This window comes from Aeromonas sp. 600724 (assembly GCF_049175135.1).
In the GTDB taxonomy this organism is placed as follows: domain Bacteria; phylum Pseudomonadota; class Gammaproteobacteria; order Enterobacterales; family Aeromonadaceae; genus Aeromonas; species Aeromonas veronii_A.
On record NZ_JAAKUM010000013.1, the window covers coordinates 1 to 57,671 of the forward strand.

At 58.5% G+C, this 57,671-nt stretch carries 46 protein-coding genes and 1 pseudogene (1 of these 47 running past the window's edge); 25 read left to right on the plus strand and 22 right to left on the minus strand.

Going from position 1 to position 57,671, the window contains the following annotated elements:
- Positions 1–132: 132 nt before the first annotated feature.
- The 5 genes from rplT to G5168_RS13065 all read right to left on the minus strand — a co-directional run bounded on the left by rplT (position 133) and on the right by G5168_RS13065 (position 4,090).
- Positions 133–489, minus strand: coding sequence for a 50S ribosomal protein L20 (rplT, locus tag G5168_RS13045; protein WP_005300683.1), 357 nt, complete (start codon positions 487–489; stop codon positions 133–135).
- Between the two features lie 15 nt (positions 490–504).
- The gene (rpmI, locus tag G5168_RS13050) at positions 505–702 is read right to left on the minus strand and encodes a 50S ribosomal protein L35 (RefSeq protein ID WP_005300673.1); all 198 of its coding nucleotides are present in this window, start codon (positions 700–702) and stop codon (positions 505–507) included.
- Positions 703–788: 86 nt separating this feature from the next.
- Entirely contained in the window at positions 789–1,319 is a 531-nt protein-coding gene (gene infC, locus G5168_RS13055) for a translation initiation factor IF-3 (protein ID WP_234923365.1), read from the minus strand.
- A gap of 21 nt (positions 1,320–1,340) precedes the next feature.
- Positions 1,341–3,269 (minus strand): threonine--tRNA ligase, encoded by a 1,929-nt coding sequence (gene thrS, locus G5168_RS13060; protein ID WP_005336690.1) that lies wholly within the window; start codon positions 3,267–3,269, stop codon positions 1,341–1,343.
- A gap of 233 nt (positions 3,270–3,502) precedes the next feature.
- Positions 3,503–4,090, minus strand: a complete 588-nt coding sequence (locus G5168_RS13065) for a tetratricopeptide repeat protein (protein ID WP_227342860.1) — start codon at positions 4,088–4,090, stop codon at positions 3,503–3,505.
- A gap of 173 nt (positions 4,091–4,263) precedes the next feature.
- Between G5168_RS13065 and G5168_RS13070 the strand changes: the two genes are divergently transcribed.
- Positions 4,264–5,319 carry a PA0069 family radical SAM protein gene (locus G5168_RS13070; protein ID WP_227342858.1) on the plus strand — a complete coding sequence of 352 codons (1,056 nt, stop codon included), beginning with the start codon at positions 4,264–4,266 and terminating at the stop codon, positions 5,317–5,319.
- Positions 5,320–5,490: 171 nt separating this feature from the next.
- Here the strand turns inward: G5168_RS13070 and G5168_RS13075 are convergent, their stop codons facing one another.
- Positions 5,491–5,646 carry a hypothetical protein gene (locus tag G5168_RS13075; protein ID WP_005345370.1) on the minus strand — a complete coding sequence of 52 codons (156 nt, stop codon included), beginning with the start codon at positions 5,644–5,646 and terminating at the stop codon, positions 5,491–5,493.
- Between the two features lie 262 nt (positions 5,647–5,908).
- Here G5168_RS13075 and G5168_RS13080 point away from each other — a divergent pair, with 262 nt between their 5' ends.
- Positions 5,909–7,306 carry an alpha-amylase family protein gene (locus G5168_RS13080; protein ID WP_421252310.1) on the plus strand — a complete coding sequence of 466 codons (1,398 nt, stop codon included), beginning with the start codon at positions 5,909–5,911 and terminating at the stop codon, positions 7,304–7,306.
- A gap of 116 nt (positions 7,307–7,422) precedes the next feature.
- Here the strand turns inward: G5168_RS13080 and gyrA are convergent, their stop codons facing one another.
- Positions 7,423–10,170 (minus strand): DNA topoisomerase (ATP-hydrolyzing) subunit A, encoded by a 2,748-nt coding sequence (gene gyrA / locus G5168_RS13085; RefSeq protein ID WP_043820157.1) that lies wholly within the window; start codon positions 10,168–10,170, stop codon positions 7,423–7,425.
- A 198-nt stretch (positions 10,171–10,368) separates the two neighbouring features.
- On the opposite strand from gyrA, the gene ubiG reads away from it, so the two are divergent.
- The 5 genes from ubiG (at position 10,369) to yfaE (ending at position 16,206) form a co-directional block, all read left to right on the plus strand.
- Entirely contained in the window at positions 10,369–11,085 is a 717-nt protein-coding gene (gene ubiG / locus G5168_RS13090; RefSeq protein WP_058058173.1) for a bifunctional 2-polyprenyl-6-hydroxyphenol methylase/3-demethylubiquinol 3-O-methyltransferase UbiG, read from the plus strand.
- Positions 11,085–11,780, plus strand: a complete 696-nt coding sequence (locus tag G5168_RS13095; protein WP_421230885.1) for an HAD family hydrolase — start codon at positions 11,085–11,087, stop codon at positions 11,778–11,780. Before ubiG ends, G5168_RS13095 begins: the two co-directional genes overlap by 1 nt.
- Positions 11,781–12,404: 624 nt before the next feature.
- Positions 12,405–14,672, plus strand: a complete 2,268-nt coding sequence (gene nrdA, locus G5168_RS13100; protein WP_421230886.1) for a class 1a ribonucleoside-diphosphate reductase subunit alpha — start codon at positions 12,405–12,407, stop codon at positions 14,670–14,672.
- A gap of 80 nt (positions 14,673–14,752) precedes the next feature.
- On the plus strand, positions 14,753–15,886 hold the full coding sequence (gene nrdB / locus G5168_RS13105; RefSeq protein ID WP_421252311.1) for a class Ia ribonucleoside-diphosphate reductase subunit beta: 1,134 nt from the start codon (positions 14,753–14,755) through the stop codon (positions 15,884–15,886).
- Complete coding sequence (gene yfaE / locus G5168_RS13110) at positions 15,883–16,206, plus strand: class I ribonucleotide reductase maintenance protein YfaE (RefSeq protein WP_421230887.1); 324 nt, start codon at positions 15,883–15,885, stop codon at positions 16,204–16,206. The genes nrdB and yfaE overlap by 4 nt, the downstream gene beginning before the upstream one ends.
- A gap of 117 nt (positions 16,207–16,323) precedes the next feature.
- Here yfaE and mltA read toward each other — a convergent pair whose 3' ends face one another.
- A complete protein-coding gene (mltA, locus tag G5168_RS13115) occupies positions 16,324–17,475 on the minus strand; it encodes a murein transglycosylase A (RefSeq protein ID WP_421173214.1) in 1,152 nt (383 codons plus the stop codon).
- Between the two features lie 149 nt (positions 17,476–17,624).
- On the opposite strand from mltA, the gene G5168_RS13120 reads away from it, so the two are divergent.
- A complete protein-coding gene (locus G5168_RS13120) occupies positions 17,625–17,876 on the plus strand; it encodes a DUF1289 domain-containing protein (protein WP_216953548.1) in 252 nt (83 codons plus the stop codon).
- A 101-nt stretch (positions 17,877–17,977) separates the two neighbouring features.
- Here G5168_RS13120 and fruA read toward each other — a convergent pair whose 3' ends face one another.
- From fruA to fruB, 3 genes are read right to left on the minus strand one after another with little or no spacing between them, the layout of a single operon-like run.
- Positions 17,978–19,714, minus strand: coding sequence for a PTS fructose transporter subunit IIBC (gene fruA, locus G5168_RS13125; RefSeq protein WP_421252312.1), 1,737 nt, complete (start codon positions 19,712–19,714; stop codon positions 17,978–17,980).
- Positions 19,711–20,700, minus strand: coding sequence for a 1-phosphofructokinase (pfkB, locus tag G5168_RS13130; RefSeq protein WP_252412026.1), 990 nt, complete (start codon positions 20,698–20,700; stop codon positions 19,711–19,713). Before pfkB ends, fruA begins: the two co-directional genes overlap by 4 nt.
- Positions 20,700–21,800 (minus strand): fused PTS fructose transporter subunit IIA/HPr protein, encoded by a 1,101-nt coding sequence (fruB, locus tag G5168_RS13135; RefSeq protein ID WP_058057666.1) that lies wholly within the window; start codon positions 21,798–21,800, stop codon positions 20,700–20,702. Before fruB ends, pfkB begins: the two co-directional genes overlap by 1 nt.
- A 296-nt stretch (positions 21,801–22,096) precedes the next feature.
- Between fruB and cra the strand changes: the two genes are divergently transcribed.
- The 5 genes from cra to G5168_RS13160 all read left to right on the plus strand — a co-directional run bounded on the left by cra (position 22,097) and on the right by G5168_RS13160 (position 26,943).
- Complete coding sequence (gene cra, locus G5168_RS13140; RefSeq protein WP_058057665.1) at positions 22,097–23,083, plus strand: catabolite repressor/activator; 987 nt, start codon at positions 22,097–22,099, stop codon at positions 23,081–23,083.
- Positions 23,084–23,642: 559 nt separating this feature from the next.
- Positions 23,643–24,836, plus strand: coding sequence for an aromatic amino acid transport family protein (locus G5168_RS13145; protein ID WP_227342842.1), 1,194 nt, complete (start codon positions 23,643–23,645; stop codon positions 24,834–24,836).
- Between the two features lie 154 nt (positions 24,837–24,990).
- Entirely contained in the window at positions 24,991–25,656 is a 666-nt protein-coding gene (locus tag G5168_RS13150; RefSeq protein WP_227342840.1) for a hypothetical protein, read from the plus strand.
- A gap of 144 nt (positions 25,657–25,800) precedes the next feature.
- Positions 25,801–26,364 carry a hypothetical protein gene (locus G5168_RS13155; RefSeq protein ID WP_216953543.1) on the plus strand — a complete coding sequence of 188 codons (564 nt, stop codon included), beginning with the start codon at positions 25,801–25,803 and terminating at the stop codon, positions 26,362–26,364.
- Positions 26,365–26,556: 192 nt separating this feature from the next.
- Entirely contained in the window at positions 26,557–26,943 is a 387-nt protein-coding gene (locus G5168_RS13160) for an MAPEG family protein (protein WP_227342837.1), read from the plus strand.
- A 112-nt stretch (positions 26,944–27,055) separates the two neighbouring features.
- On the opposite strand, the gene G5168_RS13165 is transcribed toward G5168_RS13160, so the two are convergent.
- Positions 27,056–28,462 carry a DEAD/DEAH box helicase gene (locus tag G5168_RS13165; protein ID WP_227342835.1) on the minus strand — a complete coding sequence of 469 codons (1,407 nt, stop codon included), beginning with the start codon at positions 28,460–28,462 and terminating at the stop codon, positions 27,056–27,058.
- A gap of 358 nt (positions 28,463–28,820) precedes the next feature.
- Here G5168_RS13165 and G5168_RS13170 point away from each other — a divergent pair, with 358 nt between their 5' ends.
- The gene (locus tag G5168_RS13170) at positions 28,821–29,630 is read left to right on the plus strand and encodes a substrate-binding periplasmic protein (protein ID WP_106843347.1); all 810 of its coding nucleotides are present in this window, start codon (positions 28,821–28,823) and stop codon (positions 29,628–29,630) included.
- A 125-nt stretch (positions 29,631–29,755) separates the two neighbouring features.
- Here G5168_RS13170 and aroC read toward each other — a convergent pair whose 3' ends face one another.
- Together aroC and prmB are read right to left on the minus strand one after the other, a co-directional pair.
- The gene (aroC, locus tag G5168_RS13175; RefSeq protein ID WP_201951171.1) at positions 29,756–30,844 is read right to left on the minus strand and encodes a chorismate synthase; all 1,089 of its coding nucleotides are present in this window, start codon (positions 30,842–30,844) and stop codon (positions 29,756–29,758) included.
- 12 nt (positions 30,845–30,856) lie between these two features.
- Positions 30,857–31,792, minus strand: a complete 936-nt coding sequence (prmB, locus tag G5168_RS13180) for a 50S ribosomal protein L3 N(5)-glutamine methyltransferase (protein ID WP_139462539.1) — start codon at positions 31,790–31,792, stop codon at positions 30,857–30,859.
- Between the two features lie 82 nt (positions 31,793–31,874).
- Here prmB and smrB point away from each other — a divergent pair, with 82 nt between their 5' ends.
- Positions 31,875–32,399 carry an endonuclease SmrB gene (gene smrB, locus G5168_RS13185; RefSeq protein ID WP_201951174.1) on the plus strand — a complete coding sequence of 175 codons (525 nt, stop codon included), beginning with the start codon at positions 31,875–31,877 and terminating at the stop codon, positions 32,397–32,399.
- Positions 32,400–32,416: 17 nt separating this feature from the next.
- On the opposite strand, the pseudogene G5168_RS13190 reads toward smrB, so the two are convergent.
- A pseudogene (locus tag G5168_RS13190) lies at positions 32,417–33,006 on the minus strand (histidine phosphatase family protein).
- Between the two features lie 35 nt (positions 33,007–33,041).
- On the minus strand, positions 33,042–33,464 hold the full coding sequence (locus G5168_RS13195) for a GFA family protein (RefSeq protein WP_335843780.1): 423 nt from the start codon (positions 33,462–33,464) through the stop codon (positions 33,042–33,044).
- Between the two features lie 316 nt (positions 33,465–33,780).
- Here G5168_RS13195 and G5168_RS13200 point away from each other — a divergent pair, with 316 nt between their 5' ends.
- Entirely contained in the window at positions 33,781–34,335 is a 555-nt protein-coding gene (locus G5168_RS13200; RefSeq protein WP_227342831.1) for a porin family protein, read from the plus strand.
- A gap of 125 nt (positions 34,336–34,460) precedes the next feature.
- Here G5168_RS13200 and G5168_RS13205 read toward each other — a convergent pair whose 3' ends face one another.
- Complete coding sequence (locus tag G5168_RS13205) at positions 34,461–35,924, minus strand: chitinase (RefSeq protein ID WP_227342829.1); 1,464 nt, start codon at positions 35,922–35,924, stop codon at positions 34,461–34,463.
- A 307-nt stretch (positions 35,925–36,231) separates the two neighbouring features.
- Positions 36,232–37,452: a methyltransferase gene (locus tag G5168_RS13210; RefSeq protein ID WP_227342827.1), complete on the minus strand. Its 1,221-nt coding sequence runs from the start codon at positions 37,450–37,452 to the stop codon at positions 36,232–36,234.
- A gap of 183 nt (positions 37,453–37,635) precedes the next feature.
- Between G5168_RS13210 and G5168_RS13215 the strand changes: the two genes are divergently transcribed.
- The gene (locus G5168_RS13215; RefSeq protein WP_005333203.1) at positions 37,636–38,214 is read left to right on the plus strand and encodes a PhnA domain-containing protein; all 579 of its coding nucleotides are present in this window, start codon (positions 37,636–37,638) and stop codon (positions 38,212–38,214) included.
- 202 nt (positions 38,215–38,416) lie between these two features.
- On the opposite strand, the gene G5168_RS13220 is transcribed toward G5168_RS13215, so the two are convergent.
- Positions 38,417–39,943, minus strand: a complete 1,527-nt coding sequence (locus G5168_RS13220) for a fumarate hydratase (protein WP_005345328.1) — start codon at positions 39,941–39,943, stop codon at positions 38,417–38,419.
- Positions 39,944–40,237: 294 nt separating this feature from the next.
- Between G5168_RS13220 and pabB the strand changes: the two genes are divergently transcribed.
- The 3 genes from pabB (at position 40,238) to G5168_RS13235 (ending at position 43,645) form a co-directional block, all read left to right on the plus strand.
- Complete coding sequence (gene pabB / locus G5168_RS13225) at positions 40,238–41,521, plus strand: aminodeoxychorismate synthase component I (RefSeq protein WP_235699316.1); 1,284 nt, start codon at positions 40,238–40,240, stop codon at positions 41,519–41,521.
- A 42-nt stretch (positions 41,522–41,563) separates the two neighbouring features.
- Positions 41,564–42,130 carry a CoA pyrophosphatase gene (locus G5168_RS13230; protein ID WP_005351753.1) on the plus strand — a complete coding sequence of 189 codons (567 nt, stop codon included), beginning with the start codon at positions 41,564–41,566 and terminating at the stop codon, positions 42,128–42,130.
- A 216-nt stretch (positions 42,131–42,346) separates the two neighbouring features.
- The gene (locus G5168_RS13235) at positions 42,347–43,645 is read left to right on the plus strand and encodes a serine/threonine transporter (protein ID WP_005345325.1); all 1,299 of its coding nucleotides are present in this window, start codon (positions 42,347–42,349) and stop codon (positions 43,643–43,645) included.
- A 573-nt stretch (positions 43,646–44,218) separates the two neighbouring features.
- Here the strand turns inward: G5168_RS13235 and sstT are convergent.
- Complete coding sequence (sstT, locus tag G5168_RS13240; RefSeq protein ID WP_227342822.1) at positions 44,219–45,469, minus strand: serine/threonine transporter SstT; 1,251 nt, start codon at positions 45,467–45,469, stop codon at positions 44,219–44,221.
- 355 nt (positions 45,470–45,824) lie between these two features.
- On the opposite strand from sstT, the gene G5168_RS13245 reads away from it, so the two are divergent.
- The 4 genes from G5168_RS13245 to G5168_RS13260 all read left to right on the plus strand — a co-directional run bounded on the left by G5168_RS13245 (position 45,825) and on the right by G5168_RS13260 (position 53,076).
- A complete protein-coding gene (locus tag G5168_RS13245; protein WP_421252313.1) occupies positions 45,825–47,741 on the plus strand; it encodes a RecQ family ATP-dependent DNA helicase in 1,917 nt (638 codons plus the stop codon).
- A 587-nt stretch (positions 47,742–48,328) separates the two neighbouring features.
- Positions 48,329–50,251, plus strand: a complete 1,923-nt coding sequence (locus G5168_RS13250; RefSeq protein ID WP_033113275.1) for a PrkA family serine protein kinase — start codon at positions 48,329–48,331, stop codon at positions 50,249–50,251.
- 23 nt (positions 50,252–50,274) lie between these two features.
- Positions 50,275–51,546, plus strand: coding sequence for a YeaH/YhbH family protein (locus tag G5168_RS13255; RefSeq protein WP_005360363.1), 1,272 nt, complete (start codon positions 50,275–50,277; stop codon positions 51,544–51,546).
- A 9-nt stretch (positions 51,547–51,555) separates the two neighbouring features.
- The gene (locus G5168_RS13260) at positions 51,556–53,076 is read left to right on the plus strand and encodes a SpoVR family protein (RefSeq protein WP_040065652.1); all 1,521 of its coding nucleotides are present in this window, start codon (positions 51,556–51,558) and stop codon (positions 53,074–53,076) included.
- Positions 53,077–53,240: 164 nt separating this feature from the next.
- On the opposite strand, the gene fadJ is transcribed toward G5168_RS13260, so the two are convergent.
- A complete protein-coding gene (gene fadJ, locus G5168_RS13265) occupies positions 53,241–55,388 on the minus strand; it encodes a fatty acid oxidation complex subunit alpha FadJ (protein ID WP_227343047.1) in 2,148 nt (715 codons plus the stop codon).
- Positions 55,388–56,698: an acetyl-CoA C-acyltransferase FadI gene (gene fadI, locus G5168_RS13270; protein WP_227342818.1), complete on the minus strand. Its 1,311-nt coding sequence runs from the start codon at positions 56,696–56,698 to the stop codon at positions 55,388–55,390. The genes fadJ and fadI overlap by 1 nt, the downstream gene beginning before the upstream one ends.
- Before the next feature lie 182 nt (positions 56,699–56,880).
- On the opposite strand from fadI, the gene G5168_RS13275 reads away from it, so the two are divergent.
- Positions 56,881–57,671, plus strand: partial view of an AAA family ATPase gene (locus G5168_RS13275; RefSeq protein WP_064341237.1) — the 5' portion only. 160 nt of this gene lie beyond the right edge of the window; the window shows 791 of its 951 coding nt (coding positions 1–791); the start codon lies at positions 56,881–56,883; its stop codon lies beyond the right edge, outside the window.

Here is a 57,671-nt window from a genome sequence, read left to right on the forward strand (position 1 = left end):
GTCCGTTTCACACCTTGTCCCATCGGGTTCTCCATGTATTGGGGGGGAAAGGTGTAAACCATATTCAGGACGGGACAACAGATACAAAAAAGGAGGCCTAAGCCTCCTTTATTTTTTATAACAGTGCTGGAATTAGACCAGAGCTGCTTTAGCTTTTTCAACCAGGGCGGTGAAAGCCAGCTTGTCGTGAACGGCGATATCGGACAGGATCTTGCGATCGATCTCGATAGAAGCCTTCTTCAGACCGTTGATCAGACGGCTGTAGGACAGACCGTTCTGACGGGCAGCAGCGTTGATACGCGCAATCCACAGCTGACGGAATTGACGCTTTTTCTGGCGACGGTCACGGTAGGCATACTGACCAGCTTTGGTTACCGCTTGTACCGCTACGCGGTAAACACGGGAACGGGCGCCGTAGTAACCCTTGGCGGCTTTCATTACTTTCTTGTGACGAGCACGAGCAGTCACACCACGTTTAACTCTTGGCATTTTTCACATCCCCCCTTATGCGTACGGCAGACAAGCGACAACACGTTTGTGGTCGGCAGCGGAAACAAAGAACTTCGGTCCCAGCTGACGCTTACGCTTACTGCTCTTCTTGGTCAGGATGTGACGCAGGTGGTTGTGCTTGCACTTGAAGCGACCTGAGCCAGTCTTCTTGAAGCGCTTTGCGGCGCCCCGGTTGGTTTTCATCTTCGGCATTTCATACTCCGCATTGTGAGTGACAACAAAATCGCAAGGCGAACCGACTCATGGAGCGAGCCCCATGAGTCAATTTCTTGTGGGCCTTAAGATTTCTTCTTAGGTGCGAGGACCATCACAGCTTGACGGCCTTCGACTTTCGGGAACGATTCGACTACGGCTAACTCTTCCAGATCGTTCTTGACGCGCTCAAGAACCTTGATACCAAGATCCTGGTGTGCCATTTCACGACCACGGAAGCGCAGGGTGACCTTAGCCTTGTCCCCGTCTTCCAGAAAGCGAACCAGGTTGCGTAGTTTTACCTGATAGTCGCCTTCGTCAGTGCCAGGACGGAATTTGATCTCCTTGACCTGGACGACTTTCTGCTTTTTCTTCTGTTCTTTGGTGGTTTTGCTCTTTTCGTAGAGGAATTTGCCGTAATCCATGATCCGGCAAACGGGCGGCTCGGCGTTCGGACTGATCTCGACCAGATCCACTTCGGCCTCTGCGGCCAAGTTCAGTGCTTCCTGGATAGATACGATGCCAAGAGCTTCGCCATCCAGACCAGCCAAACGAACTTCTTTCAGACGGATCTCTTCATTGATCCGGTGAGCGCGGGCTTGCGGTTGCTTGCCCAGTTTTTTTCCGCCTTTTATAGCTTATTCCTCCACTTTCTTTTGTCCGCGGGTCTGAACTTCCTGGGTCAGCAGAGCGATGAACTCTTCAACAGGATAAGTGCCCAGGTCAGCCCCTTTACGAGTCCGTACTGCAATCTTACCGGCTTCAACTTCTTTATCGCCGCAGACCAGCATGAAAGGTACTCGCTTCAAAGTATGCTCGCGGATTTTAAAGCCAATCTTCTCATTTCTCAAGTCCGCTTTTGCGCGAAGGCCCGCATCATTCAATGCTTTGGCTACTTTCACCGCATAATCGGCCTGATTGTCCGTGATATTCATGACCACAGCCTGAGTCGGAGCCAACCAGGTCGGGAACAGACCGGCGTACTCTTCAGTCAGAATACCGATGAAGCGCTCGATAGAACCCAAGATGGCCCGGTGGATCATCACAGGTACATGACGATCGTTGTTTTCGCCCACATAAGTGGCACCCAGACGACCAGGCAGGGCAAAGTCGAGCTGCACGGTACCACATTGCCACGCACGATCAAGGCAATCGTGCAGGGTAAATTCAATTTTTGGACCGTAGAACGCCCCTTCACCCGGCTGCAAATCGTACTTCAGACCGTTGAGCTCCAGCGCTTCGGCCAGCGCTTTCTCGGCGCGATCCCACATCTCGTCAGAGCCGATACGCTGCTCGGGACGAGTGGAGAGCTTGACCACGATGTTCTCGAAGCCAAAGGTACCGTAGACGTCATAGACCATACGAATACAGCCGGAGACCTCTTCCATGATCTGCTCTTCGGTACAGAAGATGTGAGCGTCATCCTGAGTGAAACCGCGCACCCGCATCAGACCGTGCAGGGAACCGGACGGCTCGTTGCGGTGGCAGGAACCAAACTCGGCCATCCGCAGCGGCAGATCGCGGTAGGACTTCAGACCCTGGTTGAAGATCTGGACGTGACCCGGGCAGTTCATCGGCTTGATGGCGTACTCGCGGTTTTCGGACTGGGTGGTGAACATGGCCTGGGCATACTTCTCCCAGTGACCTGAACGCTCCCACAGGACGCGGTCCATCATGAACGGACCTTTCACTTCCTGATAGTCGTACTCTTTGAGCTTGCCGCGGATAAAGGTTTCCAGCTCACGGAAGATGGTCCAGCCATCGTTGTGCCAGAACACCATACCGGGTGCTTCTTCCTGCATGTGATACAGGTCGAGCTGCTTGCCGATCTTGCGGTGGTCGCGCTTGGCGGCCTCTTCCAGACGCTGCAGATAAGCCTTGAGCTGCTTCTTGTCAGCCCAGGCAGTACCGTAGATACGCTGCAGCATCTTGTTGTTGGAGTCGCCACGCCAGTAGGCGCCGGACATCTTCAGCAACTTGAAGTGGTGGCAGTGACGCATGTTGGGCACGTGCGGGCCGCGACACATGTCGATGTACTCTTCGTGATGATAGAGACCTGGCTGGTCATCACGGGCAATGTTCTGATCCAGGATTTCGACTTTGTAAGACTCGCCGCGCGCCTCGAATACATCGCGCGCTTCTTGCCAGGAGACTTTCTTCTTGATGACGTCGTAATCCTTGGCTACCAGCGCCAGCATGCGCTCTTCCAGGGCAGCCAGATCTTCATCGGTCAGGGTACGGTCAAGATCAACGTCATAGTAGAAGCCGTTGTCGATGACAGGACCGATGGCCATCTTGGTCTGGGGCCAGAGTTGCTTGATAGCATGACCCAGCAAGTGAGCGCAGGAGTGGCGCAGGATGTCCAGACCTTCTTCGTCTTTGGCGGTGATGATGGCCAGCGCAGCATCGGCTTCGATCAGCTCGCATGCATCCACCAGTTCACCGTTTACCCGACCGGCAATGCACGCCTTGGCGAGACCGGGACCGATGTCCGCAGCCACATCCATGACGGAAACAGAGTGGGCAAATTGACGTTGGCTGCCGTCAGGCAGAGTAATGATTGGCATTATGTGTTTCCTTATACAGTGGTGACCCCTACCAAAGGTCACATGCGGGATGGAAAAGAGATTCAAAAAGGTGATGTTCTGGTTCTCCACAGCACTTTGCGAAGACGGCCTGACACGCAAACAGCATGTCTAACATGACAAACCAAGCCAAAACGGCCCCCATGCTACCAGAAGTCGGGCGTGCTGTATCGGATTTGCAGATATTTTCTACAGTCAAATGAGTCGCCTACCGACTATTCGCCAAGCAGGGATTGCCAGTTGAAGTCAAAGTCACTGCTCCCCTCCTCTGCCAGCGCCAGCTCTTGCAGCACCTGAAGCGCCAGCTTGTTGCCCTTTTGTGCCGCCTGATAGAGCCACTGTTTCGCCTGAGCCAGATCGACCCTGCCGCTGACCCCCATCAGATGAAGCACACCGACTTTCAGCATGGCCGGGACATCACCATTGCGGGCAGCCTGCTCCATCCAGTGAAAGGCTTGGCGCAGATCTCGCTTGACCCCGACACCGCGCAGATAGAGCTCTGCCAGCCGATATTGGCCGAAGGGATCTCCTGCCTGCGCCGACTGGCGATAGAGGCTGATGGCCTGATGGATATCCTGCTCGCTCCCCTGCCCCACCTCATGACTCCAGCCCATCAGGGCTTGCGCCCGAGGTTGGCCTTGATCGGCCAGTGGCGACCAGATCCGGGTCGCCTCATCAAAGTGACCGGTACGCCAGGCACGGTTGGCGGCAGCCATCTCCTGCTCGGTGGAGAGCGGAAGCAGACGCCAGATAACCAGCGCAAACAGACCGATAAACAGCCAACGGGAAGTGGTGGGGCTCATGATGATTTCCGTGATCCAGTTCTCATTTCGTCTATGTAAACGAAATGTAGCGTTGCGATCAAGCAAGAGATCCCTACGACAACCCTTTTTGCACCCGGTCGATCAGCAGTTGTTGTCATTTATCCGGGGTACCTGCAAAATAACTGTATGTATAAACAGTGTCGGTGCACACCATGGCAGGACGAGGCAGCCCCAACAATATCGATCACCGTTTTAGCGGCCCCCTTGTCGAAGCGGTCGATGACGGCTGGCAATCGTCCGATTGGGATGCCGCCTTCACTTCTTCTGTGCCTGGCACCGAGGTGCGGGAGATCGATGCACGCAGTATCATCAGCTACAACAGCTCGCCGGATGTCCCCTTTGGTCGCTCCATCAACCCCTATCAGGGGTGCGAACACGGCTGCATCTACTGCTATGCCAGACCCAGTCACGCCTATCTGGAACTCTCCCCTGGTCTTGATTTCGAGAGCAAGCTGTTTGCTAAACGCAATGCAGCCGACCTGCTGCACCGGGAGTTTGCCAAACCTGCCTATCAGCCACAGACCATCTTCATTGGCGCCAATACCGACCCCTATCAACCCATCGAGCAGCGCTATCGCCTCACCCGCCAGTTGTTGGAAGTGATGCTGGCACACCGCCACCCGGTCGGACTCATTACCAAGAGCGCCATGATCTTGCGCGACCTCGATCTGTTGACCGAGCTGGCCAGAGAGGGACTGTGTCAGGTGATGGTGTCGGTGACGACCTTGAACGAAACCCTGCGGCGACAGTTGGAGCCCCGCGCCAGCACGGGTGCCGGCCGCTTGAAAGTGATCGAGAAGCTGGCCAACGCTGGCGTGCAGGTGGGGGTACTGGCCGCCCCCATGATCCCGCGGCTCAATGAACCGGAGCTGGAGCAGATCATCAAATCGGCTGCCAACGCTGGCGCCTGTTGCGCCGACTATATCTTGCTGCGCTTGCCTCACGAGCTGGCGCCGCTGTTCAGTGACTGGCTGGATGAGCACTATCCCGGCCAGAAGGAGGCAATTTTGAACCAGCTGCGTGCCAGCCGCGGTGGCGGGCTCAACAGTACCGCCTTCGGCACCCGCATGCGCGGCGAGGGGCACTTTGCCGATCTGCTGGCCCAGCGCTTTCGCCTTATCAGCAAGCGCCTTGATCTGGGCAAACGCCATATTCAGCTCAGGCTGGATGGGTTTATCCGCCCCGGGGAGCAGCTGTCGCTCTTCTAATCCCCCCTTTTACGCCCTGCATACATCAGATGCACAACCCTTGCCTGCCAAGAGGTTGAGAGGAAGGCCTGCCGCAACACATCCTGTGGAAACCCCGCTTTTCAGAATTTTCCAACGAAGTAGCCATGTCGCGACAAGAAAGCGCTACCCGGTAAAGAGAGGGCTAACGCCTTAGCCTGCGCGCTGATCCCGACCCTGCTGCACCATTTCAACCGGTAGTCGCGAGGGTTCATGGGCCACTTCGTGCTCATCCTCTTCATACAGCGGCACCTCTGACTCGCCCCATACCCGGCTCCACCAAATTTCCCACGTGATCCAACTGGTCATATGCAGCTCCTGACGGTGAAGGTGATAGCAACAACGCACCACTCGCCCGGCAGGATAGCGGCTGGGAATGACAGGGAAATGACAAAAAAATCAGTTGTAAAAAGGCAACTGGCGGTGGCGAGGAAAAGCCGAAACAGTTCACATATTCGGCGAAATCACTCTGAAAGCGGTCACAAATCTGCAGGTTGTGGATTGCAGCTCACTCTGTTCCCACCAAAGCTGGGTTGCCCATTCAGGCATCTATAAAAACAGGGACACAATAATGAAACACACAGCGGGAATATGGGCGATCGCAGGCATGCTGATCGCCCCCTTGGCGCACGCCGACGTCATACTGCACGCCTTCAACTGGAAGTACAGTGAAGTGACCGCCAAAGCCGACCTTATCAAGTCGGCCGGCTACAAACAGGTACTCATCTCGCCGCCTCTCAAGTCATCAGGCAACGAATGGTGGGCCCGTTACCAGCCGCAGGATCTGCGCCTTGTCGACTCACCCCTTGGCAATAAACAGGATCTCGAGCAGCTGATCGCCGCCATGAAGGCGCGGGGCATCGCCGTCTATGCCGATGTGGTGCTCAACCACATGGCCAACGAAAGCTGGAAACGCCAGGACCTCAACTATCCCGGCAACGAGCTGCTGCAAAGCTACGCCAGCAACCCGGCCTATTTCGAGCGCCAGAAACTGTTTGGCGATCTGGGGCAAAACTTCCTCTCCGGTCAGGATTTTCATCCCGAAGGGTGCATCAGTGACTGGAGCGATCCGGGTCATGTCCAGTATTGGCGTCTCTGTGGCGGTGCCGGTGACAAGGGGCTGCCGGATCTGGATCCCAACAACTGGGTAGTCAGCCAGCAACAGGCCTATCTCAAGGCGCTCAAGGGGATGGGGATCAAGGGCTTTCGGGTCGATGCGGTCAAACACATGAGCGATTACCAGATCAATGCCGTGTTCACCCCCGAGATCAAACAGGGGATGCATGTGTTTGGCGAGGTGATCACCACAGGGGGCGCAGGCAGCGCCGATTACGAGCGCTTCCTCAAACCCTACCTCGACAGCAGCGGCCAGGGTGCCTATGACTTTCCGCTGTTTTCCTCCCTGCGCGGGGCGCTAGGGTATGGCGGCAGCATGAACCTGCTGGCAGATCCGGGAGCTTATGGTCAGGCGCTGCCGGGTAGCCGCGCCGTCACCTTTGCCGTGACCCACGACATCCCCACCAACGACGGCTTCCGCTATCAGATCTTAAGCCAGACTGACGAGAAGCTGGCCTATGCCTACCTGCTTGGGCGCGATGGTGGCTCGCCGCTGGTCTACTCCGATCACGGCGAGACCCAGGCCAAGGATGGACTGCGCTGGCAGGATTACTACCAGCGCGCCGATCTCAAGGGGATGATCCGCTTCCACAATGCGGTGCAGGGTCAACCCATGCAGTTGATCGGCAGCGGTGACTGCTTCGTGCTATTCAAACGGGGCAAACAGGGGCTGGTCGGCATCAACAAGTGCGACTATGAGCAGGAGTATTGGCTCGATACCGCCAAATTCGAGATGAACTGGTATCGCAACTATCGTGACGTGCTCGACCAAGGCGCCGTGGTCAACGTGCAGAGCCAGTGGGTACGGGTCGCCATTCCCGCCCGCAGCGCCAGAATGTGGTTGCAGGAGTAATCCGCCAGCCCCCTGTCGCGCAGGAAGCTGGCAGTCATAAAAAGCAGACAAATAAAAAGAGCGACCACCAGGGTCGCTCTTTTTGCTCAGAGACGTTGCTCGGGTACTGGTGACGATTACTCGTCGCCCGCTTCCCCTGCATCGACCGCATCAGTGCCGGTCGCGGTATCGGTACCTTCAGATACCTCACCGTCAACGGCCAGAGCGTCGTTCTCGTCTTCGTCGCTCTCGGCGATGCGCTGCAGGCCAACCACGGTCTCGTCTTCACCGGTACGGATCAGACGGACACCGCCGGTGTTACGGCCAATGACGCTCACCTCGGCAACACGGGTACGCACCAGGGTACCGCCGTTGGTGATCAGCATGATCTGGTCGGTATCTTCGACCTGGATTGCATCGATCACCTTGCCATTACGCTCATCCACCTTGATGGAGATAACGCCCTGGGTACCACGGCTCTTGGTCGGGTACTCGGCCAACGCAGTCCGCTTGCCGTAACCGTTCTCGGTGGCGGTGAGGATGGCACCTTCGCCGCGCGGAACGATGAGGGAAACCACCTTGTCACCGGCGCCCAGCTTGATGCCGCGCACACCGGCGGCGGTACGACCCATCGGACGCACGCCCTTGAAGGTACCCTTGCTTTCGGTGCCTTCGCCGTTGTCGCTGCCATCATCGTCATTGCTGGCATCGTCGTCGGTTTCAACGTCATCGCTGACATCGGCATCGGCGCGACCGCTGCCTTCGGCGAAGCGAACGACTTTGCCCGCGTCGGAGAAGAGCATGATCTCGTTGCTACCATCGGTGATATCCACCCCGATCAGCTCATCACCCTCTTTAAGGTTGATGGCACGAATACCGGAGGAGAGCGGACGGCTGAAGTCAGAGAGGCTGGTCTTCTTCACGGTACCGTTGGCGGTGGCAAAGAACACATACTTCTCGGCATCATACTCCTTCACCGGCAGGATAGCGGTGATACGCTCACCCTCTTCCAGCGGCAGCAGGTTGATGATCGGACGACCACGGGCGCCACGGGACGCTTCCGGCAGCTGATAGACCTTGAGCCAGTAGACCTTGCCACGGGTGGAGAAGCACAAAATGGTGTCGTGGGTGTTGGCCACCAGCAGACGCTCCACAAAGTCCTCTTCCTTGATCCGGGTGGCCGACTTGCCACGACCACCGCGGCGCTGGGCCTCGTAGTCGGAGAGCGGCTGATACTTCACATAGCCCTGGTGAGACAGGGTAACCACCACGTCTTCCGGGGTGATCAGATCTTCGATGTTGATCTCGGCACTGGACATGCTGATCTCGGTGCGACGCTCGTCGCCATACTGCTCACGCACGGCCAGCAGTTCATCGCGGATCACTTCCATCAGACGAGCCGGGCTCGCCAGGATATGCAGCAACTCGGCAATCAGATCCAGCAGAGATTGGTACTCTTCCAGGATCTTCTCGTGCTCGAGGCCAGTCAGCTTGTGCAGACGCAGGTCAAGGATGGCCTGGGCTTGCTGTTCGGTCAGGAAGTATTGGCCTTCACGGATACCGAACTCGGGCTCCAGCCACTCGGGCCGTGCCGCGTCGTCGCCCGCTTTTTCAAGCATGGCGGCCACGTTGCCGAGTTCCCAGCCCTTGGCAACCAGGCCCGCTTTCGCGTCGGCCGGGGTCGCGCTGTGGCGGATCAGCTCGATGATGGGATCGATGTTGGCCAGCGCAACCGCCAGACCTTCCAAAATGTGCGCCCGATCCCGCGCCTTGCGCAGTTCAAACACGGTCCGGCGAGTTACCACTTCACGGCGGTGCAGCAGGAACGCATCCAGGATCTCTTTAAGGTTCATCACCTTGGGCTGGTTGTTATCGAGCGCCACCATGTTGATGCCGAACGTGGTCTGCATCTGGGTGTGCTTGTAGAGATTGTTCAGCACAATCTCGCCGGACTCGCCGCGCTTGATCTCGATAACGATGCGCATGCCGTCTTTGTCAGACTCATCGCGCAGGGCACTGATGCCCTCGATCTTCTTCTCTTTGACCAGCTCGGCGATCTTCTCGATCAGTCGAGCCTTGTTCACCTGATAGGGGATCTCGTGAACGATGATGGTCTCGCGACTGGTCTTCTCGTCCACTTCCACTTCAGCCTTGGCCCGCACATAGATGGAGCCACGACCGGTACGGTACGCCTGCACGATGCCGGAACGACCGTTGATAATGCCGCCGGTGGGGAAATCCGGGCCGGTGATGTAGGTCATCAGCTCGTCAATGGTGAGGTCGCCGTTTTCGATCAGCGCCAGGCAGCCGTTGACAATCTCGGTGAGGTTGTGAGGCGGAATGTTGGTCGCCATACCCACCGCGATACCGGAGGAGCCGTTGACCAGCAGGTTGGGAACCTTGGTAGGCATGACCGCCGGGATCATCTCGGTGCCGTCATAGTTCGGCACCCAGTCCACGGTCTCTTTGTCCAGATCAGCCAGCAGCTCGTGGGAGATGCGGGCCATCCGCACTTCGGTATAACGCATCGCCGCGGCGCTGTCGCCGTCGACTGAACCGAAGTTGCCCTGACCATCGACCAGCATGTAACGCATGGAGAAATCCTGCGCCATCCGGACAATGGTGTCATACACAGCGCTATCGCCGTGCGGGTGATATTTACCGATTACGTCACCGACCACACGGGCCGATTTTTTATAGGGCTTGTTCCAGTCGTTCCCCAACTCGTTCATAGCAAACAGAACGCGGCGGTGAACCGGTTTCAAGCCATCACGCACATCCGGCAGAGCTCGTCCTACGATCACGCTCATGGCGTAATCAAGATAGGAACTCTTGAGCTCTTCTTCGATGTTGACCGGCGTGATCTCTCTGGCCAGATCGCTCATAGAAAGCCTTATCCCTAATTAGTTGTTCTTTGGCTTAAACAGCGCGACATGGTAACACACTGAGCCAAATACCTTAAGCCACAAATCGGGTATCAGATCGGGCTGGTGTGACAAAGTCCGTCCGTTATAATGCCCGCCAGGACAATAGATTGCGCCCATGACTCAGAAGCGGGCGCCCTGCCACAGGATCTTCGAAAAATGAACAGTGATGCCAATGTCGATCTGACAGAAATCGCCAAGTTTGAAGCCATCGCCTCCCGCTGGTGGGACATGGAAGGTGAATTCAAACCCCTGCATCAAATCAATCCGGTACGCCTTGACTGGATCACCGACAAAAGTGGCGGTCTGTTTGGCAAGCGCATGCTCGATATCGGATGTGGTGGCGGCATCCTCTCCGAGAGCATGGCCCGCCGTGGTGCCAGGGTCACCGGCATCGACATGGGTAAGGAACCCCTCGGCGTCGCCCGCCTGCACGCCCTTGAGCAGGGTGTTGAGCTCGAATATCGCCAGATCACTGCCGAAGCCCATGCCGCTGAAGTGCCAGGCCAATATGACGTGGTCACCTGCATGGAGATGCTGGAGCATGTACCGGACCCCGCCTCCGTGTTGCGCGCCATCGCCACCTTGGTGCGCCCGGGCGGCCGGGTGTTTGTCTCCACCATCAACCGCAACCCCAAATCCTATCTGATGATGATCATCGGGGCCGAATACCTGATGAAGATGGTGCCCAAGGGTACCCACGATCACAAAAAATTCATCACCCCGGCCGAACTGTGTCGCATGGGTGAAGCAGCTGGCCTGCTGGTGCGGGATATGAGCGGGGTGCACTATGCACCGCTCTCCAACAGTTTCAAGCTCGGCAAAAATGTCGACGTCAACTATATGGTGGAGTTTGTCCGCCCGGAGCACGGTTGATGAGCTCCTCTCACCTGCTGCCTCTTCGTTGCGTGCTGTTCGATCTGGATGGCACCCTGCTCGACACAGCCCCGGATCTGGGGGCCGCCGTCAACCATGTGCTGGTGAGCGAAGGCTTTGCGCCGCTCTCTGACGACATCATTCGTCAGACCACCTCCCACGGAGCGCTCGGGCTGCTGAAAGCGGGCCTCGGCGACGAACTGCTTGAAGAGCTGGGGGCCACACGCCTGCGCAATGCCCTGCTCGACTACTACGCGGCCAACCTCTGTGTCGGGACCCGTCCCTATGAGGGAATGGTGGATCTTATCGAGTGGCTCGACGAGAAACAGCTCCCCTGGGGCATAGTCACCAACAAGCCGGGCTTTCTCACCGAGCCGCTGCTGGCGGCCCTGCCACAGCTTGCCAGCTGCGGCGTCACCGTCAGCGCCGACACCCTGCCGGTACGCAAGCCCGACCCCGCCCCTATGTTCTTTGCCTGTGAGAAGCTGGGGGTCGAGGCGGCTCACTGCCTCTATGTGGGGGATCATGTGCGGGATATCGAAGCGGGCCGCAATGCTGGCATGCGCACCGCGGTCGCTGGCTGGGGCTATCTCAATGATGAGGAAGATCCCGCCCAGTGGGGCGCCGACCTGCAATTCGATACCGTGCAAGCCCTGCACCACTGGCTGCGCTATGAGTTGACGGCCAAGGTGTAACGCACAGCCTTACCGGCTGATATGCGATAACGGGGCGAAGAGACTCTCCGCCCCTTGCATCTCTTCCTTTACGCTCCTGCGTCCTGCGCCACCATCACTCGTCTATTCATGGATAATAAAGGCAGCTTACAGTCTATTGGATACCCATTTGACACGCACACAACCGTCACAAAGCGGCCACAAACCACCGTCATCTGATGCAAAGCCCTTGCCACGCTGAGCCCGCGGCTGCGACAACTGGACAGCTTTTGACCCTTGTTGCATAAGGGATAATCAGCCGCCGTTTGCTAGTAAAAAGCCCCCCGTTTCGCAAGCAAAAAAAGTTATTTAAATTTTCCATCTTCGATCGGGAGACTTGCTTTTAGCGGAGCGGACGAATGAAAACCCGCTCACTGTGAGCGGTCACTAACTGATGGGGCAAGACTCACAATTTATCCACAGCTCGTCACTTATCCACACATTGCAATGGCGGGCTGACCTCACTATCTTGTAGCTCGAACTTAAAATAACACTACATCTTGTGATTCATCGCACAATCTCTACCCAATACCTGCACATCGCCGGGGCCAGGGGTGGTGTCATTGTGCGATGGTTTTTCGGGAATCAACTGAAGGTCATCAGCCAATGAACTTGTTTGTGACGAAGCGTAACGGACACAAAGAACCCATCGATCTGGATAAAATTCACCGCGTGCTGGACTGGGCCGCCGAAGGGCTCGACAACGTGTCGGTCTCCCAGGTAGAGCTCAAGTCCCACATCCAGTTCTATGACGGTATCCGTACCGCCGACATTCACGAAACCATCATCAAGGCGACGGCTGACCTCATCTCCGAGCAGACCCCTGACTACCAGTACATGGCCGCCCGTCTGGCCATCTTCCACCTGCGCAAGAAGGCCTACGGCCAGTTCGAACCGCCCCACCTCTACCAGCACGTGGCTCGTCTGGTCGACATGGGCAAGTACGACAAACACCTGCTGGAAGACTACACCCAGGCTGAATTCGAAGAGCTGAACGCGCACATGGATCACTGGCGCGACATGAACTTCTCCTACGCGGCGGTCAAGCAGCTGGAAGGCAAGTATCTGGTACAAAACCGCGTCACCGGCGAGATCTACGAGAGCCCGCAGTTCCTCTACATTCTGGTAGCGGCCTGCCTCTTCTCCAAGTATCCGAAGGATACCCGTCTGGACTACATCAAGCGCTTCTATGATGCGGTCTCGACCTTCAAGATCTCGCTGCCGACCCCGATCATGAGCGGCGTGCGCACCCCGACCCGTCAGTTCAGCTCCTGCGTACTGATCGAGTGCGACGACAGCCTGGACTCCATCAACGCCACCGCCAGCTCCATCGTGCGTTACGTTTCCCAGCGCGCCGGTATCGGCATCAACGCAGGTCGCATCCGCGGTCTTGGCAGCCCCATCCGTGGTGGCGAAGCGTTCCACACCGGTTGCATCCCCTTCTACAAATACTTCCAGACTGCCGTGAAGTGCTGCTCCCAGGGCGGCGTGCGCGGCGGTGCGGCCACCCTGTTCTACCCGCTGTGGCACACCGAAGTGGAAAGCCTGCTGGTGCTGAAGAACAACCGCGGCGTGGAAGAGAACCGTGTTCGTCACATGGACTACGGCGTGCAGATCAACAAGCTGATGTACCAGCGCCTCATCAAGGGCGGTGACATCACACTGTTCTCCCCGTCCGATGCGCCGGGTCTGTACGACGCCTTCTTCGCCGATCAGGACAAGTTCGAAGAGCTCTACGTCAAGTACGAGCAGGATCCGGCCATTCGCAAGAAGACCCTGAAAGCGGTAGACCTCTTCTCCTTGATGATGCAAGAGCGTGCCGGTACCGGTCGCATCTACATCCAGAACGTGGATCACTGCAACACCCACAGCCCGTTCGACCCGAGCGTGGCGCCGGTACGCCAGTCCAACCTCTGCCTCGAGATTGCGCTGCCGACCAAGCCGCTCAACAACATCGACGACGAGAACGGCGAGATCGCTCTGTGCACCCTCTCTGCCTTCAACCTGGGTGCCATCGACAAACTGGAAGATCTGGAAGAGATGGCGGATCTGGCCGTGCGCGCCCTCGATGCCCTGCTCGACTATCAGGACTACCCGATTGCCGCCGCCAAGAAGGGCAGCATGGGTCGTCGCACCCTGGGGATCGGCGTCATCAACTACGCCTACTACCTGGCTAAAAACGGTGCCCGCTACTCTGATGGCTCCGGTCTGGCACTGACTCACCGCACCTTCGAGGCCATTCAGTACTATCTGCTGAAAGCCTCCGTGCAGCTGGCCCGCGAGTTCGGCCCCTGCCCGCTGTTTGGCGAGACCACCTATGCCCAGGGCATTCTGCCGATCGACACCTACAAGAAGGATCTGGATGCGCTGTGCAACGAGCCGCTGCATCTGGATTGGGAAAGCCTGCGTGAAGAGATCAAATCCGTGGGCCTGCGCAACTCCACCCTGACCGCCCTGATGCCGAGCGAGACCTCCAGCCAGATCTCCAACGCCACCAACGGTATCGAGCCGCCGCGCGGTCTGGTGTCGGTCAAGGCCTCCAAAGACGGCATTCTCAAACAGGTGGTGCCCGAGTATGATCGCCTGAAAGATCAATACGAACTGCTCTGGAAGCAACCGAGCGTCGACGGCTACCTGCAGCTGGTCGGTATCATGCAGAAGTTTGTGGATCAGGCGATCTCCGCCAACACCAACTACGACCCGGCCCGTTTCGAAGGCAACAAGGTGCCGATGAAGCAGCTGCTGAAGGACTTGCTGACCGCCTACAAATACGGCCTCAAGACCCTGTACTATCACAACACCCGTGATGGTGCGGACGATGCACAGACCGATCTGCAAGATGACGGTTGTGCTGGCGGGGCTTGCAAAATCTAAGTCACGGCAAGATCTGATAACCGGGCGGGAGCGACAAGCTCCCGCTCTCCTGTTTTCTCCATACAGACATTCTGGTAACCATGGCCTATTCAACTTTCTGCCAAACCCAAAACGACCAGCTCAAAGAGCCGATGTTTTTTGGCCAATCGGTCAACGTAGCCCGTTATGATCAACAAAAGCACGAAGTGTTCGAGCGGCTGATCGAAAAGCAACTCTCCTTCTTCTGGCGCCCGGAAGAGGTGGATGTCTCCCGTGATCGCATCGACTATCAGGCCCTGCCGCCCCACGAGCAGCACATCTTCATCTCCAACCTGAAGTACCAGACCCTGCTGGACTCCATTCAGGGCCGCAGCCCCAACGTGGCGCTGCTGCCGCTGGTCTCCATTCCGGAGCTGGAAACCTGGATTGAGACCTGGGCCTTCTCGGAGACCATCCACTCTCGCTCCTACACCCACATAATCCGCAATATCGTCAACACCCCCGCCCAGGTGTTCGACGACATCGTGACCAACGAGCAGATCTTGAAGCGCGCCGGCTCCATCAGCCACTTCTACGACGACCTGATCGAAGCGACCGCCCTCTACAACCTGCATGGTGAAGGGACCCACACCGTCGCGGGCCGCGAAGTGACCATCACCTTGCGCGAGCTCAAGAAGAAGCTCTATCTGTGCCTGATGAGTGTCAACGCGCTGGAAGCGATCCGCTTCTACGTCAGCTTCGCCTGCTCCTTTGCCTTCGCCGAGCGTGAACTGATGGAAGGCAACGCCAAGATCATCAAGATGATCGCCCGCGACGAAGCGCTGCACCTCACCGGCACCCAGCACATGCTGAACCTGATGCGCACCGGCCAGGATGACCCGGAGATGGCCGAGATCGCCGCCGAGTGCGAACAGGCCTGCTTCGAGATCTTCAAGGAAGCGGCCATTCAGGAGAAAGAGTGGGCCGAGTACCTGTTCCAGGACGGCTCCATGATCGGCCTGAACAAGGACATCCTCTGCCAGTATGTGGAGTACATCACCAACCTGCGCATGAGCGCAGTCGGCCTGCTGCCAGCCTTTGCAGGTACCAAGCAAAACCCGATCCCCTGGATCAACACCTGGCTCTCTTCCGACAACGTGCAGGTCGCCCCGCAAGAGGTAGAGGTCAGCTCCTATCTGGTCGGCCAAATCGACAGCGAAGTCAATGCCGACGACCTGGGTGATTTCGAGCTGTGAGTGACGCCACCAACACGCTGACCCCTGCCCCGCACGCACCTGCCGAACAGCATGCGGTCGTGGCACCACGGGTACATACCCGGGATGGTGCCGTGCTGCACGCCCATCCCGGCGAAAGCGTGTTGGAGACCCTGGAGCGCCATGGTCATCATGTGGAGTTCCAGTGTCGAAGCGGCTATTGCGGCGCCTGCCGCACTCCGCTGATGGCTGGCAAGGTGCACTATCCTTCGGTGCCGCTGGCATTTGTCGCCCAAGGGGAGTGCCTCCCCTGCTGCTGCAAACCGGTCGGCGCCATCCGGCTGGATATCCGGAAGAGCTGACGCAGCCACCAGCTGCCACTCTCACAAAATAGAAAGCCGCCGGAGCAATCCGGCGGCTTTCTTTGTCTCTTCACATTGCTCGGGCGCCCGATGACAGACGCCCAAAGCCTCAGAGGATTACAACCAGGGGGCGGCAGTCGGCCCGTGGTGCAGGCCAAGCTTCCAGACCCGGCCGAAGTGTTTGTAGTGACCGGCTGCGACACCAGCCTTCTCACCCATACCGTGGTAGAGATCGAGGTGTCCCTTCTTCACCGCTCCGCCCACATCCAGCGCAATCAACAAGCGCAGCTGGTGCTTGCCGGTCCAGTTGCCCTCTTTATCGAGCAAAGGAACTTCGGCCAGGATCGGGGTACCCATCGGCAGCAGGGTCTTGTCGGCAGCGACGGCCGCCAGCGGCAGCAGCGGGATACCGGCGGCACCGATCACATCATTAGTCGGGCGACGCTCGAAGAAGACATAGGAGGGGTTCTGCTCTACCAGCTCCTTGACCCTGTGCTCAGGTTGCTGGTTGGCCCACTCCTTGATGGCCTTCATCGACATCTGCTCCTTGGGCACTTCACCGCGGTCAATCAGCACCCGGCCAATGCTCACATAGCCGTGGCCGTTCTTGCCGCTGTAACCCAGATATTGCAGCCTATCGTCGTCACCGTAGTGAACAAAGCCCGATCCCTGCACGTCCATCAGGAAGTTGTCGATAAGGGATTTGCTGTAACCCAGCTCCAACCCGCGGTTGGCAAGGGCGCCCTGGTGGATCTGTGCCCGGGTCGGACAACGGCTGCCGCAGTTGGGCATGGCATAGATGGGGTACTTATACTCGGCATCCGGGCGGTGACGCACCTCCAGCACCGGCGAGTAGTAGCCGGTAAAGAGCACGTTACCCATGCGATCGGCGCCGCCCAGCTGAGCCAGGCTGATGCCGTAACGGGTGATGTCGGCAGGATTGCCGCCGCCCGCCACCCAGCGGGAGAGCTGGTGATAGAGCTCGCCATAACGGCTCGCCATCCGCCCTGAACGCTGCATGACAATGCGACTCTGGGGGCCAAACTTGCTGTAATCGGCACTGGCACGACTGTTGACCCGCTCGACCCGCACCAGATCCCCCGGCAAGGTACCGTCCAGATACTGCTTGCCCAGATTTTCCGGCACCTCGCAGTTGAGAAAACATCTGTCATCAGTCTGTTTTTTTGGCACCTCTGCTTTGTCAGAGTTACCCGCACACCCGGCCAACCCCAGCACTATCGCGGTCAGCCAGAATCCGTGTTTGTTCATATGTCCTCATTTAACACCAAGAGTCCTGCTCGGCGGCAAGATGCCAAATTTGCAGGGGGAAAGCAAACGACATCAATCACTTGAAGAGAGATTTCTCCAAAGGGAGGATGCTGGGTTATAACAAGGTGACAGGATATGCGAGGTAATGGATGGAACAGCTCGAAATATTCCCGTTGCAGAGCCCCTGTATCGGGGTCTGCGAGGTGAACAACAAGGGCTATTGCAAAGGATGCCTGCGCAATCGCGAGGAGCGTTTCAACTGGCAGAAAATGAGCCCGGCCCAGCAACAGGATGTAATGCGTCTGTGTCGCGCCCGCAAGGCGCGGGTTGAGGCTGCGAGGCGCAAAGCGCTGGAAGGAGCGCAACCCCAGTTGCCAGAACAACAAGGCTGGGAGTTTTAACCACTCCCTATCTTCCCCTCACAGGTTACCTATCCTCCCGACAAAACAAAAAGCGGCCCACAGGCCGCTCTTGGTTATGACGTCTTGCCGGGTGGCGAGGCTTATGCCGTGGCCAGCTTGGCCTGCTCTTCGCCGCGTTTGAGCATGGCGTAGGAGACACCGGTCAGCAGCGAGCCTGCCGCAATCGCCACGATATACATCATGACGTTGCTGATGGCGTGCGGGATAAAGAGCACAAACAGACCGCCGTGGGGTGCCATCAGCTCGCAGCCGAACAGCATGGAGAGCGCACCGGTCAGGGCACCGCCGACCATGCAGGCCGGGATGACCCGCATCGGATCCTTGGCGGCAAACGGGATGGCCCCCTCGGAGATAAAGCACAGACCTAGCACGAAGGAGGCCTTGCCCGCTTCCTGCTCCGCCTTGATGAACTTGGTGCGGGCCAGGAAGGTGGCGATCCCCATCCCCAGCGCCGGCACCATACCGGCGGCCATTACCGCAGCCATCGGGGCGTAGGTTTTGGAGGCCAGCAGGCCAACCCCGAAGGCGTAGGCTGCCTTGTTGACCGGACCCCCCATGTCGAAGCACATCATGGCGCCGATGATAACACCCAGCAGCACGGCGTTGGCAGAGCCCATGTTGTTGAGGAACTCGGTCATGGCATTCATGATGCCAGCCACCGGGCCACCCACCACGTAGATCATCACCAGACCGGTAAAGAGGCTGGCAAAGAGCGGAATGATCAGGATCGGCTTGAGCGCTTCCAGGGTAGTCGGCAGGCGCACCTTGTCGCTCAGGTATTTGGCGCTGTAACCGGCCAGGAAACCGGCCACGATACCGCCAAGGAAACCGGCGCCCAGCGAGCTTGCCAGCATGCCGCCGATCATGCCGGGAGCGAGGCCCGGACGGTCAGCGATGGAGTAGGCAATGTAACCGGCCAGCACCGGGATCATCAGGGCGAAGGCGGAGCCACCACCAATCTTCATCAGGGCGGCGGCCAGAGTGCCTTCCACCTTGAACGCCTCGATCCCGAATACAAACGAGAGCGCGATGATAAGGCCGCCCGCCACCACCATCGGGAGCATAAAGGAGACACCGGTCAGCAAATGCTTGTAGGGGCCTGCCTTCTCTTCTTTCTTGGGTTGGCTGGCGCCGCTGTGGCGATAGGTATTCGCCTCACTCCACGCCCTGTCGAGCTCGGCGCGGGTTTTCTTGAGCGCCGCACCCGTACTGGTGCGATAGACCGGCTTGCCGTCGAAACGGGCCATGTCCACCTCGATATCGGTGGCGAGGAACACCAGATCAGCGGATGCAATCTCCTCGGCAGTCAGGGCGTTCTGGGCACCGACCGAGCCTTGGGTTTCGACGCGGATCTGATAACCCAGCTGTTTGGCCATGGTCTCCAGCGCTTCTGCCGACATAAAGGTGTGGGCCACCCCGGTCGGGCAGGCAGTCACCGCCACGATGCGCTTGCCAACGGCGGCCGGTTTGGCGGCAGCATTGGCTACGGCGGAGGCGGCTTGATGACGATAGACGCTGGCACCACTGACGGCGGCTTCCAGCAAGGCGGCCGGATCCTGCAGGGCAAGATCCATGCTGCCCTGATAGACCCGCTTGCCATCATAGGCGGCGAGATCCACCGGAGCACTGGCAACAACCAGCACCAGATCAGCGGCGGCAATCTGCTCTTTTGAGGGGATCTGGCGCGGTTGCACGCTGGAGCCGACGTCAAGGGTGAGTTCCCAGCCAGCCTGTTTGGCCTGCTGTTCTATCCGTTTTGCAGCGAGAAAGCTGGTAGCAATGCCCGCTGGGCAAGCCGTAACCAAGATTGCTTTCATTGGGCATCTCCTGAGTTTTCCATTGAGGGGGTATGGCATTGAACTTGTGCCAGCACATCCAGACGCTCTACGCGCACCTGTTCAAGTAAAGGGTTGAGCACATTGATATCGTCAAAGCCGACCGCGACCTGACTGACCGCCAAGGCCGAGACGGCGGTGGCCAGCCGCAGGGTCTGCTCCGGCGTCCAGCCAAGGCTCAGACCATGGGCGAGACCGGCTACCAGGGAATCGCCAGCACCGACCGTACTGACCACCTGCATCCGCGGCGGAATAGCCTGCCAGACGGCATCCGGGGCAAACCAGATGAGGCCATCGGCACCGTTGGAGATCACCACGTTGGGGATGCCGCTTGCCTGCAACGCGCGTGCACACTCGGCCTGCTCGCTCAGCGTCTTGATGGGGTGGCCCGCCCACTGGCTCAGCTCCTCCAGATTGGGTTTGACCAGAGTCGGCGCCGCCTTGATCCCTTCGCTTAACGCCGCACCGCTGCAATCGAAGATCACCTGCTTGCCCTTGGCCTTGAGCAGGCGGATCAGATGGGCGCAGTAATCGGGGGCTACCCCTTTGGGCAAGCTGCCCGCCAGCACAAACCAGTCGGCGTGAGGGGCCAATTGGTCGATGGCCTGCTCCAGCGCGCTCACCTCCCCTTGCTGGATGGTGAGCCCCGGCAGATTGAGATCGGTGACCCGACCGGATTGCTCGGAGATCTTGACGTTGATGCGGGTGCTGCCCGCGACACGGACAAAGTGATCATCCAGCGCCCGCTCTGCAAACAGGGAGACAAAGCTCTGTTCATTGTCAGCGCCCAGCCAGCCGGTGACGCCTACCTCGCGGCCCAAATCCTTGAGCACCATGGCGACGTTGATCCCCTTGCCCGCCGCACGCAGGTTGGCCTCGCTCACCAGATTGACCTCGCCAAGGCTCATCGCCTCGAGACGAGTGGTGAGATCAAGGGCGGGGTTGAGGGTAATGGTGACAATCTTCATCAATGCGCCCCCTCGCCGAGACCAGCGGCGATCGCCTCACCGATCCCCTTGAGAGCCGCTTCGGCATCCGCCCCTTCGGCGCGAAATGCCAGACGGTGCCCGCACTTGACCCCAAGGCCGATCACCTTCATCAGGCTCTTGGCGGAGACCGCCTCGCCGCTGCCATCCAGATTGGCAACCCGGATGTCGGATGCAAACTCTTTGGCCACCTTGACCAGCATGGCGCCCGGACGGGCATGCAGGCCGTGGGGGTTGATGATGGTGAAGGTTTCAGAAAGACCACTCGCGGGGCCCGCCTGCAACATGGCCAGCCCCTCGCCGCCCGCCAGCGTAGCCAGCTGACCAGCGGCCGCCAGTTTGGCCAGATTCTCCAGTTGCGGCAGATGGCTGCTATCTGCGGCGCACAGCAGCAGCATGGCACTGACCGGCAGATCCCCTGCGCGAAGTTCGCTGCTAGGCGTTGCCAACACCCAGCCGGTCTGGGCCGCTTGCGCCCGGGCCAGCCAGACGCCCTCGCCCAGATAGGCAGGTTCGCTTGCCAGCAGCGCGCTCACCATGGCGGCATCGCCCCAGCCCGCAGACTTGGCGCGGGCGGCGGCTCCCAGCAGCAGTTGGTCGCGATCATCCGCTGGGAAGTCAGCCAGGGTCAGGTATTGCACCTCTTTGGCGGCAGTGGCACCGGTCAGGACATTGATGATGGTGTCGGCATCGGTGGCCTCTTTGAGCTGGGCAGCCGCCTGCTCGTCACCCAGCACATGGGTGAGCTGGCGCAAAATGCCCAGATGTTCGTCGGACTTGGCGGCGATGCCGATGGCGACGTAGGCGATCTGCCCCTCATCCCACTCGATACCATTGGGGAACTGGGCCACCATGACGCCGGTGCTCTTCACCAGATGACGGGTGTCGGTGGTGCCGTGGGGAATGGCGATGCCGCTGCCAAGATAGGTGGCATGCTGCGCTTCACGGGCCAGCATCCCATCCACATAGCCTGCTTCCACCAGACCGGCTTCGGTCAGTTTGCCTGCCAGCAGGGCAATGGCGTCCGACTTGGTCGCCACCGACTGTCCCAGCAAGATCTGCTCTCGCGCCAACTTCAACATAGAGACTCTCCATCAGGTTCCGGCCGCGCCGGTACGTCACAATTGAACATTCGGGTTACTCGCCAGCTGACAATAGACCCGAGCACGGTTCACTGTGATCGGGGCCCGATTTTCAGGCCACTGGGTCTCTTCGTTGCTGACAGGCTGAATCGTTTCATCTACACTCAGACTGAATCGTTTCAGCGAATTGATCAAGTACCCACAAAGAGTGCTTTTCAATGATATGATCCCGCGCACACTTTTCGGTGCCCTCACCCGGCAGTGACCGTGGGCCTTGCAACTCAAACAGAGCCAATATGATGAAACTGGATGAAATCGCCGCCCTCGCCGGTGTCTCGCGCACCACGGCAAGCTATGTGATCAATGGCAAGGCCGACCAATACCGCATCAGTCAGGCCACCCGCGACAAGGTGATGGCCGTTGTCACCGCCCATAACTACCAGCCGGACAGCCGCGCCGCCTCCCTGCGCGGCGGCCAAACCAAGACCCTCGGCTTTATCCTGCCCGACCTTGAAAACGCCAGTTACGCCAAGCTGGCCAAACGGCTGGAACAGGGGGCCCGGGCGCAGGGATATCAGCTGCTGATCGTCTGCTCGGAGGATGATCCCGCCACCGAAAAAGAGCTGGCCCAGATGCTGGTGAGCCGCCATGTGGATGCCCTGCTGGTGGCCAGTTGCCTGCCGCCAGACGACCCCTTCTACGGCAAATTGCAGGCGCAAGGCAGCCAAATCCTCGCCATCGACCGGGCGATGGCCGCCGACAAGTTCGTCACCGTCGCCAGTGAAAACGAGAAGGCGAGCTTTGATCTCACCAGCTCCCTGCTCACCCCGACCTTGCGCCATATCGCCTTGATCACCGCGCTGCCGGCACTCACGATCAGCAAGGAGCGCAAAGCCGGTTTCGAGCAGGCGGTCGCCAGTCACAGCGCGGCTCGCCATCTGTGCGAGGGGGATCACTTCTCCCGCCTTGAGGGGTATCGCCTGATCAAGGATCTGCACCAGCAGCTGGGTCAGCTGCCCGAAGCGCTGATCACTACTTCCTATATCCTGATGGAGGGGGTACTCGACTACCTGTTGGAACAAGAGATCGATATGAGCCAGCTCGCCATGGCCACCTTCGGGGACGATCGGCTGCTTGACTTCCTCCCCTTTGGCATCAACTCCCTGCCCCAGCAGCACGACGCGCTGGCGAGCCAGGCGCTGGAGCTGGCGCTCAAGGCGGTGAACGGCGAATACCAGAGCGGGCTGCACTATGTGAGCCGCACCCTCAAGCGCCGCCGCTAACCTGACCGCTGCAGACCCGATTTGCTGTCAATGGGTGGGTAAAGCGAACAGATGACAATAAGGCTGCCAGCATCGGCAGCCTTATTGTTTTCCCCCACAACCCTACCCGCCCGCTTTGCTTTCTCTACCGTCTGGCCGACTAAACAACTGGCCTCCACACTCCTTTCACCCCACAACTAAACGCCAACGCCACGACAAGGCACTCCCCCATCCGTGCAGTAACCACTTGGCTGACCTGTATCAATGAGCCCCTGCCAGTCATTTTTTTGGTGCTTTTTTCTTCAATTAGCTACCGCTGTCATCATTTATTTCCACTTATTGCCACAAGCCAGCACAAGATCCGTATAAAAGAGGTTGTTTCCGCTATTTTGATCCGCTAACTTGGCAACCATCTTTTACAACTGACAGGTTTTAGGTACAGATGTTCCCGTTCCGATATTGCTAGCCTCCGGCCCTATCACCGGAGGCACCTTCTGATAACGCCAATTAGCCCCCTCTTGTTGACGTCACTGCTGGCATCGCCTGTTTGCACTGACACCGCTACGTTCGGATGGATAACATGAATACCAAAACCCTGGGTTGTACCCTGTTGATTGCCGGCACCACCATAGGTGCCGGCATGCTGGCCCTGCCGCTGGCCTCCTCGTCCCTCGGCGGCCCCGCCACCCTGATGTTGATGGTCGGCCTCTGGGCCCTGATGGCCTTCACCGCCATGCTGCAGGTGGAAGCGAGCCTTGCCACCGGCAAGTGGTACCTGCACCAACTGGCGGACCATCTGCTCGGCCCCTGGGGCAAGCGCATCGCCTCCTTCTGTATCCTGATGTTGTTCTACTCGCTGGCCTCAGCTTACATCAGCGGTGGCAGCAGCCTGCTGGCACAGGCGCTGGCCGATGCGGGCATGACTCTCAGCCAGGAGCAGGCTGCCTGGGCCTTTACTCTGCTGTTTGGCGGCATGGTCTGTGTCGGCACCCGCTCGGTGGATTACCTCAACCGGCTGATGTTCACCGTCAAACTGGTGATCATGGTGGTGGTGCTGGCGTTGCTGTTGCCCCGCACCGAAGGGCAGCATCTGCTCTCGATGCCGCTGGGTCAGGGCCTGTTGCTTGCGGGCCTGCCGGTCATCTTCACCTCGTTCGGCTTTCACGGCTCCATTCCGAGCGTGATGCTCTACCTCGGTGACTGCCCAAAACAGCTGCGTCGGGTCTTTGTCTGGGGCTCAGCCCTGCCGCTGATCCTCTACGTGCTGTGGCAGGTGGCGATCCTCGGTCTGCTCGGCCAGCAAGCCCTGCTGCAAACCGGCGGCGCGCTGGACAGCCTGCTGGCCAACGTCGGCAAGCTGGTGAGCTGGCCTGCGTTTAATCAGGCGATGCACCTGTTTGCAGATCTGGCACTCGCCACCTCCTTCCTCGGGGTAACGCTGGGGCTGTTCGACTTTATGGCCAAGGCAACCCTCCGCAAGGACAACTGGCAGGGCCGCACTCAGACTGGCCTCATCACCTTTGTGCCGCCATTGCTGTTTGCCCTCTACTTCCCGCAGGGCTTTATCATGGCCCTCGGCTACGCTGCCATTGCGCTGGCGATCCTCGCGGTACTGCTGCCGGTGGCGCTGGTATGGCAGAGCCGCAAGCAGGCGCCTGCCCACCACTACCGCGCCCCGGGTGGCGTAGTGGCGCTGGGAGTGGCCGCCGCCATGGGCGTGCTGATTGTTGGCGTCCAGATCAGCGTCAGCATGGGGCTGCTGCCCGCGCTGTAATCCCCGATACTGAAAGCAAAGCCCCGCCAATTAACTTGGCGGGGCTTTGTGCTATCAACGCTGCCATGATTCTGCCCATTCCCTCCTCGCACAAGAGGGATAAAGGACGTTTCAGCTACGCTTTTTCCATATGCAATGGAGTGGGGAGCAAGGTATGAAGTGGGCTGGCTGGTGGCTGCTGTTTTGCCTGAACTCGATTGCCCAGGGCGCGCCCCTGACTCTGGCGGCGCCCGTGGAATATATCCCCCTGCTGCGCCCCTTCTATGAGGAATGGTTTGGCAAGGCCAGGGTCGATTTTACCTTTATCCCCTGTACCAGCGCCCGCTGCAAAAAGCTGCTTGATTCCGATAGCACCATCGCTGGCGATATCGCCCGGATCAAGGGCTTTGAGCAGACCCATCCGCATATGATCCCGGTCGGCACGGCGATTGGCGAAGTGACCATCTATGCCCAGAGCAAGCAGGACGCCAGCTGGCCACCCGCCAGTCAGGAGCGGGTTGGCTGCCTGCGCGGCATTCAGTGGTGCAGCCGCTATCTCGACAGTCGACGCATCGTCTGGTTCAACGATGAGAAGCAGGGTCTCGCCCTGTTCCAGCGCGGCAGAACCGACTGGGTGATCCGGCTACTGCCCACCAATCAATCCCCCCTTGCCGCACCATGGAAACGGGTCTCCGATATCGAGGTTTATCTCTACCTCAACAAGAGCCGCCAGGCCGATATCGCCGCCCTTGTCCAATCCCAGCAGCAGCTGATAGCGAGCGGCCGCTGGCAGCAGATGCAGGAGCGCTACTTCTCGGCCCTGCTGACCCCCATCCGCTGATCGGGGCACCACAGAACAAACCGCCAAGAACCGTGTTTTATACAATCTTTTTTGCCACCGAAGCCTGAACGGACAGTTCAAAACCCGTTCATGCCCGCTCGCTACACTGCCCCCTCGTTTATCGCTTTCAGGAGCCTGAAAACAATGATGTTGCATCTCACGAAGAGTTCCCTTGCCCTTGCCCTTGCTCTGCTGGCAGCCAGCGGCGCCCTCAGCGCGGCCGAAATCACCAACAACAATATCACCGAGGCCGACATCAAGGCGGCGCAGGATGCCTGGGGCGCGGCGCTCATCAAGATCAGCGATGACTATCGGGCCGGCGGCATTGAGCGCGCCAAAGCCACCGCCGAGGCGGTACTCGACAGCGCTTATGGCTACCAGCAGGGGCCGGTACTGTTCAAACCCACCCTCGCCGGTGGTGAGCAGACCTTTCGCACCACCCGCGAGGGGGCGCTGGCCTATTTTGTCGGCAACAACAGCGCCTATCCGGCAGATAGCGGCTTTGCCCTGAAAAACTGGCAGAGCTACCGCTATGACAATGCCGCCGTCTATATCAACGGCAACATGGCGCTGACCATGGGCAAGGTGCATCTGGTGGATCGCGACAACAAGGAGACCACGGTCGACAAGAGCTGGGGTTTCAAGAAGGGGGATGATGGCAAGGTGCGCATCGTGCTGCACCACTCCTCTCTCCCCTACGGCGCCTGACTGGCGAAGTGCAGCTGACAGAGCACGCCACCTAAAACCAGACAACAAGCCCTGCCAGACTGGCGGGGCTTTTTTATCCGGCAAGGGTGCTTTGGGCGCCATGGCCGAGCCCCCTTTACTGCTACCCTCAAGGGCAAGCCATTGAGCGCGCAACAGATCCATGCTTATCCATCACCTCGGGAGCCCTACGCCATGACCATACTGCCCATCTATGCAGCCCTGCTTGCCCTGCTCTTTGTCCTGCTCAGCGTACGCACCATTCGCACCCGTCACCGCCAGAAAGTGGCGCTCGGCCATGGCGATGATCCCGCCATGCTGCGGGCCATGCGGGTGCACGCCAACTTTGCCGAGTATGTCCCCCTCGCCCTGCTGCTCATCTATTTCGTCGAAACCGGCAGCCATGCCCCCTGGCTGGTTCATCTGCTAGGGAGTGCCCTGCTGCTTGGTCGCCTCTGTCACGCCTTCGGCATGAGCCGCACACCGGAGCATTTCCGCTATCGGGTGGTGGGAATGGGGCTGACTTTCACCGTCATTTTGCTGAGTGCGGCCTGTCTCCTGATCACCGCCCTGCTCTCCTGACCAGAGCAGGTCAGCCAAACGCGGATCTGCAGAAGCAGAAATAGAAAAGCCCTGCCGATATGGCAGGGCTTTTCGTTTAACCGATCAGGGTGGAGAGTGGCTCTCCTTGCCCTTACTGGTTATGGCTGGCGCGACGGGGACGACGGGCCTGAGCCGGTTTGCCAGCGCCCTCAGCCGGACGCTGACCACCTTGCGGCTTGGGCTTGCCGCCGTTGCCAGTGCGATTGCCACCACCGTTAGCACCGGCGCCATTGCCGGAGCGACCGGCACCTTGACGCTGGCCTTGACCTTGCGGACGCGGCGCACGGCGCTGCTCGCTCGGATCACGGGGCTCTTTGCGCAGCGGCGCGCCGATACCACGGGCGATGTTGTCGAGGGTCTCGCGGGACGCTTCGAAGCCGGGCACCTGCTCGCAGGGGATGTTCTGCTTGGTCAGACGCTCGATGGCTTTGATCAGTTTGCCTTCATCGGCCGCAACCAGGGAGATGGCGTGACCGGCCGCGCCGGCACGACCGGTACGACCGATACGGTGCACGTAATCTTCCGCCACGTTGGGCAACTCGAAGTTGACCACTTGCGGCAGCTTGTCGATGTCAAGACCACGGGCGGCGATATCGGTCGCCACCAGCACCTTGACGCTACCATCCTTGAAACCGGCCAGCGCGCGGGTACGGGCACCCTGGCTCTTGTTGCCGTGAATGGCGGCAGCACTGATGCCGTCTTTTTCAAGCTTCTCGGCAACGCGGTTGGCGATGTGCTTGGTACGGGTAAAGACCAGCACCTGCTGCCAGTTGTTGCTGGAGATCAGGTGGCTCAGCAGGGCAATCTTGTTGGCCTTGTCGCACGGGTGCACCAGCTGCTCGATACGCTCGGCGGTACTGTTGCGGGGGGCAACTTCAATGACAGCCGGGTTGTCCAGCAGGCCAGTGGCCAGCTCGCGAATTTCATCGGCGAAGGTGGCGGAGAAGAGCAGGTTCTGGCGCTTCTTCGGCAGCAGGGTCAGGATGCGGCGGATGTCGCGGATAAAGCCCATGTCGAGCATGCGATCCGCTTCGTCCAGTACCAGGATCTCCACCTCGTCAAACTTGACGGCATTCTGGTTGTAGAGATCGATCAGACGGCCCGGACAGGCCACCAGCACGTCCAGACCACGGCGAGTCGCCATCATCTGCGGGTTGATGCTCACGCCACCGAATACCACGTGGCTGCGCAGGGGCAGATGCTTGCCATAGTTGCGCACGCTCTCGCCCACCTGGGCGGCCAGCTCGCGCGTCGGGGTCAGTACCAGCGCACGGACGCGGTTCGGAGAGACCTTGCGCTTGCTCTCCATCAGACGTTGCAGCATCGGCAGGGTAAAGCCTGCGGTCTTGCCGGTCCCTGTTTGGGCCGCCGCCATCAGATCGCGGCCAGCCAGAACGGCGGGGATCGCTTGCTGCTGAATGGGAGACGGGGTGTCGTAGCCTTGTTCGGCAACGGCACGCAACAAGGGTTCGGCCAGACCGAGGGAAGTAAAACTCATAATTACCTGCTAGGGATAGGGGCGCCGACAATCCGGGATGGGGCTCCTCTGCTGAGCCGATGCCATCTCGCCAGACTCGGGCCTGTTGAGAACACAACGATTTCCCCGGGGAGCAGAGCAAAGGGGAAAGAATAGGGGCGCAGTCTAACGGAGTTGTGCCGGATAAACGAGAAAAATGTGATGCTCCTCCCAGCACGCACAGAAAAGCCCTCTGCTCTCCACCGAATAATCCCGTTGACCAGTGAAGCACGAACCACACTATTAACTGACAACTTATTACCTGTCCCGCCATCGTGATGCGCGGGTCGCAGGCGCACGGGATAGCAGAGAACAAAAAGCAGAATAACGAGGTTAAGCTATGAGCACGCAATATCGTCCCCACGGCAACTGGCAGGCCAAGCTCTGCCTGCTGCTGCTTTTGCTGACCCCTTCCCTGCAGGCCAGTCAGACCCTGACCGTGGCCTGGAGCCACTGGCCCCCCTTCAGTCAAATCAACAACCGGGGTGAGCTGGACGGGCTGGATGTCAGCCTGACTCGCCAGATCCTCACCCAGGCGGGCTTTGCCCCCAAATTTCGTGAGATCCCCTGGGCGCGGGCACTCCATCTGGTGGAGCACGATCAGCTGGATGTGGCGATGGCCGCACTACCACTACCGGAGCGGCAGAAGTATGCCCGCTTCTCTGCACCCTATCGCCAGAGCGCCTATGTGCTGTTGAGTAATAACCCGATTCCAGGCCATCAGGATCGCTGGGGAAAGCTCGATACCTTGTCCAAACTGTGCCACAACAAGGATCTCAAAATTGGCAAACTGCGCGGTACTCGCCCCATTCATCAAATGGACGAGTGTCCTGCCCTCAAGGGGGCGACCGAGTACAATGCCGATGATCGACTAATCGAACTGCTGCTGGCCCGCCGTCTCGATGGCATCATTATGGAGTGGCAATATGCACGCTATCGGCTCTCCCAATTGGGCGCCGAGGGGTTTATCAGTTGTCAGCTGTTGCTGCACCATCAGCCGGTCAGCCTGATGTTTGCCAAAAACAGCATGAGCGAAGAGCAGCTCCTCAAGGTCAACGAGGCCATTCACGCTATGCCCAAACACCATGGGAAGTTCTCTCCCCCCAACTGCCGTCTCGATGCCGATCCGCAGGACGCTGATCACTCTTGATAACCGACGAGTGATAGAAGTACCGCAGAGCATAAGAACAAAGGCGACCCGAAGGTCGCCTTTGATTTGGTTGACGAACCAGCACCCTGAACAGGGTGCGATCAGTCGATGTGCAGCAATAGCGATCAACGCAGCTGTGGGGTATGGGTCAACACCCCCTGATTCTGGGCACGATGGCGCAGCAGGTGATCCATCAACACCAGCGCCAGCATGGCTTCGGCGATGGGCACGGCGCGAATGCCGACACAGGGATCGTGACGCCCCTTGGTGATCATCTCGATGGCCTCACCTTCGGTATTGATGGTCTTGCCCGGCACAGTGATGCTGGAAGTCGGTTTGAGCGCCATGCTCACCACAATATCCTGACCCGACGAGATGCCGCCCAGAATGCCACCCGCATGGTTGCTGGCAAAGCCCGCCGGGGTCATCTCGTCGCGATGCTCGGAGCCTTTTTGCTCCACCACCGCAAAGCCATCACCGATCTCCACCCCTTTCACCGCATTGATGCCCATCATGGCATGGGCAATGTCGGCGTCGAGACGATCAAACACCGGCTCACCCAGGCCCACCGGCACATTGCGCGCAATGACCTGCACCTTGGCACCGATACTGTTGCCCTCTTTTTTCAGGTCGCGCATATATTGATCGAGCGCTTCCAGCTTGCCCGCATCGGGGAAGAAGAAGGGATTCTGCTCAATCTGCGCCGCGTCAAACGCCTCAGCCTTGATGGGGCCGAGCTGGGAGAGAAAACCGGTGATCTCGATGCCATGTACCTGTTTCAGGTACTTCTTGGCAATCGCCCCCGCCGCCACTCGCATCGCGGTCTCGCGGGCAGATGAGCGACCACCGCCACGATAGTCCCGCTGACCATACTTCTGGTGGTAGGTGTAGTCAGCATGACCCGGCCGGAACAGATCCTTGATATCGGAGTAATCCTTGGAGCGCTGATCGGTATTCTCGATGAGCAGCCCGATGGAGGTGCCGGTGGTCTTGCCCTCGAACACCCCGGAGAGGATCTTCACCTCGTCCGGCTCGCGGCGCGGCGTGGTGTAGCGGGAAGTGCCGGGCTTGCGCCGATCCAGATCCCCCTGCAGATCCGCTTCGCTGATCTCCAGCCCAGGCGGGCAACCATCGACCACGGCGCCCAGCGCCAGGCCGTGGCTCTCGCCAAAGGTGGTGACCCGAAAGAGTTGACCAAAACTGTTCCCTGCCATGCGCGCTCCTGCTTAGTTCTTGTAGATGGCGAAATGATCCTGATACTGCACCAGCTCTTCACGGGTCATCACAAAGACGCCGTGACCGCCGTTTTCGAATTCAACCCAGGTAAAGGGGATCTCGGGGAACTGGGCTTCCAGATGGATCATGCTGTTGCCTACTTCGACCACCAGCACACCGTTATCCTTGAGGAAATCGGCGGCATGGGCCAGCAGACGCTTGGTCAGCTTGAGACCATCGGAGCCGGACGCCAGCGCCAGCTCGGGCTCGTGACGGAACTCTTCCGGCAGATCCGACATGTCTTCGGAGTCCACATAGGGCGGGTTGGAGACGATGAGATCGTATTTGTCGCCCGCCGGCAGATCGCGGAACAGATCGGAGCGGATCGGTATGACCTGCTGCTCCAGCCCGTGATCGTTGATGTTGCGCTCGGCCACGTTCAGTGCATCGATGCTGATGTCGATGGCATCCACTTCCGCTTCCGGGAACTCGTGGGCCATGATGATGGCGATACAGCCGGAGCCGGTGCACAAGTCCATGATCCGGGTCGGTTCATGTTTGAGGAAGGGCGCGAAACGGTTGGCGACCATCTCGGCAATGGGGGAACGGGGAATGAGCACCCGCTCGTCCACGTAGAACTCCCAACCGGCATACCAGGCCTTGTTGGTCAGGTAGGCGGCGGGTACCCGCTCCTGTACGCGGCGGATAATCAGTTCGGCGATACGGTGACGCTCGCTGCTGGTGAGACGGGAGTGGCGCATGGCCGGGTCTACATCCGGTGGCAGATGTAACGCGGGCAGTACCAGCTGCACAGCTTCATCCCAGGCGTTGTCGGTTCCATGACCGTAAAAAATCCCGGCGTCGTTGAAACGACTCATGGCCCAACGCAACATGTCCTGGATGGTGTGCATCTCGGCAACCACCTCATCGATAAATATCTTGTCCAAATCCACCTCCAAGTCGAGTAATATCCGGCCCGAGCCCCGTTTACGTTGCGGGCAAGACGCATACCTAATACATGAGCATCTGATGAAAAAAACGCCCTCACCGACAGACGAGGAAACCCTGCTGTTCCGCGATGCGATAAAAGGTACCCGGAAAATCAAGCAAGATACCATAAGGGCCGAGTTACGCCCGGTCAAGCAGAAACGCGAATTGCGCGAAACCCGCGAAAAGCTTGGGGTTGACCACTATTTCAGCGATGAGTATCAGCCCCATCTCGACGATGATGGGCCGACCCGTTACGTGCGGGAAGATGTGTCAAAATTTGAGCTGAAAAAGCTCAAGCGGGGCATTTATCCGCCGGAGATCTACCTGGATCTGCACGGCATGAACCAGCAGCAGGCAAAACAGGAGCTGGCCGCCCTGCTCACCCTCTGCCAGAAAGAGAACATTCACGTCGCCTCGGTGATGCACGGCATCGGCAAACATATTCTCAAACAGCGCATTCCCTGCTGGCTGGCCCAGCACCCCAATGTGCGCGCCTTCCATCAGGCTCCCCGCGAATGGGGTGGCGACAGCGCCATTCTGGTGTTGCTGGATATCGAAGAGTAGAAAAAGCAGCGCACAAACTAACTCTGCCCAACCGGTCGATTGAATCGCAATGGTGATATAGAGGAGTCAAGATTGACCACCAGCATGCCGCCGTTGGGCAACTGCCACGCGAATAAGTCATCAAATCCGGCGGTCGTTAGGGCGCGGATCACCTTGGCGACCACACCGTGCGCCACCAGCAATACCCGCTCCCCCTGCATGGTCGAGGCCAGTGCCGTTAGTCCCTGCGAGACTCGGGCAATCACCTCATCCAGCGTCTCACCGCCAAGCGGAGCCTCCGCCCAGCGCCGGGTGATGTTGCGCACCCACAACTCGGGATAACGCGCCTTGGCCTCTCCTCAAACAGACCGACATGCCGCTCACGAAAGGCCGGAGCAAGCTCCACAGGCAACCCCAACTGGCGTGAGAAGATCGCGGCGCTCTCTCTTGTTCGCAGCAGGGGCGACGCCAGCAACCGATCGAACGGGGCCAGTGTGGTCGCTATCTCATTGGCCAGCCAGCATATATGCCGCGCGCCATCTTGGTTGAGCCCGATATCCAACGCCCCTTGATAGCGCCCCTCGGCGTTGGCTTGGGTCTCTCCATGGCGGATCACTATCAGCTCCATGGTGTACTCCTCTTTCTACGTGGAATATCACAAAACTACTTCCCTTTCGGATAACGGGGATGATCGTCCTGGATCGGCAACCAGGAGAGCTGGCTGACGGTATGGATGTGATAGGTTGGTGCGACCGTTTCGGGGTTATCAAGTGGGACAATAGCCAGCGTCAGGTACTCGGGGTATTGAATGCTGCGATAGCTGAGGGTGGCGCCACAGGTTGCACAAAAGCCGCGTCGAATCGCCTCCGACGAGGCGTACTCAGTCAATACGCCGCATAGCCATTGCACCTGTTTCACCCGAAAATCCATCCAGGCGCCGACCGGAGCGCCGGTCGTGCGCTGACAATCCCGGCAGTGGCAAAAATCGGTAGCAAAGGGAGCAGCTAGCACCTTGTAGCGGATTGCACCACAATGGCAACCCCCCTCTAATATCCCGTTACGAGAAATCACCATCTTGTTTACCATCCAGTCCACGTTTGAAGGCATATATTGCCAGCCTAACATCCCGTTACACTAAGTTGATTAGTGCAGAAAACCAATGAAATTTGCGATTTATCAGCGCCCTTTTCAGATAGTATTGACACAGTTCACCATTGTTCAGACAGAAGATAACCACTCTCACCTCCCATCATAACGGTTATGGGGGCTCTGATTATTCATCCCGCTGACAATATGAGATATTGCCACTCACTACTGGCCTGCGAATATAAGACAAGCTCACCCGAGCCCATATAAATCTGTTCGTCGCAGCCATATTCCACGCTATTTAATTGGAACCTGCATGATGAAGTTATTCACTCCCCTGGTGGTTGCCACGGCGATCTTCTCTTCCGTGGCGATAGCAACCCCCTCTCCCCATATCGTCGGCGCCACCCTTGGCTATGGCACCCAGTCATTCAAAGCACAAAATGGGGATCAGGCCGATGGCGGTGACAATATGACTGCCGATCTCTATTACCGTTATATGTTCAACGATTATATCGGTATCGATTCAGGAATATTGTTTGGTACCGGTGGCGTAGTCAGCGCCCTCTTCGATGCAACCCTCAATGACGTAAAAGATATCCATTACAAAGGGATCCGCTCTGCCTTGTATGCACAATTCCCGGTCTCTTCCGGCAACAGCTTTTATGCCAAACTGGGTGCCAACGCCCACAGAGTCGAATACACGATCAACAAGGAAGATCAGAGCAACTCCGGGGTCGGTTTTTATGGCGCTGCGGGTTGGCAATATCGCTTTGATTCGGGTATCGGACTCAATGCGGAGTACCAATATATCCCCATGCCTCGACTCGATGTCAAAGGGGTCAGTGTCGGTCTCAACTACCGTTTCTGATCCCGCCTGATGGGGCGACAACAGGCCGATAACGGGTAAAAAGCAGGGAGATATCTCCTCCCTGCTGCCTGCTTGTTTCCACTACCGATAGATCATGGTGATTGACCATGATCCCAACGGCAACCTTATTTGGTCACCACCACAGCCCAGGGGCCACCTTTGGCGGGATCATCCCCTTGCGTCCACCATTTGGCCTGATAGACGGCGCCCTTGTAGCTCACCTTGTTGCCCGCGGTATAGACCTTGCTGGCCTCCCAGGCAGGCTGGCCATCAATGGGCGGGTCAACCGGATCGACCGGGGCAGGATCGAGCTTGGCGACGATCCGCACTTTCGGCCAGTTGGCGTGGGAACCGTAGAAGTTGGTCACGCACTTCTCGTAATCACCCGGCACCAGCGCAGAATAAGCGGTCTGGAAGCCCACCAGCTCACACTCGAAGGAGTAACCGCCCGGGCGATCAGGATAGTACTTCCAGTTGCCATCCCAGTTGGTGTAGAGCACGTCGGTAGCGCCGTTGAGATTGAGGCTGCCATAGGGAGTCTGCTGCCAGCAGGTGTTCTTCTCATCCGCCTTGACCGGGATCTGGTAGTGGTTGGCCAGCCCTTCCCAGTAGCGGATGCGATTGACCGGCTGCCCTTTGTCCTTGTTCTGTTCACCACACTCGATACCGCCGTTGATGACGTTGATGGTGGTACCGAAGCCATAGCCGATACCGGCGTCAGCTTCCCGTTTGGAGGGTACCCAGGTGCGATCAATCACGTGCAGCATGGCCGGTTTCGGGGCCTGCGGGGTGAGGAAGAACCAGATGGCAGAAGCGAGGTTGAGCCAGGAGTCCGCCACCAGCCCCGGGTTGTTGAGCAGCACTGAGGCATCGCCATCAAACATCGCCTCGGAGAAGGCCCCGTAGTTGAAGTGGTAAGAAAGCTGCTTGGCGCCGCGGCCAAAGTAACCTTGTCCGGTACTGCAGGGCCACTTCTTGTTCTGCCAGTCGTTCTGGCCACAGCCGGTGGTATAACCGGTCTGTCCCTCTGACCAGCCCATCTCCCGCACATGCACCAGCGCCTGTTGCCACTCCTCCAGCCCCAGCGGGTTATCGGAGACGTTCTCCTTGGCAATATGGCCGCCGGTCTCCTGAGAGAAGTGGGCAAAGGCCGTCACAATGGATTTTTTACAGATCGCATCAGAATCGCGCCCGTCGTTATATTCGCCGCAGAACGCAGGAAATTTACCGATGGCCCGCAAGAAGCGGACATAGGTATATTCCGGTGCGGCCATCTGGGTTAAATATTCCCATTCAGATTGGGGAAATACCCGTTCAACCCGTTTTACGTTGTCAGGATTGCTTGCCAGACCCGGTTCAATGGCATCGACTATTTTATTTGACCGGGTGGCCAGTGCCTTGGCCCATATTGTATACATGGGGTTGGCCGTCTTGGCCTTTTCCACCGCGGCCAGATCCGGGGCCGCAATCACATATCCTCCCGCATTTTGTGGATCGGGTTGAATATTCATGGTTGCACTTATTACGGCATAGCTGGGCAATACGCAAGCGGCAGCGATCAGCCAGGCACAACGCTTGGGTTTGAACATGTTTATCGTCCTTGTTTGAATTAATGCGCTCCAAGAGTAGGTGTTCCAACAACTAAATTCACGATGAAAATTAAGAAATGCGCGTAATTTGTGAACCATTTCACCTTGTGCTACTCAACGCAGCTAAAACGACATAAAAGAACTCAAACGATGACCATTTTGGCCTGTTTTGCCACCCGTATGGGGAGGCGAAAGACGATCAGATGATCTGTCACCAATTAATTATTCGTGGCAAAAAAAAATGGCTGACCCGCTTCACCAGTCAGCCATCAACAATGTTCAAATAACGCTCACAAAGAGCTCGCTGTCAGGCGCGCACGGCACGGATCAGGATATTGCGCGGGGTCATGGGTTTGGCACAGAACTCCCCCACTTCGACCCGATAACCCTGCTCTTGCAAAAAGAGCGCGCGATCCAGCGCCAGCCAGATCTCGAGAGGACGGCGAAACAGATGACGCACCAGCTCCATGCGGGCGACATCACCAAAGCGACGCTCCCCGTGCTCCAACCAGGCGGGATAGTCGAGCCCGGCGGGCAGCACAATCCCTTTGCGTTCAGCAGCCCAAACGCAGAATGCCTCGAAGGTGCCGGTCAGCAGGCTCTTTTGCATATTGGGCACCGGCAGATACTCATCCACCCCGCGCACCTGACGCTGCAGGCAGTCAAACCCGAGCCGCCACACCACTTCCTGCTCGCGCAGGCGGGCGATCCGCGCACCGCCGGTGACCGTCTCCTGTAGCGGCAACTTGAGATCCGCTTTGCTCAACACCAGCTCGCTGGCGCTGGCCGCGGCCGACAGCGGGCGATAGTGGCTGGTACGGATCAGGTGGTAACAACAGGGAGAGATGGTCACTCCGCGGGCACCGCGCTCGGCCACCCGCTCCAGCAGATGGGTGTGGAGCTCGCCGCAGGCATGGAGTGCCATGGCGTGATGTTCGGGGGCGATCAGCGCCGCCGATTCAGGGGCAAAGGCATCGGCGCAGGTAAAGGTCATATTGGCGCCATCCCGCTCGGCCAGCAGCCGACCTTCGTCACAAAGCTGTCCTTGCAACTCCAGACTGAGGATAGGAGCCTGTCGATGAAGTGACACCAGCCGCCCAAGATGTCCCTTGCCAGCACACCACTCCAGATAGGGGCCCTGATGGGCAGGCAGACAGGCGGTGAACGACTCGATCTGGGCCTGCTTGCGCCCCGGCATATGCAGCGCCATCTCCTTGCTGCAAATGATTGGCTCAGGGGTAAACGGGGCAAGCTGACTGAGTTGCTGCAGCTCGGCTCCCTCGGCAATCCAGGGGGCAAGCAGACTGCTGAGGGCATCCATATCCGCATCGAGCTCTGCCAACTGGACGAGCGTCAGCCCATTGAGCAACGCCGCCAGTTCGGGCGCCTCATCGGCAAAGGCTATGGTCAAATGATGATATGGCTGATATTGCCACCAGCGTCGGTAGCGGGTGAGCAGTCGATCCAGTTGTTGAAAACGTTGAGCCAGCACGAATGCCCCTGCCTTGCAGTCAAAAAGGAGGCTCATTCTAGCGATCCCGCTTCAAATTGCACTCTCAATACCTGACGATCAGCACCGCGCAACACCACAGCCGACCCTGCGACCCAGGGCAGACCTGACAAAGTACGGGGTTTTATGCTATATTCCGCCCCCTCTTTCACGCGCCCCGCCCAACGCGGGACGCTTTACACTAGCTATGGGACCAACAACATGACCATCAACGCCATTCTGCAAGCGCGCGCGGGCGCCAAGTGTGAACTGTGCAGCGCCGAGCAGGCGCTGACCGCCTTCGTGGTGCCTCACTCCCCCGCCAGCGACGATGATCACAGCGTTGCTATCTGTGACACCTGCCGTGGTCAGCTGGAACAACCGGATACCCTGGTGGTCAACCACTGGCGTTGCCTGAGCGACAGCATGTGGAGCCAGGTGCCTGCGGTGCAGGTGATGGCATGGCGCCAGCTCAAAGCTCTCTCCGGCAAGGGTGAAGTATGGGCTCAGGATCTGCTGGACATGATGTACATGGAAGACGAAGCCAAGGCCTGGGCTGAAGCTGGTATTGCTGACGAAGATGACGACAGCGTACCGACTGTTGACTCCAACGGCGCCGTGCTGCAAGAGGGCGACTCCGTCACCCTGATCAAGGATCTGGACGTGAAAGGCGCCGGTTTCACCGCCAAGCGCGGCACCCTGGTCAAGGGCATCCGTCTGACCAACAACCCGCTCCATATCGAAGGCAAGGTCAACGGCGTGCAGATCGTACTGGTGGCCGCCTACCTGAAAAAGGCCTAAAGCCAAGGGCGATTGCTCTACTGTCTGCTGCCAGAGCACAAGCACAACGATAAGGATGGCGTCACGCCATCCTTTTTTATGCCCGCTTGCCGCAAACAGCCAACTTGAGCCCATAACAGGCCAGCCAAAGCAAAAAGGCGCATCCGGATGGACGCGCCTTCTTTACAAGCCGATGCCATTAACCGGCAGCGGAAACGGTCACTCAGGAGGAGAGTTTGCCATCCAGCTCGGCAATCTTGGCCGACCAGTAGGCAGGGCCGGTTTCGTGGATGTTGTTGCCTTCGGAATCGACCGCAACGGTCACCGGCATATCTTCCACTTCAAACTCGTAGATCGCTTCCATGCCGAGATCGGCAAAGGCCACCACGCGGGCCTTCTTGATGGCCTTGGCCACCAGATAGGCGGCGCCGCCGACCGCCATCAGATAGACAGCCTTGTGCTGCTTGATGCTCTCGACGGTTTTCGGGCCACGCTCGGATTTGCCGATCATGCCGATAAGGCCAGTTTCACCCAGCATCATGTCGGTGAACTTGTCCATCCGGGTGGAGGTGGTGGGGCCAGCCGGGCCAACTACTTCGTCACGCACCGCATCAACCGGGCCAACGTAATAGATAAAGCGGTTGGTGAAATCGACCCCTTCCGGCAGCCCTTCACCACGGGCCAGCATGTCGGCGATACGCTTGTGGGCTGCATCGCGACCGGTAAGGATTTTGCCCGATAGCAGCACGGTATCACCGCTCTTCCAGCTGGCCAGTTCGGCCTTGGTGATGCCATCGACGTTGACGCGGCGCACGTTGCCACCCGCTTCACGGGTGATCTCCGGCCAGTCGCTCAGTTTCGGCGGAGTCAGTTCGGCGGGGCCTGAACCATCCAGCTCGAAGTGAACGTGACGGGTCGCGGCGCAGTTGGGGATCATCACCACCGGCTTGGAGGCAGCATGAGTCGGCGCAGATTTCACCTTCACATCCAGCACGGTAGTGAGACCGCCCAGACCCTGGGCACCGATCCCCAGCTTGTTGACCTTGTCGTAGAGCTCGACCCGCAGCTTCTCTTCTGTGGTTTGCGGGCCACGGGCAATCAGCTCCTGAATGTCGATATGCTCCATCAAGGCCTCTTTGGCCAGTACCGCCGCTTTCTCGGCGGTACCGCCGATGCCGATGCCCAGCATGCCGGGCGGGCACCAGCCTGCGCCCATGGTCGGCACGGTTTTCAGCACCCACTCGACGATATCGTCAGAGGGGTTGAGCATCACCATCTTGGATTTGTTCTCGGAGCCGCCGCCTTTGGCCGCGATGCTCACTTCCACCTTGTTGCCGGGGATCATGTCGATATGCACCACGGCAGGGGCGTTGTCTTTGGTGTTTTTGCGACTGCCGGCCGGATCGGCCAGCACGGAGGCGCGCAGCGGGTTGTCAGGATTGGTGTAGGCACGACGTGTCCCTTCGTCCACCATCTCCTGCACTGTCATGTCGCTGTCCCACTGGACTTGCATGCCAATTTTGACGAAACAGGTCACGATGCCGGTGTCCTGGCAGAGCGGACGATGACCTTCGGCGGACATGCGGGAGTTGATCAGGATCTGGGCCAGCGCATCCTTGGCGGCCGGGTTGGCTTCACGGTCATACGCCGCTTTGGCAGCCTGAACAAAATCCAACGGGTGGTAATAGGAGATGTACTGGAGGGCATCTGCGATAGAATCGATGAAATCCTGTTTTTTTATAATGCTCATATCATCCTCACTGGTCCTTGTCTCTGCCACGGAGCAGGGCAAGGGCTTCCATATGATGGGCCGTGCTGACGTGCTGGCTAAAAACTATCAACCAGCAAAAAACGAACGACACGGCAGTTTTTTCTTAAGTCACCGACACCTATGATACGCTTGCCCACCAGCACCGACTAGGGTTCGGGAACCAAACTGTTGCCTGTGTAACATAAAATGACGCCAACACTTCATATCCATCATCTAGACCATAGTGCTGAACTCCATCAGCTTTTTGCCCGCCTGCAACATCAGCCGTGGGCCATGTTGCTGGAATCGGCGGGACCACTCGGTGCCGATAACGGCTTTGATATCATCACTGCCGATCCGCTGGCGACCCTCGAAACCCGTTGCGAGGTGACCACTCTCACCTGGCATGGTAAGAGCAGCGAACACAGCGAAGATCCCCTCGCCCTGCTGGCCCATACCCAGCGACAGCTGCTGGGGGAGCTGGATCTGTGTGCCACTCACCTACCCTTTATCGGCGGTGCCCTCGGCCTGTTTGGCTATGATCTCGGCCGCCGCTTCGAGCGACTGCCAGTGCAGGCCGCCGCCGATATCGCGGTGCCGGACATGGCTGTAGGCATCTACGACTGGGCGCTGCTGCGCAATGTGGCAACTGGCGACTGGCAGCTGGTGCACTGGGGGGATAAAGCGGGCCTTGCCAACCGGCTGGCCTGGCTTGAACAGCAGCAGGCCAAACCGGCCCCCGCTTTTGCCTTGCAGGGGGCGTGGCAGAGCAATATGAGCCGCGCCGAGTATGGCGAGAAGTTTGCCCGCATTCAGGAATATCTCGCCGCGGGGGATTGCTACCAGATCAACCTGACCCAACGTTTCAGCGCCCCCTATCAGGGGGATGAGTGGCAGGCCTATTGCCTGCTGGCAACCGCCAACAAGGCCCCCTTCTCAGCTTTTATCCGCCTGCCGGATAGTGCGCTGCTGAGCCTCTCTCCCGAGCGGTTCCTGCTGCTTGATGGTCGCCATATCGAAACCAAACCCATCAAAGGCACTCGCCCTCGCCACCCTGATCCGGCCACCGATCGGCAAGTCGCGCGGGAGCTGGCGCAAGCCGACAAGGACAGATCAGAGAATCTGATGATCGTTGATCTGCTGCGCAACGATATAGGTCGGGTCAGCCGGCCTGGCTCGGTCAGCGTGCCTCATCTCTTTGCGGTGGAGTCGTTTCCGGCGGTACATCATCTGGTCTCCACCATCCACGGTGAGCTGGATGCACGCTGGCAAGGAGTCGATCTGCTGCGGGCCTGTTTCCCGGGTGGCTCCATCACCGGCGCCCCCAAGATCCGCGCCATGGAGATCATCGAAGAGCTGGAGCCCCAGCGCCGCAATGCCTATTGCGGCAGCATCGGCTATCTCAGCCAGCATGGCCGGATGGATACCAGCATCTGCATTCGCACTTTGATCGCCGAAGCGGGTCACCTGCACTGCTGGGCCGGTGGCGGCATCATCGCCGACTCCGACGCCGACAGCGAATATCAGGAGACCTATGACAAGGTCGCCCGCATCCTTCCGCCTCTGTCGGCGCTGTAACCCTCCCCACCGTCAAGGCAACACACAGGAGAGCTCCCCGCCATGGATCGCCACGAACTGCTGACCCGCTTCCAGTTGCAGCGACCCGCCCCGGCCCATCGCCTCGCCATTGGCGGGCTCAGTCCGGCGGCAGTGTTGATCCCGGTGGTGATGCGCGATGAGGGGCTCAGCGTGTTATTGACCCGGCGCAGCCCACGGCTGCGTCATCATGGGGGGCAGATCAGCTTCCCCGGCGGGCGACAGGATCCCGGCGACGAAAACCTGATTGCCACGGCACTGCGGGAGACCGAAGAGGAGCTCGGCATTCCGGCCCGACTGATTGAAGTGATCGGCACCCTCAACCCGCTCAATACGGTGTCACGATTCGAGGTGCTGCCGGTGCTGGGGCTGCTCGATGGCAACTATCCCCTCATCCTGAGTCCGGATGAGGTGGATCACGCCTTCGAAGTGCCGCTGACCCATCTGCTGGATCGGCGCAACCACATCCCCCTGACCCTTTCCAGAGGGGGGAAAGCGCACACCATCTACTGGATCCCCTGGCAACAGCACTTTATCTGGGGGGCTACCGCCAGCATGATCAACCAGCTAGCCCAGCATCTCGCAAAATAACAATTTACCCACATTTGGCTGGGCGAGATTTAATCATTAACACTAAAATAACGTGCCAATTGATAAACAATAATTGATTTTTTCTTGTTTTGATCACATTTCCATAAGAAAGTGCGGTTTTTCGTGCCGTAAAGATGAATTTGATCAACATTTTTGATTAGAAAAACCGTATCCTTGCGCCGACTTAATAAGAACCACACATTCGGGGTGAGATAGATGTCAAACACAGTCACTGGCACGCAGGGAGTTGCGGCGTCAACAGAGCAAGGGATCAGCTCTACTCAAACCACTCGTTGGGAAAAACGCGACTCTACCTGGGTCATCAGTCTGTTCGGGACCGCGGTTGGCGCGGGGATCCTGTTCCTGCCGATCAACGCGGGTATGGGCGGTTTCTGGCCGCTGGTCGTCATGGCGCTGCTGGTAGGCCCCATGACCTATCTGGCTCACCGTGGTCTGGCCCGCTTCGTCCTTTCCTCCAAAAAGCCAAATGCAGACATCACCGAAGTGGTGGAAGAGCACTTTGGCGTGGGTGCCGGTAAATTAATCACCCTGCTCTACTTCTTCGCCATCTACCCCATCGTGCTGATCTACGGCGTGGGCATCACCAACACCGTGGAAAGCTTCATGGTCAACCAGCTGCAGATGAGTGCCCCGCCGCGCTGGATCCTCTCCATCGTGCTGATCATGGGCATGATGTCGGTGATGCTGGCCGGTGAAAAGCTGATGCTGAAAGTGACCGAGCTGCTGGTTTATCCGCTGATCGCCATTCTGGCCGGTATCTCCCTCTACCTGATCCCGGACTGGACCGGTGCCGCGCTGGAGCAAGTACCCTCTGCCAAGGATTTCGCCACTACCCTGTGGCTGACCATCCCGGTACTGGTCTTCTCCTTCAACCACAGCCCGGCCATCTCCAGCTTCTCCCTGGCCCAACGCCGCGACCACGGTGATCAGGCTGTCGAGAAAGCCGATGCCATCCTCAAGCGTACCGCCATGGTGCTGCTGGGCTTCGTGATGTTCTTCGTCTTCTCTTGCGTCATGAGCCTGACACCGGCCCAGCTGGCAGAAGCCAAGGCTCAGAACATCGCCGTGCTCTCCTATCTGGCCAATCAGCATGCCAGCCCCATTATCTCCTACTTCGGTCCGCTGGTTGCGTTCGTCGCCATCGTCTCCTCCTTCTTCGGCCACTATCTGGGTGCCCGTGAAGGTCTGAAAGGGATGATCGTGCAGAACATGCGCAAGTCCGGCAAAGAGCCGAACGCCAAGAAAGTCGAGATGTTCATCATCGCCTTCTTCATCCTGACCCTGTGGGGCACTGCCATTGCCAACCCCTCTATCCTGGGCATGATTGAATCCTTGGGCGGCCCGATCATCGCCACCATCCTGTTCATCATGCCGATGTACGCTATCAAGCGCGTACCGGCCATGGCGAAGTATCAGGGCCATATCAGCAACGTATTTGTCGCTGTGATGGGGATGATCGCCATCTCCGCCATCCTCTATCAGCTGGTCGGTTAATCCCCTACCTGCCGCTGATAGCAAAAAGCCAGCCGAATAGTCGGCTGGCTTTTTTATCTCTGCAATCTGTGCCACCGCGATTGTCCTGCTCTCTCCTTATTACTCCCCCCCACCTTGTTGGATATCTGCATGCTCACCAGCACCATAACTGAGCACGTCGGGTATCAACATGACCCCCATGCCCGCAGCTCAATATCGCCAACACGTTTACTCCCCCTCACCAAACCATGATGGCGTGTCTGATAGGACGAGCTCATCTGCCGCAGCCAGCCACCTCCATTCTTCTTTAATACTGTGATGCTGTGATGCTGTGATGCTGTGATTGTCCTGAAGATCTGAGGTAAGCCATAGCAATCGGCTCTTGGCAGAGAAGGCAAAAATGTGTAACGCACAACAGAAGGAGGAAGCACGACTCGAAGGGATAAAGACAAGGCAGCGCCCTGGACAAGGGAGACAGAATGTCCGGCACATCAGCCAAAGAGCCTGCTTAAAGAGGAAAAGAGAGCAAAGCCGACAATAAAAAGCGCCCTCCGAAGAGGGCGCAAGTGTGTTGCGAAACTGACCGTTACGAGATCAGGCTTCGCGGCTCGGTACCGGAGCCACATCCAGCAGGCTTTCATCTTCGGCCATGCACGCTGCGGCGGTGAACAACACGTCGGTGGAGCTGTTCAGCGCTGTCTCGGCGGAATCCTGCAGCACACCGATGATAAAGCCGACGGCTACCACCTGCATGGCGATGTCGTTGCTGATACCAAACAGGCTGCACGCCAGCGGGATCAGCAGCAAGGAGCCACCGGCGACACCGGACGCGCCACAGGCACTGACGGTGGCAACCACGGAGAGCAGCACGGCTGTTGCCATGTCCACTTCCATCCCCAGGGTATGTACCGCCGCCATGGCGAGCACAGTGATGGTGATGGCCGCACCCGCCATGTTGATGGTGGCACCCAGCGGGATGGAGACCGCGTAGGTATCTTTGGGCAGGCGCAGTTTTTCACACAGCGCCATGTTGACCGGAATGTTGGCGGCAGAGCTGCGGGTAAAGAATGCGGTCACGCCGCTCTCTTTGAGGCAAGTCAGCACCAGCGGATAGGGGTTGCGCTTGATCTTCCAGAAGACGATCAACGGGTTGACCACGAAGGCGATAAACAGCATGCAGCCGATCAGCACCACCAGCAGTTGGGCATAGCCAAACAGGGCGTCAAAGCCGGTCTCTGCCAGAGTGGAGGCAACCAGACCCAAGATCCCGAGCGGAGCACAGCGGATCACCGCTTTCACGATGGCGGAGACACCGTGAGACAGGTCAGTGATGAGCGCCTTGGTGCTCTCGTTGGCATGGCGCATGGCGATACCCAGACCGATGGCCCACGCCAGGATCCCGATATAGTTGGCATCCATCAGCGCCTTGACCGGGTTGGTCACCACGTTGAACAGCAGGGTCTGCAGTACCTCGGTGATCCCGCCTGGCGGGGTGATCTCGGCAGTATTGGCCACCAGATGGAGGTTGGAGGGGAACAGGAAGCTGGCAATCACCGCGACCACGGCCGCAGAGAAGGTACCAAACAGATAGAGCAGCAGGATCGGTCGCATATTGGTCTTCTGACCCTGCTTGTGACCAATGATGGCCGCCATCACCAGTACGAATACCAGCAGCGGGGCTACCGCTTTCAGTGCGCCAACGAACAGACTGCCGAGCAGACCAGCCGTTTTCGCCCACTCGGGGGCAAACATCGCCAGCAAGATACCGAATACCAGACCAACCAGGATCTGGCTGACCAGACTGGTGCTATTGACCAGCCGAAGGAGGGGGTGTTGTTGTGTCATCAAAAAAGTCCCTAAGCACCGTAGTGCATGAATCATGAGTCCTGTCTGCAACCACCCATCGGGAGACCCCTGTCGCCCGAATGTGGTGTCTGTGGCCAGCCTTCTGTCGGGCCGATCCGCCAATCACCGGATTGCATGTCGGAATATCCCATTCGCCATCTTTTTTTTCCAGAGACTCACCAAAAAATATCCCGTTTCCATCACAAAAAACCGCAACAAAACCTTAACCACAGCGCAACCACCCATTTTTGTACGTTTTATCGACACTCTCTGCCATTACCCTCAGGACCATTCCTGTGTCATCCGTGACCGTCGTCGCTGTGCTATCATCCCCCATTTGCTGCGGAGCCTTGCCATGATCCCATCCCTGCTCAACCAATATTTTGGTTTCTCCGCACTCAGACCTGGTCAGGAGGCGGTGATCAGCCGGGTGCTGGCAGGTCAGAGTGCCGCCGCTATCTTTCCCACCGGCTCCGGCAAGTCGCTCTGTTATCAACTGCCTGCCCTCGCCCTACCTCACCTGACCCTGGTTATCTCGCCGCTGCTGGCGCTGATGCACGATCAACTCGCCTTCCTCAAAAGCAAGGAAATAAGCGCCGCTACCCTCGACTCAAGCCAGAGCCCGGAGGAGAGCCGACGAGTGATGCAGCAGGCGCTGGATGGCCAGCTCAAGATCCTGATGATCTCGGTGGAGCGACTCAAGAACGAGCGCTTTCGCCGCTTTATCCAGCAAGTGCCGCTCTCGCTGCTGGTCGTCGATGAGGCGCACTGTATCTCGGAGTGGGGCCACAACTTTCGCCCCGACTACCTCAAGCTGCCGAGCTATCGCCATGACCTGAAGATCCCGCAGGTGCTGCTGCTCACCGCCACCGCCACACCGGCGGTTATTCAGGATATGCAGACCAAATTCGGCATCGCGCCGGAGGGGGTCGTGGTCACCGGTTTCTACCGCTCCAATCTTGATCTGACGGTCATTCCCCTGGCGCTCGATGCGCGGGATAGCTGGCTCGCGCAGGAGTTGGCCAACGATCCGGCGGCCCCCACCATCGTCTACGTCACCTTGCAACACACCGCAGAAGCCTGTGCCGAGCACCTCATTAGAGAAGGGATCAACGCCCGCGCCTATCATGCCGGACTCGACTCGGCGCTGCGCAGTCAGATCCAGCACGACTTCATGGCGGGCAAGGTGGATTGCATCGTCGCCACCATCGCCTTTGGCATGGGGATCGACAAAGCGGATATCCGGCGGGTCATTCACTACGATCTGCCTAAATCCATCGAGAACTACAGCCAGGAGATTGGCCGCGCCGGACGGGATGGCCAGCCATCGCGCTGTATCGTGCTGGCCAACCAGAGCCAGCTGCCGGTGCTGGAGAACTTCGTCTACGGCGATACGCCGGATTTGAGTGCCATCCTCCAGCTCCTTGCCATCATCAAGCAGAGCGGGAGCGAGTGGGAATTCACCCTGCTGCGCCTCTCCAACGACACCAATATCCGCCAGTTGCCCCTTAAAACCCTGCTGGTCTATCTGGAGATGGCAGGCATCATCACCCCGGCCTACAGCTACTACGCCGACTACCGCTTCAAGTTTGTGCTGGATAAAGGCGAGATAGTGAGTCGCTTCAATCCGGATCGTCGCCAGTTTCTGGAGCAACTGTTCGCCTGCGCCCCGCAAGCCCGCAGTTGGTGCACCATGGACTTTGACGCCCTATGGCAGGGCTATCAGGGGGAGCGGCAGCGGGCCGTTGCGGCGCTCGACTACCTGCAGCAGCAAGGCTGGATCGAGCTTGAAAGCAAACAGATGACTGAGGTCTACCGGATCACCCGTCAGGGGTGGGACAACGAGCAGGAAGCAAATGCCCTGCACGCCCTGTTCCTGCAAAAAGAGCAGAGCGAGCTGGCAAGACTGCAAGCCATGCTCGACTTTTTCACTTCGAATGAGTGCCTGAGCCACCGCCTCGCCCGCTATTTCGCCGATGAGGTGGCGCCGGTTCATTGTGGCCACTGTTCGGTTTGTCGCGGCGAGGTGGCACATCTTCCTCCCCTATCCTCACTGACCATGCCAAACGAGGCGGGGATCCGCGCCTGGTGCGATCCGCTGATTGCCAAAACCGGTTCGGTGGATGCTCGTGTTCTGGCCCGTTTCCTGTGCGGCATCACCACACCGCTGACCAGCCGGGTCAAGGCCAAATCGCTGGCGGGCGCAGGCCAGTTGGCCGCCCACCCGTTTGCCCGCGTCCTGGCGGCAGTGCAACAAGCCTACCCTTGCTAGGTGAGTGCTGGCGGCTTCAATAGCCACCAGCAGAAGCGTTTATAGACACAGAAAAAGAAGACCCTCGCGGTTGCGAGGGTCAAGCCAACGGAAACGTGCTTAAACAGAGCTTGGTGAGGCAACAGTCAACTCTCTTGCTAAAGCGTCTTGCTGCTCACACATCGCCAATCTAGGGCACTCAAAATGTAGCGTCAATGTAAAAATTAGAGTCTAAACTCCAAACAAAGCAATTTACGTTGACGTTCACGTAATGATATTTTCATTCATAACCCCGCCAACCCGCAGCCCCATTGCCTTTCGTCAAACCCCTTAATCTTTTCGCAATAAGTTCCCTGTTTCCCATAAACATTTATTTTTTATGTCTTTGACATTTACCTCACTATCGTGGCAAAAATAATTTAACAGTCAGTAACATAGCGGTGTTGTTGACTGACCCTCCCCGCACAAGGATCGGGCAGGTTTCTTCAGAATTTAACCTATCAACCGTGATGGATTACTGGAGTCTGTTGACTAGGCTTTAAAAGCGCACAACACAAAAGCAGTCATCCACATTTTTCAGGGTAAGCGACTATAACGAGGGCAAAGTTATGGGCATATTCGAGCATTACCAACAGCGATATGAAAAAGCGAGAGAAGAGGAATATACCATCCAGGAGTTCCTGGATATGTGTAAGCAGGACAAAGCCTGCTACGCCTCCGCAGCCGAACGTCTGCTGACCGCCATTGGTGAGCCGGAGATGGTAGACACCTCAGCCAACCCCAGACTGAGCCGACTCTTCTCCAACCGCGTCGTGGCACGCTATCCCGCCTTCAAGGATTTCTACGGGATGGAAGAGGCCATCGAACAGATCGTCTCCTACCTCAAACACTCCGCCCAGGGGTTGGAAGAGAAGAAACAGATCCTCTATCTGCTGGGCCCCGTTGGCGGCGGTAAATCCTCGCTGGCAGAGAAACTCAAATCCCTGATGCAGAAGGTGCCCATCTATCGCATCAAGGGCTCACCGGTCAACGATCACCCCTTCTGCCTGTTCGACATCGAAGAGGATGGGGAGATCCTGGAAAAAGAGTACGGTATCCCGCGCCGTTACCTGCGTCCCATCATGTCCCCCTGGGTGGCCAAACGCCTGCACGAGTTTGGCGGCGACATCACCAAGTTCAAGGTGGAGAAGGTCAACCCCTCCATTCTCGATCAAATTGCCATAGCCAAAACGGAACCCGGTGATGACAACAACCAGGATATCTCCTCACTGGTCGGCAAGGTCGACATCCGCATGCTGGAGCACTTCGCCCAGGATGACGCCGATGCCTACTCCTACTCAGGTGCGCTGTGTAAAGCGAACCAGGGAGTGATGGAATTTGTGGAGATGTTCAAGGCCCCCATCAAGGTGCTGCACCCGCTGCTGACAGCAACCCAGGAGGGTAACTACAACGGTACCGAAGGGCTCTCCGCCCTCCCCTTTGACGGCATTCTGCTGGCTCACTCCAACGAATCCGAGTGGCAGCAGTTCCGCAACAACAAGAACAACGAAGCTTTCCTCGACCGCGTTTACATCGTCAAGGTGCCTTACTGCCTGCGCGTCTCGGAAGAGGTGAAGATCTACGAGAAGCTGCTGGTCAACAGTGAACTGACCGAGGCCAAATGCGCCCCGGGCACCCTCGAACTGCTGGGTCAGTTCTCGGTGTTGTCACGGCTGAAAGAACCCGAAAACTCCAGCATCTACTCCAAGATGCGGGTCTATGATGGCGAAAGTCTGAAGGACACAGATCCGAAGGCGAAGAGCTATCAGGAGTATCGCGACTACGCAGGTGTAGACGAAGGGATGAATGGTCTCTCTACCCGCTTTGCGTTCAAGATCCTCTCCCGCGTCTTCAACTTCGACCACGCGGAAGTGGCCGCCAACCCGGTGCACCTCTTCTATGTGCTGGAGCAGCAGATCGAGCGCGAACAGTTCCCGCAAGAGCTGCACGATCGCTACCTTGAGTTCATCAAGGGCTATCTGACCCCGCGCTATGTGGAGTTCATCGGCAAGGAGATCCAGACCGCCTATCTCGAGTCCTACTCCGAGTACGGTCAGAACATCTTCGATCGCTACGTCACCTACGCCGACTTCTGGATCCAGGATCAGGAGTACCGTGACCCCGAAACCGGCCAGCTGTTTGACAGAGCGTCTCTCAACAGCGAGCTGGAGAAAATTGAAAAACCCGCCGGGATCAGCAACCCGAAAGATTTCCGTAACGAAATCGTCAACTTCGTGCTGCGTGCCCGGGCCAACAATGCAGGCCGTAACCCCAACTGGACCAGTTACGAAAAGCTGCGCACCGTGATCGAGAAGAAGATGTTCTCCAACACGGAAGAGCTGCTGCCGGTTATCTCCTTCAACAGCAAAACCTCGGCCGAGGAGCAGAAGAAGCACGATAACTTTGTCGAACGGATGATGGAGAAAGGCTACACCCGCAAACAGGTGCGACTGCTCTCCGAATGGTATCTCAGGGTACGCAAGTCATCCTGACCCTGACTGTTCAAGGGGGAGTTATGGCGCATTTTATCGACCGCAGGCTCAACGGCAAAAACAAAAGCGCTGTCAATCGGCAGCGCTTCATCCGCCGCTACAAGAAGCAGATAAAACAAGCGGTCTCGGATGCTGTCTCCAAGCGCAGCATTCAGGACGTTGACAAGGGCGAGAGCATAAGCATCCCGACCAAGGATATTGGCGAGCCCCATTTTCATCAGGGGCACGGCGGTAAACGGGAGATGGTGCATCCCGGCAATGATCAGTTCGTCTCCGGCGACAAGATTGACCGTCCCAAAGGAGGGGGCGGCGGACAGGGTTCAGGCGAGGGACAAGCATCCAATCAGGGAGAAGGGGCCGATGATTTCGTGTTCCAGATCTCCAAGGATGAGTATCTCGATCTGCTGTTTGAAGATCTGGAGCTGCCCAGGCTGCAGAAAACCCAGCTCAACCAGCTGATGGAGGTGAAAACCTATCGGGCGGGCTACACCTCCAACGGGGTGCCCGCCAATATCAACGTGGTGCGTTCCCTGCAAAATTCACTGGCGCGGCGCATGGCGCTGCAAGCGGGCAAGAAGCGCCAACTGCATGAACTGGAAGATCGGCTGGCCCTGCTGGCCACCGATCCCAACGAACACTTTGCCGAGATCGCCCTGCTCGAGAAGGAGATCAGGGAGCTGAAACGACGGATCGATGCGGTACCGTTTATTGACACCTTCGATCTCAAGTTCAACAACTTCGTCAAACGGCCCGTCCCCTCCAGCCAAGCGGTGATGTTCTGTCTGATGGACGTCTCGGGCTCCATGGATCAGGCCACCAAGGAGATGGCCAAACGTTTCTATATCCTGCTCTATCTGTTCCTGAGCCGGACTTACAAGAACGTAGAAGTGGTCTATATCCGCCACCATACCCAGGCCAAGGAGGTGGATGAACACGAGTTCTTCTACTCCCAGGAGACAGGCGGCACCATCGTCTCCAGCGCCCTCAAGATGATGAATGACATCATCAACGAGCGTTACCCGGCCAACCAGTGGAACATCTATGCGGCGCAGGCGTCGGATGGTGACAACTGGGCCGATGACTCACCGCAGTGCCGTGAAATTCTGGCGCGGGACATCATGCCAAGGGTGCGGTACTACTCCTACATCGAGATCACCACCCGTGCCCACCAGACCCTTTGGCACGAATATGAGTCGGTAGCCAGCCAGTTCCCCCACTTTGCGATGGAGCACATTCGCAAGGTCGAGGATATCTATCCGGTGTTCCGCGAGCTGTTCAAGAAACAAGCGGCGTGAGGAGGTCACATGATCGAAACAGAAAAACGTGTAGCGCCACTGGATGACGGACCAGACTGGAACTTCGATCTGCTGGAGACCTATCACCAGGAGATCGCCCGGGTCGCCCGTTTCTACAAGCTGGACACCTACCCCAACCAGATCGAGGTGATCACCGCCGAGCAGATGATGGATGCCTACTCCAGCGTCGGCATGCCCATCGGCTATCAGCACTGGTCGTTCGGCAAGCGCTTTATCCATACCGAGCGCAACTACAAGCGCGGCCAGATGGGACTGGCCTACGAGATCGTCATCAATTCCGATCCCTGCATCGCCTACCTGATGGAGGAGAACACCATGCCGATGCAGGCGCTGGTGATGGCGCACGCCTGCTACGGTCATAACTCCTTCTTCAAGAACAACTACCTGTTCAAGGCCTGGACCGATGCCTCCTCCATCATCGACTACCTGCTGTTCGCCAAGAACTACATCACCCAGTGCGAAGAGAAGCATGGCATCGAGGCGGTGGAACAGCTGCTCGATTCCTGCCATGCCCTGATGAACTTCGGGGTGGATCGCTACAAGCGTCCCCAGAAGATCTCCATGGCCGAGGAGAAGCGGCGCCAGAAGGCGCGGGAAGATTATCTGCAAACTCAGGTCAATGAGCTGTGGCGTACCCTGCCCAAGCAGCATAAAGCGGCAGGGGTGGAGGACAGGCGCTACCCCGCAGAGCCCCAGGAGAACATCCTCTACTTCATCGAGAAGAATGCCCCCTTGCTGGAGCCTTGGCAGCGGGAAGTGGTGCGCATCGTGCGCAAGATAAGTCAGTATTTCTATCCACAAAAGCAGACTCAGGTGATGAACGAGGGGTGGGCCACCTTCTGGCACTACACCATCCTCAATCACCTCTATGACGAGGGCAAGCTGAGCGATCGCTTCATGATGGAGGTGCTGCACAGCCACACCAATGTGGTCTATCAACCTGCTTACAACAGTCGCTACTACTCGGGGATCAACCCTTATGCGCTGGGGTTTGCCATGTTTACCGACCTGCGCCGCATCTGCGAGAACCCGACCGAGGAGGATAGATACTGGTTCCCCGACTATGCCGGCAGCAACTGGGTCGACACCCTCCACTTTGCCATGCAGAACTTCAAGGACGAGAGCTTTATCAGCCAGTTCTTAAGCCCGAAAGTGATGCGGGATATGAAGTTGTTCGCCATTGATGACGACGATCTGAAGAACTATCTGAAGGTCTCCGCTATCCACAATGACGAGGGGTACCGTCAGGTGCGCAATACTCTGTCGGCCCAGTACAACCTCAGCAATCTGGAACCCAATATTCAGGTGTACAACGTCGCCGTGAAGGGGGATCGCTCCCTCACCCTGCGCTATGTGCCCCACAACCGCATCCCCCTTGGCGACTCTCGCCATGAGGTGCTCAAGCACCTCCATCAACTGTGGGGATTCGACGTGGTGCTGGAGCAGGACAACGGTGAACTGCCACCCGATATTATCGGCCGCTGCCCGGAGCGTAAGCCGGGTATCTAAGCTTACCACCTCGCAAATGGCCCACTTCGGTGGGCCATTTTTTCGGCCTTCGCCTCTGCCTGCATCATCGCAGCACCACCTGAATAACCCGAACAAACCACAGCATAGAAAGAGGCCCGCATGGGTGCGGGCCTCGTTGTCTTGCGGTCAATCTGCAGCAGTTATCAGTAGAAGGTCTGCTGCTCTGCGGCCATTGCCTTGAGGCGGGCACAAGGGGCAAACCGGTCGCCATGGCGCTTCTGGTAATACTCCAGACGGCCAACCAGATGATCAATCCCAAGCGTGTCCATGTAGCGGAACGGGCCGCCAAGGAAAGGCGGGAAACCGATGCCGAAGATGGCACCGATATCACCATCACGGGCCGACGCCACCACACCGCTATCCAGCGCCATGGCCGCTTCGTTGAGCATCAGCAGCACGCAGCGCTCGGCGATCTCCTGACGGGCCAGCTTGGCAGACGGCTTGATGCCGAGCACGCCATAGACGCTCTCGTCCACCGTCTTCTTGCCCTCTTTGCCAGTCAGCTTGTTGCGCGGTGCCGCCTTGCCATAGAGATAGAAGCCCTTGCCGTTCTTGCGTCCCTTGCGATCATTTTGCAGCAGCTTGTCGAACGCCTTGGGCGCCTGGAACTGCTCGCCGCCCAGCTCTTTCTCAAGGATGGGGGAGATCTTGGCGCCCACATCGATCCCCACCTCATCGAGCAAGGTGATGGGGCCAACCGGGAAGCCAAAGTCCAGCAGCGCGCTATCCAGCACCTCTACCGGCTCCCCTTCCAGCACCAGTCTTGCCGCCTCATTCATGTAGGGCGCCAGGATGCGGTTGACGTAGAAACCGGCTTCGTCCTTCACCACGATGGGCGTTTTGCCCTGGGCGCGGGCAAAAGCCAGGGTGGTAGCGACCGTCTCGGCACTGGTGCCAGCGTGGGGGATGATCTCCGCCAGCGGCATCTTGTCCACCGGGCTGAAGTAGTGCAGCCCCACGACTCGCTCTGGGTGCGCCGCCTCTGCCGCAATCTGGTTGATGGGCAAGGAAGAGGTGTTGGAGGCAAACACTGTGTGCTCACCGCACTCACGCTCCACGTCCTTCACCATCTGGTGTTTGAGATTGAGATCTTCAAACACCGCCTCCACCACCATGTCCACCCGGTGGAAACCGGAGTAGTCGAGGGTACCGGTCAACAGGCTCATCTGCTTTTCCAGCTCGCTGCGCAGGATATGACGGCGCTTGAGCTTCTTGGCCAGAATGTCATAGCTGTAGCGCATGGCATTGCCGATCCCGGCGCTTGCCACATCCTTGATCCGCACCGGCACGCCCGCCTTGGTAGCGGTGACGAACGCGATGCCGCCCCCCATCAGACCACCGCCCAGCACGGCGGCATGGCCCACCTTGCGCGGCTCGGCTCCCTGATAGGTGACCTCTTTCTTCATCTCCGTGGTGGCAAAGAAGATGGAACGCAGGGCGGCAGACTCGGCAGTCATCACCAGCTCGCCAAAGTGGCGGGATTCAGCGGCCAGACCGGCCTTCATCCCCTCCTCCACGCCGATGCGTACCACGTCCAGGATCCGCTCCGGCGCCGGATAGTTGCCGCGGGTCTTGGCTTTCACCCCCTTGCTGGCCTGATCGAACAGCACCTTGCGACCCAGCTTGTTGGTCTCCAGCACCTTGCCCTGCAGATCCCGTTTCAACTGATGGCGCGGTTTGCCCTTCTTGGCCAGCTTGATGGCAGCATCCAGCAAGATTGACGGCGGCACCACATCGTCCACCAGCCCCAATTTCTTGGCTTGTTTGGCCCGCACCTGCTTGCCGGTCAGCATCAGATCCAGCGCCTTGGCCACCCCGATAAGGCGCGGCAGACGCTGGGTACCGCCAGAGCCCGGCAGCAGACCGAGCTGCACTTCCGGCAATCCCAGCACGGTTTTACCGTGCTCGGTCACCACCCGACCATGGCAGGCCAGCGCCAGCTCCAACCCGCCACCGAGGCAGGGGCCATGAATGGCGGCGATCACCGGAATGGTCAGCCCCTCGATCTCGGCAAAGATCTCCTGCCCTTCTCGTGACAGGGTCTCGGCATCCTTGGCACTGGTGCAGGCGGCCAGCATGGTAATGTCAGCGCCGGCGATGAAGGAGTCCTTCTTGCCGGAGGTGATCACCAGCCCGATCAAATCCTTGTTGCGTTTTACCTCGTCCAGTACGGAGCGGATCTCCTCGACAAAGGCGGCTTTCAGGGTATTCATGCTCTCGCCCGGCACATCCATGGTGAGGATGCCGATGCCATCTTTGCGAACATCCAGGGAAAAAGTCTTAGCGCTCATCATTCAACCTCCAACACCATAGCCACGCCCAATCCACCCGCCGCACAGGCGGTGTTGAGCCCCAATCCCCCACCGCGACGACGCAGCTCGTGCAGGGTCTGGGTGATCATCCGCGCACCGGTCGCGGCAAAGGGGTGGCCATAGGCCAGCGAACCGCCGAGGACGTTGAACTTCTCCATGTCCACCTCGCCGATGGCCTGATCGCGGCCCAGCTTGTCACGGGCAAACTCGTGGCTGGCAAACATCTTGAGGTTGGCCAGAGTCTGGGCGGCAAAGGCTTCGTGCATGTCGATCAGAGTCAAATCGCTGAGCGTGATGCCGGCTCTGTCCAGCGCCAGCGGCGTGGCGTAGGAGGGCCCCATCAGCATGTCTTGCCACACATCGATGGCCGAGAAAGCGAAGCTGCGGATATAGCCCAGCGGTTTGAGGCCCAGCTCTTTCGCCCGCCCTTCGCGCATCAGCAGCACGGCGGCAGCGCCATCGGTCAGCGGCGTGGCGTTGGCAGCCGTCACTGTGCCATGAACCCGATCAAACACCGGCTTGAGCTTGGCGTAGCTCGCGAGATCCGAGCTTTCACGGATATTGTTGTCCCGCTCCAGCGGCGACTTGTAGGGCGGTACATGGGCGGTAAACACCTCGCCACTGAGCTTGCCATCGGCCCAAGCCTGCGCGGCCAGAGTGTGGGAGCGATGAGCTAACGCATCTTGCGCCTCGCGGCTGATCTGGTGACTCTTGGCCATCTGCTCGGCGGTCTGTCCCATGGAGAGGCCAGTAGAGTATTCCGCCACGGCAGGCGGCACCGGCAGCAGATCCTTGACCCGCAGCTGACGTAGAATATTGAAGCGCTGCTGCAGATTGCGCGCCTTGTTGAGATCCACCAGGGCACGGGCCAGCTTCTTGCTCACTCCGATAGGGAGCACGGAGGAGGAGTCCGCACCGCCAGCGATGGCGATATCCACAGTGCCCGCCATGATGGATTCGGTGACGTTGGCCACCGCCTGAAAACTGGTGGCGCAGGCGCGGGAGACGCTATAGGCATCGGTATTGACGCTCATGCCGGTGCCAAGCACGATTTCACGGGCAATGTTGGGGGCTTCCGGCATCTGAACCACCTGACCAAACACCAGCTGGTCGATAAGCTTGGGATCGAGATTGGTACGGGCGAGCATCTCGCTCACCACCAGTTTGCCGAGATCGACTGCAGGCACGCCATGAAAGGCGGTGGCCTGCTTGGCAAAGGGGGTACGCAGCCCCGCCACGACGGCAATCCGTTCGCCCTGGCGAGTCGTCAGTTTCAATGGCTGTTTCATCCTGGCTCCTTGGTTTAAAAGGCAGAGGTCTGACCTCATTGCACCACATCTTAACAATCCAATCACAAGTTTCATACAGCTGATTGAAACTAAATTAAGCACGGCAAGGCCCCTTTGCTCGCCCTTGGGGAGCAACTGGAGTATAAAAAGATCAACTTCCATAAAAACAACGGGTTTATCGCATGGCAGCGGCCGAGTTCAGAGCACTTAGGGACTATCTTGGCAGTCAGATCCTGGGGCAGGAGGAGCTAATAGAAGGGCTCCTGATTGCCCTGTTATGTGAAGGACATGTGTTAATCGAAGGGGCCCCCGGCCTTGCTAAAACCCGCGCCGTCAAGGCGCTCGCTGGCGCCGTCGAAGGGCGCTTTGCCCGTATCCAGTTTACCCCCGACCTGCTTCCTGCCGATCTCACCGGCAGCGAGGTGTTTCACCCGCAGGATGCCAGTTTTGTTTTCCAGCCAGGCCCCCTCTTCAACCATCTGGTGCTGGCAGACGAGATCAACCGGGCGCCAGCCAAGGTACAATCAGCGCTGCTGGAAGCCATGGCCGAACACCAGATCACCGTGGGCAAAAAGAGCTGGCGGCTGCCACCTCTCTTTATGGTCGCCGCCACCCAGAACCCCATCGAGCAGGAGGGAACCTATCCCCTGCCGGAGGCGCAGCTCGACCGCTTTCTGCTCAAGTTGATGGTGGATTACCCAAGCCCCACCATGGAGCTCGCCATCTTGCAGCTCAACGCCAGCGGCGAACAGCTTGGCGCGGCACCAGTGACCCTGAGTCAGACCAGCTTGCAGCGTGCCCGCAGCGAAGTGCTGGCGGTAACCATGCAAAGCCGACTGGAGCACTATCTGGTGGAGCTGGTCTGCGCCACTCGCCCGGGCAGCGGCCTTTGCCCTGCCCTTGAGCCATTGATTGCCGTAGGGGCCAGCCCTCGGGCTACGCTGGGGCTGGCTCGCTCCGCCCGCGCCCGAGC

Bases quoted from the DNA above. Each gene is read 5' to 3' on its own strand.
- G5168_RS13075 (WP_005345370.1), bottom strand. From the start codon at position 5,646: ATGACCAGTTGGATCACGTGGGAAATTTGGTGGAGCCGGGTATGGGGC.
- pabB (WP_235699316.1), top strand. From the start codon at position 40,238: ATGTTGCTGGAATCGGCGGGACCACTCGGTGCCGATAACGGCTTTGAT.
- G5168_RS13155 (WP_216953543.1), top strand. From the start codon at position 25,801: ATGATGTTGCATCTCACGAAGAGTTCCCTTGCCCTTGCCCTTGCTCTG.
- ubiG (WP_058058173.1), top strand. From the start codon at position 10,369: ATGAACAGTGATGCCAATGTCGATCTGACAGAAATCGCCAAGTTTGAA.
- fruA (WP_421252312.1), bottom strand. From the start codon at position 19,714: ATGAAAGCAATCTTGGTTACGGCTTGCCCAGCGGGCATTGCTACCAGC.
- gyrA (WP_043820157.1), bottom strand. From the start codon at position 10,170: ATGAGCGATCTGGCCAGAGAGATCACGCCGGTCAACATCGAAGAAGAG.
- G5168_RS13210 (WP_227342827.1), bottom strand. From the start codon at position 37,452: ATGAGCCTCCTTTTTGACTGCAAGGCAGGGGCATTCGTGCTGGCTCAA.
- G5168_RS13260 (WP_040065652.1), top strand. From the start codon at position 51,556: ATGATCGAAACAGAAAAACGTGTAGCGCCACTGGATGACGGACCAGAC.
- G5168_RS13255 (WP_005360363.1), top strand. From the start codon at position 50,275: ATGGCGCATTTTATCGACCGCAGGCTCAACGGCAAAAACAAAAGCGCT.
- G5168_RS13215 (WP_005333203.1), top strand. From the start codon at position 37,636: ATGACCATCAACGCCATTCTGCAAGCGCGCGCGGGCGCCAAGTGTGAA.
- G5168_RS13220 (WP_005345328.1), bottom strand. From the start codon at position 39,943: ATGAGCATTATAAAAAAACAGGATTTCATCGATTCTATCGCAGATGCC.
- cra (WP_058057665.1), top strand. From the start codon at position 22,097: ATGATGAAACTGGATGAAATCGCCGCCCTCGCCGGTGTCTCGCGCACC.
- G5168_RS13195 (WP_335843780.1), bottom strand. From the start codon at position 33,464: ATGGTAAACAAGATGGTGATTTCTCGTAACGGGATATTAGAGGGGGGT.
- G5168_RS13160 (WP_227342837.1), top strand. From the start codon at position 26,557: ATGACCATACTGCCCATCTATGCAGCCCTGCTTGCCCTGCTCTTTGTC.
- rplT (WP_005300683.1), bottom strand. From the start codon at position 489: ATGCCAAGAGTTAAACGTGGTGTGACTGCTCGTGCTCGTCACAAGAAA.
- G5168_RS13200 (WP_227342831.1), top strand. From the start codon at position 33,781: ATGATGAAGTTATTCACTCCCCTGGTGGTTGCCACGGCGATCTTCTCT.
- sstT (WP_227342822.1), bottom strand. From the start codon at position 45,469: ATGACACAACAACACCCCCTCCTTCGGCTGGTCAATAGCACCAGTCTG.
- mltA (WP_421173214.1), bottom strand. From the start codon at position 17,475: ATGAACAAACACGGATTCTGGCTGACCGCGATAGTGCTGGGGTTGGCC.
- G5168_RS13095 (WP_421230885.1), top strand. From the start codon at position 11,085: ATGAGCTCCTCTCACCTGCTGCCTCTTCGTTGCGTGCTGTTCGATCTG.
- thrS (WP_005336690.1), bottom strand. From the start codon at position 3,269: ATGCCAATCATTACTCTGCCTGACGGCAGCCAACGTCAATTTGCCCAC.
- G5168_RS13235 (WP_005345325.1), top strand. From the start codon at position 42,347: ATGTCAAACACAGTCACTGGCACGCAGGGAGTTGCGGCGTCAACAGAG.
- G5168_RS13165 (WP_227342835.1), bottom strand. From the start codon at position 28,462: ATGAGTTTTACTTCCCTCGGTCTGGCCGAACCCTTGTTGCGTGCCGTT.
- aroC (WP_201951171.1), bottom strand. From the start codon at position 30,844: ATGGCAGGGAACAGTTTTGGTCAACTCTTTCGGGTCACCACCTTTGGC.
- G5168_RS13070 (WP_227342858.1), top strand. From the start codon at position 4,264: ATGGCAGGACGAGGCAGCCCCAACAATATCGATCACCGTTTTAGCGGC.
- smrB (WP_201951174.1), top strand. From the start codon at position 31,875: ATGAAAAAAACGCCCTCACCGACAGACGAGGAAACCCTGCTGTTCCGC.
- nrdB (WP_421252311.1), top strand. From the start codon at position 14,753: ATGGCCTATTCAACTTTCTGCCAAACCCAAAACGACCAGCTCAAAGAG.
- rpmI (WP_005300673.1), bottom strand. From the start codon at position 702: ATGCCGAAGATGAAAACCAACCGGGGCGCCGCAAAGCGCTTCAAGAAG.
- G5168_RS13150 (WP_227342840.1), top strand. From the start codon at position 24,991: ATGAAGTGGGCTGGCTGGTGGCTGCTGTTTTGCCTGAACTCGATTGCC.
- G5168_RS13230 (WP_005351753.1), top strand. From the start codon at position 41,564: ATGGATCGCCACGAACTGCTGACCCGCTTCCAGTTGCAGCGACCCGCC.
- G5168_RS13145 (WP_227342842.1), top strand. From the start codon at position 23,643: ATGAATACCAAAACCCTGGGTTGTACCCTGTTGATTGCCGGCACCACC.
- fruB (WP_058057666.1), bottom strand. From the start codon at position 21,800: ATGTTGAAGTTGGCGCGAGAGCAGATCTTGCTGGGACAGTCGGTGGCG.
- G5168_RS13250 (WP_033113275.1), top strand. From the start codon at position 48,329: ATGGGCATATTCGAGCATTACCAACAGCGATATGAAAAAGCGAGAGAA.
- G5168_RS13065 (WP_227342860.1), bottom strand. From the start codon at position 4,090: ATGAGCCCCACCACTTCCCGTTGGCTGTTTATCGGTCTGTTTGCGCTG.
- G5168_RS13170 (WP_106843347.1), top strand. From the start codon at position 28,821: ATGAGCACGCAATATCGTCCCCACGGCAACTGGCAGGCCAAGCTCTGC.
- fadI (WP_227342818.1), bottom strand. From the start codon at position 56,698: ATGAAACAGCCATTGAAACTGACGACTCGCCAGGGCGAACGGATTGCC.
- G5168_RS13205 (WP_227342829.1), bottom strand. From the start codon at position 35,924: ATGTTCAAACCCAAGCGTTGTGCCTGGCTGATCGCTGCCGCTTGCGTA.
- G5168_RS13080 (WP_421252310.1), top strand. From the start codon at position 5,909: ATGAAACACACAGCGGGAATATGGGCGATCGCAGGCATGCTGATCGCC.
- G5168_RS13120 (WP_216953548.1), top strand. From the start codon at position 17,625: ATGGAACAGCTCGAAATATTCCCGTTGCAGAGCCCCTGTATCGGGGTC.
- fadJ (WP_227343047.1), bottom strand. From the start codon at position 55,388: ATGAGCGCTAAGACTTTTTCCCTGGATGTTCGCAAAGATGGCATCGGC.
- pfkB (WP_252412026.1), bottom strand. From the start codon at position 20,700: ATGAAGATTGTCACCATTACCCTCAACCCCGCCCTTGATCTCACCACT.
- G5168_RS13245 (WP_421252313.1), top strand. From the start codon at position 45,825: ATGATCCCATCCCTGCTCAACCAATATTTTGGTTTCTCCGCACTCAGA.
- nrdA (WP_421230886.1), top strand. From the start codon at position 12,405: ATGAACTTGTTTGTGACGAAGCGTAACGGACACAAAGAACCCATCGAT.